This is a genomic window from Kitasatospora sp. NPDC088134, from assembly GCF_044741705.1.
GTDB lineage: Bacteria > Actinomycetota > Actinomycetes > Streptomycetales > Streptomycetaceae > Kitasatospora.
In genome coordinates this window covers 54746-109942 of the sequence record NZ_JBIUTD010000014.1, presented here as the reverse complement: position 1 = coordinate 109942, position 55197 = coordinate 54746, and the positions used below count along the sequence as shown (strand labels likewise).

The following is a 55197-nucleotide window of genomic DNA, read 5'->3' as shown; positions in this document are numbered from 1 at the left end:
GCGCTGGTCCTGGTGGTGCCCTGGCTGGCGGACTTCTTCCAGCTCCAACTGGTGGGCTGGCGCGATCCGTTGACGGGTGTGGCGATTGCCCTGGTGGCGGGCGGCCTGCTGGAGATCACCTCCCGACTGTTCGTGGAGCGGAAAGAGGACCCGTCAGGGGCCCGGGGAAACTCTTAGGCAGACGGGACGGGAGAAATCAGGGGCCCGGGGAACGGCGGGGCCGAGGGGCTGATCGCCGGAACCCGGCGGGGCGCTACGGGGCTGTCGCAAAAGAACCTTCGGCCCGAAACGGGGTCGGCGCTTCGCGGCCCGTCGGTCACCCGCCTCTCGGCTCCGCCGTTCCCCGGGCCCCTGGAGCTTCGCTCCCGGCGGGCCCGGGAAACGCACAACCTCCGGGTCCCTAAATGCCTTCGTAGTCGCGGGCCGCCAGGAGTTCGTACGCCCGGTCCGGTTCGGTGAGGGCGGCGAGGATCTCGAAGCGGCGGTGCCACTGGTGGACGGACCAGGCGAGGCCGGCGGCGAGGCCCTCGGGGGTGGCGGCGTGCAGCAGGCCGGGGACGGGCGGGACGTCGAACTCGTCGTCCTCGTCGGCGGGGTCGGCGTCCTGGGGGTCGTAGGGGAGTTCGGGGGCGGTCGCGGTGGTGTCCCAGCGCCAGTCGATCCGGGCCTCCTCGCCGTCGGGGCCGACGACCAGGAGGTCCTCGTGCTCCTCGTAGACGGCGGGGCAGCCGGGGAGGAGTTCGCGGACCACGGCGGGCGTGCGGTGCAGGGTGCCCTCGGAGAGGACCCGGCCGCCGGCGACCTCGCTGGCGAGCGAGACGTGCAGGCGTTCGGCGAGCGCGGGGGCGAGCGCGGGGTGGACCGGCAGCACGGCGTGGTCGTGGAGGAGTTCGACCAGGTCGGGGGCGTCGGCGACGACCGCGGTGGTGGCGTCGACGATGACGGTGGTGTCCTCGCGGCGGCCGGTGCCGTCGTCCAGCGGGGCGAGTGCCCGCACCACGTCGAGGGGTTCCACCCGTTCGGCCGGGAGGGCGGCCAACAGGCTGTAGATGCCGTGGAGTTGGCGGTGCGTCACCACGGAGAGCGGGTCGGTGAGCCGGTCGATCAGCTCCTCGGGGCCGTGCGGTTCGGCGAGCAGCGCCTCCAGCGTGGTGCGGACGCCGAGCGCGTGCAGGAACTGCGGGTCGAGGTCGGTGCGGGCCTCGTCGTAGAGGCCGCGGAGCAGCGGGTCGGCCCCGGCGGCCCGCAGGCCGGCCGGCTCGCGGCCGTCCAGGACGGGGTGGTCGCGCAGCCACCAGGCGGTGTACGGCGGGAGGTCGGTGTAGCTGCCGTCGGGGAGCAGGGTGCGCACGGGCAGCACCACGGCGTCCCGGTACGGGGGGCGGGCGAGCAGGGCGAGGGCCTCGGGCCAGGCGTCGTCGGCGACCAGGTCGAGGTCGCGGACGGCGAGCAGTTCGGCGGCGACCGGCGGGACGCCCAGGTCGGCGGCGTCGTCGGCGTGCAGGGCGTCGAGGGCGTCCTCGCACCAGTCGGCGAGGCCGTCGGGGGCCTCGTCGATCAGGCCGGTGGGGCGGCCGCCGGCGGCGCGGTCGGCGGGGGCGGTGGGGTCGAGGCGTTCCAGGTCGTCGGGGTCGAGGACGACGTCCTCGGCGCGGACCAGGGTGAAGCCGGTGAGCGCGCCGACCGCGGCCAGGGTCTCGGGGCCCCAGCGCTCCAGCAGGTCCTCGTCGACGAAGGCGGCCTCGTCCTCGTCCACCAGGTGGGCCAACGGGCTTTCGGGGAGCAGGAGTTCACCGGCGCGGGCGAGTTCGCCCTCGTCGTCGGGGAGGGCCAGGCGGGCCAGCCAGGGGTGTTCGCCGGGGGCGGGGGCGGCGGCCTTCACCAGGGCGAGGACGGCGTCGGCGAGGTCGACGGCGGCGTCGTAGTCGTCCTCGCCGAGTTCGAGGGAGCGGGCGACGGCGGCCCGCACCTCGGGGGTGTCCAGGACGCCGGCGGGGGTGGCGGTGCCGGCGCCGAGCTTGGCCAGCAGGGGGTGCGCGGCCTCGGGGTGGGCCAGCCGCAGGTCGAGCAGGTCGAGGGCCTCGGCGAGGGAGGCGGGGTAGCCCTCGTAGCCGGCCCAGTCGGCGGCGTCGGAGGGCAGCAGGACGCGGCGCGGGCCGGTGACGGTGCGGCCGTCGGCGAGCGGGACGGGCAGCGCGCCCAGGGCCTCCGGGTCGGCGCCGCCGAGGGCCGCGTACAGGCCGCGCCACCAGGCGGGTTCGCGTTCCAGGCCGCCGAGCTGGTCGACGATCTCGGCGAGCGGGACGCGCCGGACGCCGAGGGTGCGCAGTTCGGGGCGGCGCTCCAGGCCGGCCGGGAGCAGGCCGGGGAAGATCGGGGCGAGCGCCTCGACCACGTCCTGGTCGGCGCCCTCCAGCAGCACGGCGTCGCGCGGGCGGAGCGCGGGGGTGCCCTGCTCGGTGCCGGGCGGGTGCGGCAGGAACGGGGTGGCGGGCAGCCGTTCGAGGACGGCGGTGCGCAGCGCGTTGTCGAGGGCGCCCTGCCCGAGCGGGCCGGGGACCAGGTCGAGCGCGTGGACGTCGGCGCCGCGGGCGCGCAGCAGGTCGGCGTAGGCGTCGGCGGCGCGTTCGACCAGGAAGTCGGTGAGCGGGCCGGGGGCGACGTGCCGGCGGGTGGGGTCGAGCGGGAAGGAGGCGATCAGCAGGGCGGGGAGGCCGAGCGGTTCGTCGCTGGGCGTGGGGGCGTGCACGACGGGGGCGGTGGCGGGCCGCCGCGGGTGGCCGTGCTCGTCGACGGGGACGGCCCAGGTGAGCGTCCAGTGCGGGCGGGCGCGCTCCTCGGTGGTGCGGTCGGCGAGGAGTTCGGGCGCAGCGGTGCCGGAGGCGCTGACGGTCTGCCAGACGGTGCGGCGTCCGTCGTCGGTGACGGTGACGGTGGGGAGCTGTTCGGGGCGCGGCGGGTCCTCGGCGCGGGTGAGGGTGCGGACGCCCTCGGCGGTCTCCACCACGATCTCGGCCAGGCCGGGCAGGGTGAGCAGCAGGGCGTCGTCGATCTCGGCGAGCAGCCGGCGGGTGAGGTCCTCGGCGGCGGTGTCGCGCAGCGGGAGGGTGACCACGGTGTCGTAGCCCTCGACGGTGCCGCCCTCGGCCGGGAACGGCAGCCGGAGCACCGGGACGTGGCCCTCGCGGCGGGTCAACTCGTCGTGCAGTTCCGGGATTTCGGCGACCTTGCCGCGGGCCTCGGGGAGCGACCAGCGGACGCCGCCGCGGTGGCCGAGCACGGCGGGCTCGTCGCTGACGGCGAGGACGGCGGCGAAGCCGACGCCGAAGCGGCCGACCACGGGCCGGGCGTCGGCGCGCTTCGCGGAGGCGCGCAGGGTGGAGAGCGATTCGACGGCGGCGGCGTCCAGCGGGGCGCCGGTGTTGGCGGCGGCGAGGACGCCGTCGCGCAGGATCAGCCGGAGCCGGCCGGGGACGCCCGCGCGGGCGGCGGCGTCGGCGGCGTTCTGGGCGAGTTCGACGATCAGGCGGTCGCGGTAGCCGCCGAGGGCGAGCTCCTCCTCGGCGTTGGCGTCCTCCCGGAACCGGGCGGGTGCCGCCGTCCAGGCCGCCAACACGGTGTGCCGCAGCCGGGCGGTGTCGAAGACGTCCGACTCCTCGGGGGACGCCGCACTGCCGATGATCCGAGACTCCACGTGCCGAGCCGCCCTTCGCGTGGTCTGCGTACGAGTCGGCATTCTGCCAGGGGTGTCGGACGCGGCCCGCCCCGCGCGCTCCCCGGGGGAGCTGCGGAGCGTGGCCGGGCGGCGGTCAGGAGTGGCCCAACTCCTCGGTGGGAGCGTCGGGTTCGACCGATCCGGAACCGCGGTCGGGGTGCAGGTGGAAGGGTTCGACGACGGTCTCGTCGAGGATCAGTTCGGCCGGGACCGGCGGGGCGGGGAGGATCGCGGCCTCGGAGTGCGCGCCGCAGCCGTAGCCGAGCGAGACGACCTGGCCGTCGGCGGGGCCGAACTCGTTGCCGCAGACGCCGAACGCCTGCCCGAGCGAGCCGCCGATCGGGACCAGGAAGCCGCAGGTGGAGCAGGAGGCGGGGGCGGACTGCGCCATCGGGGTCTGCGGGCCGTACGCGGTCTCCCAGCGCTCGGCGGCCTGGTGCAGGCCCATCCGGGAGAGCACCCGGGGGCGGCCGAGGCCGAGTTCCTCGGCCACGAAGGCGATCTTGGCGCGGGCGGGCGGCAGTTGGATGCCGGGGTCGACGGCGAGGACCTCCTCCTCGTCGGCCTCGGCCAGCACCGAGTTGGGCGCGGGCTCGTCCTCGCCGGTCCAGCCGGGTTCGAGCCGCAGGTCGTCGGCGCCGGTCGGCAGCAGGTCGCCGGGGCCGAGGTCGCCGGGGCGCAGCCGCTCGCTCCACGGCACCCACTGGGGGGCCAGGACGGCGTCGCCGCCGGGGAGCAGGGCGACCTCGTCCAGGGTGACGTTCTTGGCCCGGGGGGCGCGGGCGACGGTGACCGCCCAGTGCCAGCCGCGGTAGGCGGGGTCGAGGCACTCGAAGGTGTGGGTGACGACCCGTTCGGCGTCCGCACTCGCCTTCACGTGGGGGCCGACGACGGCCTCCCCGACGCTCTCCACCACTGCCTGGCGGGCGAGGTCGACGGCCTCGGCACAGAGCCGGTCAGGGGTACGGCTTCGCATCGCAGCACTCACGGCGTCGGTTCTCTCCCAGTCCTGTCATCCTGCGGTCCCGAGGCAGCCCGGCGGGGCGGGCACGCACCGGATGTCACTGCCACGTCTCGGGAGCGGCGCCCGCTGACACGGGGCCGATCCATTCTGCTAGACCCGGGGCCGCTCGGTGGCCGGGCCGCGCCGCCTCGGTCGGCCGCCCCCTTGCGCAGGCCGGGCACGCGCGTAGTGCAGGCTACCCGCCGGTCGACGGTGGAGCACAGTCCGGGGCGGGCCGCGCGGGCGCGCCGTCGGTTCGGCAATCACTCGTTAGGCTTCCGATTCTCGGGCAGGATGGGGGTGTGGCGGACGAGAACCCGCCGCGGCACGGATCGGGTCCGGGGCAGGCCGAGGGCCGGTCGGAGCCGTCCTCCGTGCCACGGCCGCACCCCGCAGCCCCCGGCGCGCCGGAGGTGGGCGAGGCGCGTCCGACGGCCCCTCAGGAGGGCGCGGGGGCGCCGACCGTGAAGCCGTCCAACCGTCTCGCGCGCGGCGCGTCGGCGATGGGGGTGCGCACCGGGCGGGTGGTGCACGGGACGGGCCGGCGCATCCGGCGGGCGACGTCCGCGGAGGGCGCGGGCGAGTCCGGGCTGGCGAAGCTGATCGAGCTGCACGCGCTGAACTCGTTCGGCGACATGCTGATCACGGTGGCGCTGGCGTCGACCATCTTCTTCTCGGTGCCGACCGGCGAGGCCCGCGGCCGGGTGGCGCTGTACCTGCTGATCACGATGGCGCCGTTCGCGGTGCTGGCCCCGGTGATCGGCCCGCTGCTGGACCGGCTGCCGCACGGCCGGCGGACCGCGATGGCGATGTCGATGCTGGCCCGGGCCGCGCTGGCCTGGGTGATGGCGGGGACGGTGGCCTCGGGCGGCCTGGAGCTGTACCCGGAGGCGCTGGGCGTGCTGGTGGCGTCGAAGGCGTACGGGGTGGTGCGCAGCGTGGTGGTGCCGCGGCTGCTGCCGCCCCAGCTGTCGCTGGTGAAGGCGAACTCGCGGGTGACGCTGGCGGGTCTGCTGACCACGCTGGTCGCGGGCGGGGTGGGCGGGCTGCTGCACCTGCTCGGGCCGGGGTGGCCGCTGCGCGGGGCGTTCGTGGTGTTCGTGATCGGCACCCTGATGGCCTTCCACCTGCCGCACAAGGTGGACTCGGCGAAGGGCGAGCAGCGCGCGGAGCTGCACGCCGAGCCGCACGGGGAGCGGCGCAAGGGCGTGCTGCGGGCGGTCGGCCCCTCGGTGATCATGGCGCTGCGCGGGGTGGCGGCGCTGCGCTGGCTGGTCGGGTTCCTGGTGATGTTCCTGGCGTTCCTGATCCGCAAGGACCCGATCGGCGGGCTGCCGGAGACGCTGGCGCTGGGCGTGGTCGCGGGCGCGGCGGGCCTGGGCAACGCGCTGGGCTCGGTGCTGGGTTCGTGGCTGCGCACCCGGGCCGGCGAGGTGACGGTGACGGCGGTGCTGGCGCTGGCGACGGCGGCGGCGGGCGCGGCGGCGCTCTGGTACGGCGTGGCGACGGTGACGGTGGTGGCCGGGGTGGCGGGCATGTCGGCGTCGCTGGGCAAGCTGGCGCTGGACGCGCTGATCCAGCGGGACGTGCCGGAGGCGGTGCGGACCTCGGCGTTCGCCCGTTCGGAGACGGCGCTGCAGCTGAGCTGGGTGCTGGGCGGCGTGGTGGGCATCTCGCTGCCGCTGAACGCGGTGCTGGGGCTGACGGTGGCGGCGGCGGTGATGGCGGTGATGCTGCTGCTGACGTTCCGTTCGTTGCTGCGGGCGGGGCCGCGCCGGTCGGCGGCCCGTCCCCGGGTGGCCTGACCGGCGGGGCCGCGACGCGCCCGCGTGCGGAGCAACCCGGGGGGCGACTCGGGAGCGACTCGGGGCCCCCGGCGTCGTGTGATCACGGAAGGCGAGTAGCCTCTTGCGCATGAGCCTCAGCACCCGTGCCATCGCCGGTATCGCCGGTGTCGTCGTTGTCGGCGCCGCCTCCCTCGGGACCGGCATCTACCTGGCGAACGACGCCGGCAAGCCCGAGGAGGCCAAGGCCATGCTGGTCGTCGGCACCTCGACGGTCTCGGCGGCCCCCTCCCCGACCTGCTACAACGACGGGAAGCCGCTCGGCGAGGACGTCCTCTCCAAGTGCCTGAAGGAGATCCAGCAGGCCCGCAAGGACAAGAAGCTGACGAAGCTGGACGTCCGGTCCAGCGACCGGATCGGCGTCGGCGTGCCCGAGGACCTGGCCGAGAAGGGCTGGTTCGCGCTGACCAACGGCGGCTCGGAGGGCCAGGCGGCGCTGGCCGGCGGCCCGGCCGAGGCGGTCCTCACCGGGGTGACGTACTCCGGTTCGAAGAGCGCGGCCGGCCTGCTGTCGACCAACGACGTCACCTCGGTGACGGTGGTCGCGCAGGACAAGAAGACCCAGGAGTACTACGCGGTCTGGGCCTTCGACCTGAACAACAAGACCAGCTGAGCCACCCGGTCCGATGACCGCTGAGCTCCCCGACGAGCAGTCCGGCCCCGGCGCCGGACTGCTCGTCGTCGTGGCCGTGCAGGCCGAGGCCGAAGCGGTGCGGCGCGGGCTGGGCCCGGGCGGCGGCGCGACGGTGCTGGCGGCGGGCGTCGGCCCGGCCGCCGCGGCGGCGGGCACGGCGGCGGCGCTGGCCCGGGGCCGGTTCCGGCTGGTGCTGTCGGCGGGCATCGCGGGCGGGTTCGCGCCCGCCGCGCCGGTCGGCTCGCTGGTGGTGGCGGACGCGCTGGTCGCCGCCGACCTGGGCGCCGAGACCCCGGACGGGTTCGCGGACGTCGCCGAGCTGGGCTTCGGCACCGTCCGGCACCCGGTGCCGCCCGCGCTGGTGAAGACCCTGGCGGGAGCCTGCGGCGGGGCGGTCGGCGAGGTGCTGACGGTGTCCACGGTGACGGGATCGGCGGAGCGCGCCGAGGCGCTGAGGGGGCGTCACCCGCGGGCGCTGGCCGAGGCGATGGAGGGTTTCGGGGTCGCCGAGGCGGCCGTCCGGTCCGGGCTCCCGGTGGGTGAGCTGCGGGCCGTGTCCAACGCCGTCGGGCCGCGCGACCGCGCGTCCTGGCGGATCGGCGAGGCGCTGGCGGCCCTGGAGCGGGCCTTCGCCGCGCTGCCGCCGCTGCCACGTCTGCTCCAGGAGGTCTGAGATGGCCGAGCCGCTGTCCGTCGCGTACTCGCCCTGCCCGAACGACACCTTCGTCTTCCACGCCTGGGCGCACGGCCTGGTCCCGGGCGCGGACGCGCCCGAGGTCCGGTTCGCGGACATCGACGTCACCAACGGGCTCGCCGAGCGCGGCGAGCTGGACGTCCTGAAGATCTCCTACGGCCAGCTGCCGTGGGTGCTGGACGAATACGCGCTGCTGCCGTGCGGCGGGGCGCTCGGCCGGGGCTGCGGGCCGCTGGTGCTGACGGCCGGTCCGCTGGAGCCGGCGGCACTGGCCGGGCGGCGGGTCGCGGTGCCGAGCGAGCGCTCGACGGCGTACCTGCTGTTCCGGCTGTGGGCGGCCGAGGCGGTGCCGGGCGGGTTCGGCGAGATCGTGGTGCTGCCGTTCCACGAGATCATGCCGGCCGTCCGGGCGGGCGAGGTGGACGCCGGGCTGGTGATCCACGAGGCCCGGTTCACGTACCGGCAGTACGGGCTGCACTGCCTGGCCGACATGGGCGAGGCGTGGGAGGCGGCCACCGGGCTGCCGATCCCGCTGGGCGCGATCGTGGCCCGGCGCTCGCTGGGCGCCGAGCGGCTGCGCGCCCTCGCCGACACGGTGCGGGCCTCGGTCCGGGCGGCCTGGGCGGACCCGGCGGCCTCCCGGGCGTACGTGCTGGCGCACGCCCAGGAGATGGACCCGGCCGTCGCCGAGCAGCACATCGGGCTGTACGTCAACGAGTTCACCGCCGACCTCGGCGCGGACGGCTACGCGGCGGTGCGCGGCCTGCTCACCCGGGCCGCCGAGCAGGGACTCGTCCCCGCCGTCGACCCGGGCGCGCTGGCCTTCGTCTGAGGCCCGCTCAGACGTCGAACTGGTCGGCGATGGCGCGCAGCACCATGGCGATCTTCTGGCCCTCCGGCTTGCTCGGGTAGCGGCCGCGCTGCAGGCCCGGCAGGACGCTGTCCAGCTTGGTGATCAGGTCCTGGACGATCGGGGCCATGTCGTCGGCGCTCTTGCGCTGGGCGGCGGCCACCGACGGCAGCGCCTCCAGCAGTTGGACGCTCATCGCCTGGTCGCCGCGGTGGCCCGCGGCGATGCCGAACTCGACGCGCTGCCCCGGCCGGAGCGTGGTGACGCCCGCGGGCAGCGCCTTGGTGTGGACGAAGACCTCGCCGCCGTCGTCGCGCGACAGGAAGCCGTAGCCCTTCGTCTCGTTGAACCACTTGACCTGGCCGGTGGGCATCTCGAAAAGTCCTCGATGTCGGGTGCGAGCGACCTCGTCGGGTCGCGGATGGGTGCGGGCCGGCCACGGAGTGCGGACGGCCGGTTTCGCTCAGTGGAGCAATGATCCCTCAGCGTGCGGGTGAACGGCGAAGGGATTCCGGACCGGGGCGCGGCCGGGCCCCGCGACTGACGCGCCTTCCACTGGCCCACACCCCCGATCGCCGACGGGCGGGCTCCGGTGGGCCGATCGGCCGCACGCCCGCGCGATGGCTGCATACCCGGCGCCGCCGAGAGTCGAAACTCTTTGCGCGCACGGAGTTGCGGGCTGTGACGCGCCGCCGGTCAGGAGGGGTGTCCGGACGGCCCCGGCGGTGGTGGGACACTGGGAGGACCGAGCGTGCGAAGGAGCGAGTCGAAGTGAGCCGTCAGCCCAGCGATTCCGGTGACACCCTGGTCCGCGTCGGCGGCGTGGTGTTCGCCCTCGGCGCGCTCGCCACCCTGGTCACCTTCGTGCCGTACGCCTTCGACCTGGCGCGCTTCCCCGCCACCGCGTACTGGCTGTCCATGCTGATGCCGGCCGGCCTGCTGGTGTCGCTGCTCGGCCTGCTGGCCGGCGCCCGCGCCCAGTCCCGCCGGCGGCGGGCCGCCCGGGAGGCCGCGTCCGCCGCCGGCTGACGGGTGCTCAGCCCGCCAGGTGGGCGGTCAGCCAGGCCGGGAACTCGGTGAGGTCGTTCAGCACGGTGTGCGCACCGGCGGCGGTCAGCTCGGCCGGGCCGTACGGGCCGGTGGCCACGCCGACCGCGACCGCCCCGGCGGCCAGCGCGCCCCGGACGTCGCCCAGGTGGTCGCCGACGTAGACGCCCGCACCGTGCTCGCGCAGCGCGTCGCCCTTGGTCTCCGCCCACAGGTCGCCGACCAGCGCGTCCACCTCCAGCCCGATCGCCTCCAGGTGCAGGCGGGCGTTCGGCTCGTACTTGCCGGTGATCACCAGCACCCGGCCGCCGACCGCCCGCACCGCCGCCACCGCGGCCAGCGCGCCCGGCAGTTCGAGGCTGCCGGAGACGGCGTGCTCCCGGTACAGCTCGCGGTAGCGGTCGGCGACCCGCTCCACCTGGTCCGCCGGGAACCAGTGCGCCAGCTCGTGGGTCAGCGGCGGCCCGAGCCGGCTCACCGCGAGGTCGGCGTCGATCCGGGCCCCGGTCTCGGCGGCCAGCACCTGGTAGGTGGCCTTGATGCCGGGCCGGGTGTCGAGGAGCGTCATGTCGAGGTCGAAGCCGACGGTGAGAGCCATGACGGCCAGCCTAGTGCCGCGTCGGGCAACCCCCGCCGTCAAGGAGCGGCTCCCCCAGCCCCCCTCGGGGGAGGGGGAGTCGCGACGGGCGAAGGTTGCCTGACGCGGCACTGGTCAGCGTGGTTCCGGCCGGAAGCGGCGGGTGCGGCCGCACAATACGGACATACTCCCTTGTCCGTCCCCGCCGGAGGCCCCCGGATGCCGCCCCCGCTCCCCCGTCGGACCGTGCTCGCCGGGCTCGGCGCCGCCCTGCTCACCGGCTGCGGCCCGCGCGAACTGCCGCTCCCCCCGTCGGCGGGCGACAGCGCCTCGGCGACGCCCACCCCCAGTCCGAGCCCCAGCCCGCGACCGCCCGTCACGGTCGGCGCGGCGGACGGGCCGGTCACCGTACCCGGCGGGGCGACCCGGGTGGTGGTGCTGGACACCGCCGAACTGGACTCCGCGATGACCCTCGGCATCACCCCCGTCGGCGCCGCGAAGGCCCCGCTCGACGGCACCCTGCCCGGCTACTGGCCCGACTCCCGGCTGGCCACCGTCGCCGTGGTCGGCGACATCGCGGCCCCGCCCGACGCCGCCGCGATCGCCGCCGCCCGACCGCAACTCCTCCTCACCAACCTGACCCGGGACAACACCCACCTGGACGCGCTGCGCGCCCTCGCCCCGACCGTGGCCACCGCCACCACCGGCGCCCCCTGGAAGGAGAACTTCCAGCTGCACGCCGCCGCGCTCGACCGCCGCGAACAGGCCGCCGCCGTCCTCGGCGGCTACGCCCGGCACGTCGACCAGGCCACCCGCACGCTGGCCTCGGCAGGCGCCACCGGCCAGCGGATCAGCCTGGTCCGGTTCGTCGAGGGCTCCCCCGGCCCCCGCCTCTACGCCCGGCAGAACTTCCCCGGCAGCGTCCTCGCCGACCTCGGCCTCCCCCGCCCCGACCCGCAGAACGCCGACCGCTTCGCCGTGGAGGCCGCCCCCGACCAGCTCCCCCTCGCCGACGGCGACCTCCTGCTCTACGCCGGCTACGGCCACCCCGACCGCAACGGCCTCACCACCACCCTCGCCTCCCCCACCTGGCAGTCCCTCACCGCCGTCCGCACCCACCGTGCCTTCCCCGTCGACGACCAACTCTGGTTCCAGGGCATCGGCTACACCGGCGCCCACTTCCTGATCGCCGAACTCCTCCACCTCCTCGGCGCGGCCTGACCCCCCACCACCCCCGCCAACCGCTGCGCGGGGCCGACCGCGACCGATCGAACGGACACCCCGGCCGAAGCTACCTGCCCCCGCGACGCGAACAGGCTCAACGTCAGCAGCCGGAAGGCGGGAGGCGAAGCCGCTGCGCGGGGCCGGACGCGGCAATTGAACGGACACCCCCGACCGAAGCCACCCGCCTGCACGGGGCAACCTGGCACGGCGTCAGCAGCGGGCGGACGGGAGACGAAGCCGCTGCGCGGGGCCGACCGGACAGGCGCCCACCTGTGCGGCGCGACCTGGCGCAGCGTCAGTACCGCAGCGTCGCTGCGCGGGGCCGGGTTCGACGTGTCGCGACTGCGCGTTCGTTGGCCCCGTCCGGCGGCGGTTCGGTGCCGCGGCGTACTTCCTGACTCCCCGTCACTCGCCCTTGCGGCGGCGCAGTGCCACCGCGAGGACGAACAGGGCGGAGAGGACGGCGGCGAGGCGGAGGATGCCCGGGGCGGAGGCCCAGGTGGCGGCGCCCGCGTGGGTGCCCGGGGCCAGGGCGGTGCCCCAACGGCCTTGTTCGCGGCCCCAGTTCCAGATCGTCAGGCCGGTCACGGTGGCCAGCGGGATGCCCAGGACGGCGAACTTCTTCATCAGGTCGGACCAGCCGTGCGAGAGGTACGCCAGGCCCCAGCCGAGCAGCATCACCAGCAGCATGCCGGTCGCCGCCCCGCCGATCAGCAGGACCGCGCCCAGCAGCAGCAGCGGCGCGGGCCGCCGCCCGGCCGCCGGGGGGACCGGCTTCGTCCCGGGGGCCGGCGCGACCTCCGGGGCGGGCTGCGGCCTGCCGAGCAGGGCCTTCAGCGCGCGGCGCCCGAGGCCCGGCCGGGTCGGTGCGGGCGGGGTCTCCGGTGCGGGGGCCGGGTCCGGCTCGGGTTCGGGCTCCGGGGCGGCCTTCGGCGCGGGCTCGTCGACCGGCAGGTCGAAGAACACCTCGCTCCAGCCGGGGTAGACCGAGGTGACGTCGGTGCGGCCGTGGTCCTCCGCGTAGTCGAAGGCCCGGTGCACCTCGGCTGGCGTCGGCCCGTCCGGTCGCGGGGCGGGAGCCGGTCGCGGGGCGGGCGGCTTCGTCATCGGGACCGGTGGCACGGCGGGCGGCGCGCTCGGCCGCGGCGGCACCGGCGGGGCGGCCGGGGACGGCTCCGCCGCCTGCGGGGGCAGGTAGACGCTCTCCCCGCCGTCGGGGGCCGGACCGCTCCCGCCGCCCGTCCCGTCCTCGCGCCACCACGAGCCGCCCGCCATCGCCCGCCCCCGCCCTCACGTCCACGTACCCCGCCGCCTGCCGAGACGGTACCCACCCGCACCCGCCCGAAGCGAGCCCCGTCCGCCCCTCGGCCCGCCCGGCCCGACCCCTCCGCCCCGGCCAACCCGCCGACCCTCGTTCCGGCGACCTCTCGCCCCGTCCCCACCCGGGTCCGGGCTCCGAGCTGCCGCGTCCCCCTTCGCCCCGTCCACCTCGCCGTCCCTCGGTCCGCCATCCCTTGGTCTGCCGGGCCTCCACCCCGCCGGCCCCGCCCGGGTCCGGGCTCCGGTTCGCGGGGAGTTCTTCCTCCGTTCTGGGCCTCGGTCGGGGGTGTTGACTAACCTGGACCGGATGACCGCACCGCAGAGCGCGCCGCGCGCCACCCGCGCCACCGCCCCACGCACCCTGGCCGAGGAACTCCGGGGCCGGGGCGACGAGGCCGTGGCCGCGCTGCTCCGGGCCCGTCCGGACCTGCTGAACCCGGTGCCGACCGACCTGGCCCAGCTGTCCGCGCGGCTCTCCGGCCGGGCCTCGGTGCTGCGGGCGCTGGAGCGGCTGGACCGTTTCACCCTGCAGGTCGCCGAGGCGCTGGCCGCCGCCCCCGAGGGCGCGTCCGAGAGCACGGTGCGCAACCTGCTGACCGGCCCGGCCCGGGTGAAGCCGCACCCGGGCGCGGAGCCCGTCGACCGGGCGGCCGTCGCGGCCGCGTTCCCGGCCGCGCTGGAGCGGCTGCGCGAGCAGGCCCTGCTCTGGGGTCCGGACTCCGGCCTGCGGCTGGTGCTGGCCGTCCGGGAGGCGCTGGCGCCGAGCGCCGTCAACCCGGGCCGGACGGGGCTGGGGCCGACGCTGGCCGAGGCCACCGTCGGGATGTCGCCCGCCCGGTTGCAGCAGCTGCTGGCGGGGGCCGGACTGCCGCCGACGCCCGACCCGGTGACCGGGATCGCCGCGCTGGCCGCGCTGCTGGGCGACCGCAAGCGGCTGGGCGCGCTGCTGGAGCAGGCCCCGCCGGCCGCGCTCGGCCTGCTGGAGCGCCTGGTGTGGGGCCCGCCGACCGGCACCGTCCCGGACGCGGCCCGGCAGGTCACCGCCGCGGAGGCGCACAGCCCGGTGGAGTGGCTGCTGGCCCGCGGCCTGCTGCTGCCGTCCAGCCCGACCTCGGTGGTGCTGCCCCGCGAGCTGGCCCTGCACCTGCGCGGCGGCCGCACCCACCGCGTCGTCGAGCCTGTCCCGCCCGCCGTCGGGCCGGTGACGGCGTACGACCCGGCGGTCGTGGACCGGACGGCCGCCGGGCAGGCCGCCACCGCCGTCCGGACGGTCGAGGAGCTGCTGGAGTCCTGGGGGCTGACCCCGCCGCCCACACTGCGGGCCGGCGGGCTGGGCGTGCGCGACCTGAAGCGGGCCGCGCTGCTGCTGGAGTGCACCGAGGCGGACGCCGCGTTCTGGCTCGAACTCGCCCACACCGCGGGCCTGTTGGCCCCGGACGGGGAGGCCGACGAGGTCTGGGCGCCGACCCCGGGCTACGACCAGTGGCTGCAGCAGGACACCGCCGAGCGCTGGACGGTGCTCGCCCGGGCCTGGCTGGCCGCCACCCGGGTCGGCCGGCTGACCGGCACCCCCGACGGCAAGGGCCGGCCCCGGGCCGCGCTCGGCCCCGAACTGGACCGCTCGCTCGCCCCGTCCGTCCGCCGCGCCGTCCTCGACCGCCTCGCCGAGCTGCCGCCGGGCACCGCCGCCGGTGCGGACGCCCTGCTCCCGGCGCTGCGCTGGCACCGTCCGCTGCGCGGCGGCCCGACCGGCGCCGACGGGCGCGAGCTGCGCGAGACGCTGACCGGCTGGACGCTGCACGAGGCCGAGCTGCTCGGCGTCACCGGCCGGGGCGCGCTCGCCGCCCCGGGCCGGGCGCTGCTCGCCGGCCAGGACCCGACGGCCGTCCTGGCGCCGCTGCTGCCGGAGCCGCTCGACCACGTGATCCTGCAGCCCGACCTGACGGCGATCGCGCCCGGCCCGCTGCTCACCCCGCTCGCCCAGGCGCTCGCGCTGGCCGCCGACATCGAGTCCAAGGGCGGCGCGACGGTCTACCGCTTCACCCCGGGCTCGGTCCGCCGCGCCCTGGATGCCGGGCGCACCGCCGCCGACCTGCAGTCCTTCCTGGCCCAGCACTCGCGCACGCCCGTCCCGCAGCCGCTGGCCTACCTGATCGACGACGTGGCCCGGCGGCACGGGGTGCTGCGGGTCGGCGCCGCCGCCTCCTACCTGCGCTGCGACGACCCGCAACTGCTCGGCGAGGTGCTGGCCGACCGGCGGGCCGCCGAGCTGCGGCTGCGGCTGCTCGCCCCGACCGTGCTGGCCGCGCAGGCCGGGCCGGAGACCCTGCTCGCGGTGCTGCGCACGATGGGCTACGCGCCCGCCGCGGAGTCCGCCGAGGGCGACGTGGTGATCACCCGGCCGGACAGCCGGCGGACCCCGCCGCGCAGCGCCCCCGTGCCCGTCCCGGACGGGCCCGCCCGGCCCGACGACGTGCTGCTGGCCGCGGCGGTCCGGGCCGTCCGGGCGGGCGACCGGGCCGCGACGGCGGTCCGGAAGGCCCCGATCGCCGGGCCGGCGGGCGCGGCCGTGCCGCGGACCGCCGCGGCGGACACCCTGGCAGCGCTGCAGACCGCCGTCCTGCTCGGCGAGCGGATGTGGATCGGCTACATCAACGCGGAGGGGCTCTCCTCGCAGCGGGTGATCGACCCGGTCAAGGTCGAGGGGGGCTTCGTCACCGCCTACGACCACCTCGCCGAGGAGGTCCGCACCTTCGCGCTGCACCGGATCACCGGCGTCGCCGAGGTCGACGAGTAGCCGGGCCGGAGCCGAAACCGACGGCCCCGGCCGGACGTGCGGAAGCCGCGCCGCGGGGAGTCGCCGCCCGCGGCGCGGTGCGCGGGGGCTACTTCGCGGCCTGCTGCTTCTTGGCGTCCTCTTCCGCCTTCTGCTTCTTCGCCTCGTCCACCAGCGACTTCGGGTCGGGCATCTTGGGCTCGACGCCGGTGAGCAGGCCGGTGGCGGTGAAGGCGACGGTGCCGAACAGGCCGCCGGGCTGGCCCATGTCGGCGACCTGGTCGAGGGCCATCGCCTCGGTGTCGGCGGCGTGGGCGGGGGCCGCGCCGAGCGTGGTGGCGAGGGCCGCGCCCGAGAGCGCGAGGCCGGCCAGGAATCGGTTGCGCTTGGTCGTCATGGCCTGCCCAACGAGCGGCGGGCCGCCGGGTCACTGGCGCGGGGGCCCGGATTCCGCTTGTGCGGATGCTCCGGAACCGGGGACGGCCACCGGCCGACGGTTAGACTGCGGAACGACCAAGGGTGGAAACCGCGCACCCGTACGGACAAGGGCCCCGGCCCCCGAGCAGGACCGACGCCGTGACCACTACCTCCGTTCCGCAGACCGCCACCGCCTCCGGGACGGCGGCCCGCACCGCGTCGGTCTCACGCACCACCCGCCTGCGCACCGTCCTGCTGATGCTGCTGACCTTCGCGGTCTGCCTGGCGCTCGGCCTCCAGCAGTGGACCTCGCTCCAGCTCGGCGGCTTCGACCTGGGCATCTTCGACCAGGGCGTGCGCGGCTACGCGCACTTCGGGCTGCCGGTGTCGACGCTGAAGAGCGTCCACCACGAGTTCCCGCCCGGCTTCTCGCTGCTCGGCGACCACTTCTCGCCGGTGCTGGCGCTGCTCGCCCCGCTGTACTGGATCTGGGACGACCCGCGGATGCTGCTGGTCGGGCAGGCGGCGCTGTACGCGGCGGGCGTCCCGCTGGTGCGCCGGATCGCCACCCGGGCGTTCGCCGGTGCCGACCAGCGGGTCCGCACCCGGGTCCGGGACGTCGCGGCGCTGGTGTACGGCCTGGGCTGGCCGCTGCTGGTCTCCTCCCGGGGCGGCTTCCACGAGGTCGGGTTCGCCGTCCCGCTGTTCCTGCTGCTGTTCGAGCGGGCGGGGGCGCGGCGCTGGGGCGGGGTGGCGGTCGCGGCGCTGCTGCTGTGCGCGACCAAGGAGGACGTCGGCCTGGCGGTGGGCGTGTTCGGCGCGGTGCTGCTGTGGCGCGAGCGCGGCGGCGCCGACCGGCGGGGCAAGCTGCTGGGCTGGGCGCTGCTGCTGGGCGGCCCGCTGGCGAGCGCGGTGGAGATCACCTGGCTGATCCCGGCGATGGGCGGCGTGCCCGGCTACTACTGGAACTACACGCAGCTCGGCGCGGACGGCGGCGAGGCGCTGCGGCACGTGCTGGGCAACCCGTGGCTGCTGGTGGAGTCGGCGTTCTCCAGCCCGCTCAAGCCGATGCTGCTGGGCTGGCTGGTCGTCACCACGGCCGCGCTGCCGCTGCGCTCGGCCACCGCCTTCGTCGCGCTGCCGCTGCTGGCCGAGCGCATTTTCTCCGACAACCCGAACCACTGGTCGGTCGCCCGGCACTACGACGCCTTCCTGTGGCCGATCCTGGTGACCGCCGCGATCGAGGCCCTCGGCGTGCTGTGGGCGAGCGGCCGGCACCGGCAGGCCCGCCGGCTGGGCACCGTCGCGGCCGCCCTCTCGCTCGCCGCGGCCACCGGGCTCGGCCTCTACCACCTGGCCGTCCCGTACGAGTGGCGGCCGAAGGCCCCGACGGCGGCGCTGGCCCGGGCGGCGAAGCTGATCCCGGACGGCGTCGGCGTCGAGGCCGACAACCAGATCGCGCCCCGCCTGACCAACCGCACCCACGTCCTGCTGGCCGACGGCACCCCGCGCGGCCAGGAGTACGTGCTCCTCCGCTACACCCAGCGCGCCTTCCCGTTCCAGCGCGACCCCGAGCAGGCCGAGTACCGCGCCCTGCTCCTCGCCCACGGCTACCAGGAGCTCTTCGACCAGGACGGCGTCACCCTGCTCCACCGCACCGGCACCGCCCCCGTCCCAGGCACCCACCTCCCCGGCCCCGACTCCACCCCGTACGTCGAGGTCATCCCCCCGGACGTCGGCCACAACTTCTTCCTCGGCTGACGGGCCCCACCGCGCGCCGCGCCGATGCGGCACACTGGAGGTTTGGCCCGCGCGGAAGGGGATGCACAGGCGTGGACGGACCGCTGATCGTGCAAGCGATCAAGCCTGATCCGCATAGTAGCGGCTGATCTGCTGTCAGTACGGCTGTCCGGCCCGGCCGCCCGTCAGGCCGGCGAAACGGGCGTGCCCCGCCCCCAGAGTTCTTCGGCGTGGTCGGTGAACCGGGACCACATGCCGTCCTTCTCCTGCCCGCGCAGGTGCATCAATGGGGAGTCGTGGCCCACCAGCCGGGCCAGGTGCGGCGTGACTAAGGCATCACGGTCAAACCGGAACACCGACAGGCTGACGTGGTTCATGGCGTCCTGCGGGGCCGAGAAGCGGGCTTCCAGGCCCTCCAGGGGGCCGAGGCGGGCCAGGTGCTCCAGGGTGATCCTGATGCGCGTGGAGACCGTCAGAGCCACATCCTCGATCGCTTCCCGCTGCCGGGTCACCTCACCGTCGGGGTCGCCGAGCAGGAACCGCACGCGGCAGCCCGCTTCGGTCTTCCGGCGCAGGTTCTCGACCAGGTTCGGCTGTTCCAGCCACAGGAAGTAGTTGGTGTAACCGGCGAAGTAGAGATCCGCCCTGGCGTCCTTGATCAGGTCGCCCCACACGGTGGACGGGCAGGAGGACCGGTACGGGTAGCTGCGAATGATCTCCCGATCCGGGCCGGTCTTGAGCGCGTCCCGGACGGCCTTCGGCCACAGCATCGTTGCGTCAACTCCCAGCGCCTCGGCGGCATCCTCGCGGTTGCGGGCGTGGGGGATCAGTCGGCTGTCGGACAGCCACCGTTCGACGGTCTTGCCCGACACCCCAACCCGGCCCGCCAACTGACGTGGTGAAAGTCCGGCAGCGGACATAGCCGATCGTAAGGCAGCGTTCAAGGCTTCCCCCAGGGACGTTTGGACCTTTTCCGAACTTACTGCCACGACAGCCCAACCGTGCTGTGTACGTGCCGGTTTCGTCCGAGAGCGCACGCCAGTGTGAGGCCGTAACCCCGATCGGACGGAGGAGCTGCCCCATGTCGGCAACGCCCTATGAGAGGTACAGAGTCGTGCCCGCGTCGGCAGAACCCGACGCACCTGTGGTCGACCTCTGGGGCCTGGCCGACTGCACTGACGCCGACAGCCGCGTGACCGGTCCCGACGGCGGGCCAATGCTGTTCCGGTTCTTCGGCGATGCGGCGAGGTGGGCCGATGAGCATTCCGAGAAGTGGCGCCCGAACGAGGGCACTTGTGCCTTCGACACGCGTTCCGGGCAGCAGGTCCGGGTGATGGCGGTGCACGCCTGCGGAGTGTTTGTCCGACGCCTGAGGGACGGGCGGGAGAGCGTCACCACACTGAGGGAACTGTCCCTACCGGAGCATGCGGCGGAGGAACGATGATGGAGGCGCCCCGCCGAGCCTGGGAGGCGGCGTCGCGGTTGGCGTCGCTGACGGGAGAGGAGGTACGGGTGTCGCGGGTGGCCGAAGGGGTCAGGATCAAGCTCCCCGTGCGCTCCGACGACGGCGACGTGGACCGTCTTCAAGTGCTTGCCGTCCTTGAGAAGTCCGACCAGTACGGGCACCGGAGATTCGCTGACGGCAGCGAGCACCTGTGGGCCGTCTACTGGCCGGAGCATCTCTGACCGGGCATCCAAGAACGGCGTCGCACCCAGGGTGTACGGCGAGCCGGGATCGCGGAGCGGCAACATGCCGAACTTCCGCAGCGCCCTGCCCGGACATGGGGAGAGCCGCCCACCCGCAACAGGTGGACGGACCTTGGACGTTGATGTGATCCGGCTACTCCCCGAGGCGGCGGTACAGGGTCGCGCGGCTCACACCGAGCGCCTTGGCGATGGCCGTGACGCTCTCTCCGTTCGCCTGGCGGGCACGGGCAGCGGCGAGCCTGTCGGCGTCCAGCACGTTCGGCCGACCACCCGTGCGCCCCTGCGCCCTGGCGGCATCCAGGCCGGCCCGGGTGCGGTCCTTGATCAGGCTCCGTTCGAACTCTGCCATCGCGCCCACCACTTGGAGTATCAGGCGGCCGTTGGGGGTGTTCGGGTCGATGCTCGCCAACGCACCCGTCAGCACCTTGAAACCGATGCCCCGGGCCGACAGCGTGTCCACCATCGTCACCAGGTCGATCAGCGAACGGGCGAAGCGGTCCAGCTTCCACACACACAGGGTGTCGCCGGGGCGCAGGTAGTCCAGGACAGCGGCAAGCTCCGGCCGGGCGGTGTTCTTCCCGCTGGCCTTGTCCGTGAAGATCCGTGCGCAGCCCGCTTCGGTCAGCGCGTCGTGCTGGGGTTGTGCCTCCTGGTCGTCGGTGGAGACGCGCGCGTAGCCGATCAGGTGTCCCGTGTTCTTCGCCATGCCCCACCCGTCTCATAACTCGCCTCATAACATCAAGGGGTTTCGATGGGTTTTGAGACGGGTTTTGAACGCTTGAGCGCCCCCTCCGGAGCATGTTCGCCACCCGTCTCACAAACCATCGTTTCCGAGACGCCCCGGCCAGGTGACCTTCCGTCACCGGCCCGCCGGAACAGCCCAATGGGCCATCCGAGAGTTTTCCCTCCCTGCCGCGCCACCCCAGCCAAGAGGGGAGTCACCCCCCTGGGTGCCAGCACAGGAGGGTGGTGACGGGTGACGCTGGAGACACGAAAATCGGTTTCTCCCATACGTACGCGCCTATAGAAGAACCTGATTTCTTCGTCTCCTGCGTCACCCGTCACCACCCCGGACGCCAGTGGGCGCCCGCTCCGCCCTCAACGCCGCTTCAGGCCCCCGCCGGGATGGGACAACAAAGGCCAGGAACCGGTCGCCGCCTGCGGGCGCGAAGAAGCCCCGCCCGAACCTGAGTGGCCGTACGGGGCTCGGCTGGCTACCGCACCGGCTACGAGCCCGTACTACCCGCCTGCTCTTCCGCCTCCGCCTGCCTGATCACGGCCTCCACGTCCTTGCCCTCCGCGTCGACCCGCCTGACCCGCCCGTCCGTGCCGAACCGGACCGCCAGCCGTGAGGCGTCGAAAGCGGGGCCGCTCTTCGTCGCGGGCGAGACCTCCACGAACGCGCCCGCGTGCAGCAGCAGGTCCCGCTTGCCTGCCGTGTCGGCCGCCTTCCAGTGCTGGCCGAAGGTCCGGCCGGTGGGGACCTCGACCACGCCGCCGGGCTTGGCGGTGCGCTGCTTCTCCTTCAGCGAGGCGACGCGGTCTTCGAGCTTGGCGTACTGCGCGGCGTAGCGGTCGGCGCCGTCGTCGCCCTTGAACAGGCCCCGGTCGTAGCGGTCCTTCTCCAGGTCGGACAGCGCTTCCTGGGCCTGCCTGATCTGCGGGCGGAAGTCCTCCCCGGCCTGCTCGACCACGCGCACCACGGGCAGCCTGCCGAAAGACTCCAGGAAGCGGGCCTCCACGTGGTTCTCCATCGACTCCCCGGCGATGCTCACGCCGTAGCAGTCGATCCGCTCGCCGCCCTGCCGCTTCTTCAGCCGGCCGATGCAGCGGTACCGGAGCCGTCCGCCCGCCACGTAGGTGTACATCCGGAAGCCGCACAGCGCGCAGTGGACGATGCCCCGGAGCAGCGACGTGCCTTCGCGCCGACGGTCGCCGGGGTTGCTGCGGCGGTCCAGTTCGTCCTGGAGGGCCTGCCAGGTGTCGATGTCCAGGATCGGCGTCCGGTTGACCAGCGGCAGGCCGTCCGTGCGCAGGATGGGCTTGCCGTCCTCGATGACCTGGCCGAGCAGTTGCGGGTTGGTGAGCAGGCTCCGCAGCGTGGTCGTGTACCACTTCTTCGAATCGCTGCGCTTGCCGGTGGTCTGCCGCGACGTGTGGCCGGGCGAGGGGACGCCGGCCTTGCTCAGGTCGGCGGCGACCGTCATCAGGGAGTCCTTGGCGAGGACGCGCTCCACGATGCCGCGAACCGTCTCGGCCTCCTCCGGGTTGACCTCCAGCACCTTGCCCGCGCCGTCCGGGTTCGGGGCCACCCGGTAGCCGTAGGGGACGCGTCCGCCGGTGTAGCGGCCCTCGCGCCGCAGGTGTTCGTGGGCACTGGAGACGCGCATGCCGATGGTGTCGGACTCCAGCTCGGCGAAGACCGCGATCACCTTCGCCATGGCGCGGCCCATGGAGGTGGTCAGGTCCAGTGGTTCGGTCGCGGACGCGAGCGCGACGTCGGCGGTCTCGGTGATCCGCATGATCTCGGCGAAGTCCACGGTGGAGCGGGCCAGCCGGTCGATCTTGAAGAATACGACGACGTCCAGTTCGGTTAGCCTCGACAGAACCCGCTGGAGTCCGGGCCGTTCGAGCCCGCGCGAGAAGCCCGAGACGTCGATGTCCTCTTCGACGGCGACGACGGTCCAGCCCCGGGCCTGGCAGAGCGCTTCACAGGCGGCGCGCTGCCGCTCGGGAGACGTCGTTTCCTCTGTCTCGCGCGATAGGCGAACATAGATGGCTGCGCGCAATCCGGTGGTACCGGCCGGAACGCCCTTCGGGCGACGGGCACGGGGCATGGCCCGGACAGCGGCAGATGTGGCGTCGGTCACTCGGCGATCCTATACGTGGAGGTATGCGTGTCCTGCTTGATCGTGCAGAGCGACAAGACGCTGCTGTTGGAGATCGACCACCCGCGGGCGGCGGAGTGCCGGCGGGTGATCGCGCCGTTCGCCGAGCTGGAGCGGGCGCCGGAGCACATCCACACCTACCGGGTGACGCCGCTGGGGCTGTGGAACGCCCGGGCGGCGGGGCACGACGCGGAGCAGGTGGTGGACGCGCTGGTGACGTACTCGCGCTACCCGGTGCCGCACGCCCTGCTGGTGGACGTCGCCGACACCATGGCGCGGTACGGGCGGCTGCAGTTGCAGAAGCACCCGGTGCACGGCCTGGTGCTGTCCACCACCGACCGGCCGGTGCTGGAGGAGGTGCTGCGCTCGAAGAAGATCGCCCCGCTGGTGGGCGCCCGGGTCGACCCGGACACCGTGGTGGTGCACCCCTCGGAGCGCGGCCAGATCAAGCAGGTGCTGCTGAAGCTGGGCTGGCCCGCCGAGGACCACGCGGGCTACGTGGACGGCGAGGCGCACCCGATCGACCTGCGGGAGGACGGCTGGCAGCTGCGCCCGTACCAGCGGCACGCGGTGGACGGGTTCTGGCACGGCGGCTCCGGCGTGGTGGTGCTGCCCTGCGGCGCCGGCAAGACGCTGGTGGGCGCGGCGGCGATGGCGGAGGCCAAGTCGACCACGCTGATCCTGGTGACCAACACCGTCTCGGCCCGGCAGTGGAAGCACGAGCTGGTGAAGCGGACCTCGCTGACCGAGGACGAGATCGGCGAGTACAGCGGCACCCGCAAGGAGATCCGCCCGGTCACCATCGCCACCTACCAGGTGATGACGACCAAGCGGAAGGGCGTGTACGCGCACCTGGAGCTGTTCGACGCCCGCAACTGGGGCCTGGTGGTCTACGACGAGGTGCACCTGCTGCCCGCGCCGGTGTTCAAGTTCACCGCGGACCTGCAGGCCCGCCGCCGACTCGGCCTGACCGCGACGCTGGTGCGCGAGGACGGCCGGGAGGGCGACGTGTTCTCGCTGATCGGCCCGAAGCGGTTCGACGCCCCGTGGAAGGAGATCGAGGCGCAGGGCTACATCGCGCCCGCCGACTGCTGCGAGGTCCGGGTGACGCTGACCGACTCGGAGCGGCTGGCGTACGCGACCGCCGAGCCGGAGGAGAAGTACCGGTTCTGCTCGACCACGGCGAGCAAGCGCCGGGTGGTGGAGCGGCTGGTGCAGAAGCACAAGGGCGACCAGACCCTGGTGATCGGCCAGTACATCGACCAGCTCGACGAGCTGGGCGAGGCGCTGGACGCCCCGGTGATCAAGGGCGAGACCTCGAACGCGCAGCGGGAGAAGCTGTTCGAGGCGTTCCGCTCGAAGGAGATCGGCGTGCTGGTGGTCTCGAAGGTCGCCAACTTCTCGATCGACCTGCCGGAGGCCACCGTGGCGATCCAGGTCTCGGGCACCTTCGGCTCCCGGCAGGAGGAGGCGCAGCGGCTGGGCCGGGTGCTGCGCCCGAAGGCGGACGGGCACGCGGCGCACTTCTACTCGGTGGTCGCCCGGGACACCGTCGACCAGGACTTCGCGGCGCACCGCCAGCGCTTCCTGGCCGAGCAGGGCTACGCCTACCGGATCGTCGACGCCGACGACCTGTAGGGGTCTCGGAGGGGCCTTCGGCTAGAGCCGGACGCCGTCGCGCCCGAGGAAGAGCACGCGCGCGGCGGTGTCCAGCACGATGCCGACGTTGCGGACGGCGTTGGCCACCGGGTGCCGGCGGCGTTCGTTGGCGGGCGAGGCGCCCCTGGCCTGCGGGTTCACTCGTTCGGTCGTCATGTCTCCACGGTAGGTTCACAACCCGGCCGGGGGAATCGGCCGAAAGGCCCGCCCGTCCGGCCCCGGGGTCGTCCTCGCGGCGTACGGGCCCCCTACCCCGGTACGGGGTGATCCCGGAGGGGAAATCGATTCGCTCCCGGCGGACGGCGGGTCTAGGATCGTCCGTCTGCCCCTCCCGAACCGTGGTGCCGCGTCGGCAGCCGTGGGAGGTGCCGGCCGCTCGGAAACCGGCCGGTGTCCTTCACCGTGAGCCAAGACGAGTCCGCCGCCCGTGGATGCCGGGCGGCCGGGAAGGTCCGCCGTGCACTCCCCCACTCCCACCGACACCACCGCTGCCGGGAACGCCGCCACCGCCGGGAGCACCGCCGCGCCCGCCGACGCCGATCCGCTGGGCCGCGAGCGCTCCCACCTCGCCGCGTCCCGGGCCGCCCTGAAGGCGATGCGCGCGGACGTCGAGGCGCTCGACCTGAGCGACGTCACCGGCACCTGGGTCTCCGCCCTGGTGCTGCAGAAGCAGATCGACGAGCGGATCAAGGCGCTCGCCGACCTCGCGCACACCCCACTGTTCTTCGGACGGCTCGACTACCTGCACGCGATCAGCGAGGCGGCCTCCGAGGGCAGCGGCGGCGAGCGCTTCTACATCGGCCGCCGGCACGTCCACGACGCCGGCGGCGACCCGATGGTGATCGACTGGCGCGCCCCGGTCTCCCAGCCGTTCTACCGGGCCTCCCGCAAGGACCCGATGGATGTCGCCAAGCGCCGCCGGTTCGGTTACACCGGCGGCGAGTTGACGGCCTACGAGGACGAGAACCTGTCCGACCCGGACGAGGCCGACACCCGGTCGGCGCTGCTCGCCGCGGAGATCGAGAAGCCCCGCGTCGGCCCGATGCGCGACATCGTCGCCACCATCCAGCCCGAGCAGGACGAGATCGTCCGGGCCGACATCTCCGGCACCGTCTGTGTCCAGGGTGCCCCCGGCACCGGGAAGACCGCCGTCGGCCTGCACCGGGTCGCCTACCTGCTGTACGCGCACCGCGACCGGCTGGCCCGGACCGGCACCCTGGTGGTCGGCCCGAACCGCTCCTTCCTGCACTACATCGAGCAAGTGCTGCCCGCCCTCGGCGAGTTGGACGTCGCCCAGGCCACCGTGCAGGAACTGGTCGGCCACGTCGAGGTGCGCGGCACCGACGCCGCGGACACCGCCCGGATCAAGGGCGACGCCCGGATGGCCGAGGTCCTGCGCAACGCCGTCCGGGCCGGGATCACGCTGCCCACCGAGCCCTGCGTGGTGGTCCGCGGCTCCCGCCGCTGGCGCGTCCCCGCCTACGAACTCGAGGAGATCGTCCGGGAGTTGACGGACCGGGAGATCCGCTACGGGGCCGCCATGGAGGCGCTGCCGCAGCGGATCGCGCACGCCGTCCTGGTCAAGATGGAGCAGGGCGGCGAGGCCCCCGACGACCGGGTCCAGGACGCGGTGGCCCGGAACGCCGCGGTGAAGGCCGTGGTCAAGGCGTGCTGGCCCGCCGTCGACCCGGTCAAGCTGGTGCACCGGCTGCTCACCGACGCCGCGTTCCTGGCCGCCGCCGCGGACGGCGTGCTCACCGCCGCGGAGCAGGCCCTGCTGCGCTGGGAGAAGGCCCCGCGCTCGGTCCGCACCGCGCCCTGGTCCGCCGCCGACGCCGTGCTGATCGACGAGGCCGCCGACCTGGTGCACCGCACCCCCTCGCTCGGCCACGTGGTGGTCGACGAGGCCCAGGACCTCTCCCCCATGCAGTACCGGGCCGTCGGCCGCCGCTGCACCACCGGCTCGGCGACCGTCCTCGGCGACCTCGCCCAGGGCACCACCCCCTGGGCGACCGGCAGTTGGGAGGAGGCCCTGCACCACCTCGGCAAGGCCGGCGCCCACGTCGAGGAGCTCACCACCGGCTTCCGGGTCCCCGACGAGGTGATCGGCTACGCCTCCCGGCTGCTCCCCGCCATCGCCCCGGGGCTGGCCCCCGCCACCTCGGTCCGCGAGGCCCCCGGCTCGCTCGTCCTGCGCCACGTCCCCGGCGGCGCCGAGGAGTTGGACGCCGCCGTCCTCGACGCCTGCCGCGCGGCCCTCGGCCACGAGGGCTCCGTCGGCCTGATCGCCGCGGACGCCCGCATCCCCGCCCTCGCCGCGGCCCTGGACGCCGCCGGCCTGCCCTTCCTCGACCCCGGCACCGAGACCACCGCCGAGGCCCGCCTCACCCTGGTCCCGGCCTCCCTCGCCAAGGGCCTTGAGTACGACTACGTGGTCCTGGACGAACCCGCCGCGATCGTCACCGGCGAACCCGACCACCGCACCGGCCTGCGCCGGCTCTACGTCTCCCTCACCCGCGCGGTCTCCGGCCTGACGGTCCTGCACGCGGAGTCGCTGCCCGAGGAACTGGCGTAACGCCGAGAACCGCTGCACCGACGGATGCGGCACCAGGGGCGCGGGGAACCGCGCGGCCGGGCGAGCACGCACCGCGAGATCGCTCCGCCGGACGGGGATTGCCCTGTCCTGCGATCTTCCCGGCGCGCTCCTCCGCTGCGCGCAGTTCCCCGCGCCCCTGTCGGTGCGCTCGCTCAGCCCCCGTTCAGCCCCCGGTCAGCCCCCGATGAGCTCGCGCCAGTGCGCGACCTTCGCCGGGTCGACCGCGCCCGTCCAGCCGCCCGCGCGGGCCGCACCGCCGATGTGGAAGGCGTCGAACCCGGCCGCGCGGAGGTCGGGGACGTGTTCGGCCCGGAGGCCGCCGCCGACCAGGATCCGCTGGCGGTAGCCGGGCTCGCCGGCCTTGGCGAGTTCGCCGGCCAGCACCTCGCGGCCGGCGTCGACGCCCGCCGCCGCGCCGGAGGTGAGGAAGGTGTCGAGGCCGGGGAGGTCGGCGACGGCGGCGCGGACCTCGGAGCGGTCGGCGCTGTGGTCGACGGCCCGGTGGAAGGTCCAGTGGCAGCCGGCCACCGCCTCGGCGAGGGTGCGGGTGGCGTCGAGGTCCACCGAGCCGTCGGCGGCGAGGAAGCCGAAGACGAACTCCTCGGCGCCCTCGGCGCGCAGCGCGGCGGCCCGCCGGAGCAGTTCGTCGAGGTCGCCGGGGGTGAAGCCGTCCCGGATGCGGAGCATGACGCGCAGCGGCAGGTCGACGGCGGCGCGGATCGCGGCGAAGTCCCGGACGTCGGGGGTGAGCCCGTCGGCGGCCATGTCGGTGACCAGTTCGAGGCGGTCGGCGCCGCCCGACTCGGCGGCCCTGGCGTCCTGGGGGGTCAGCGCGATGACTTCGAACATTGGTCTAGACATATCCGATAGCGTGCCACATCCGTCCGCGCCGGGCGAGCCCTCTCGGCCGTTCGGCGGGACGTCCCCCGGCGTTCGCGTCCCGTTCGTCCCGGTCCGCCGGATCGGTGCCCCGCGGACCGTACGCCCGAGGCCGGGCCCCGGAGCGGTGTCCGCTCTCCGGGCCCGGCCTCGGGCGTACGGGGTATCAGATTTCCAGGGCCCGCTCCCGCCGTCCGCCGGCCAGCGCCCGGGCGGCCAGCAGCAGCGTGGCGGAGCCGAGCAGCACGGCGGGCGCCAGCCGCCACATGCCGCCGACCTCCTCCCAGAGCGAGAAGAGGCTGAACGCGGCGGTCAGCGGCATCACGGCCAGGCCGAGCGCGGCGGGCAGCAGCCGGTCCCGGGCGGCGAACAGCACCAGCAGCAGCGGGACCACCAGTAGGAGCAGCGGCCACCAGTCGTCCATCAGGTTGCGGGTGTCGTAGGCCCCCTGGGCGCGGGTGACGGCGAACCCGGCGGCCGCGCCGGCCAGCACCAGCAGCCGGTCGGTGCGACCTCGCGACTCCAGCAGTTCGGCGGGGGCGGCGGCCAGCATCGCCCCGCCCAGCAGGTACGGCACCAGGGCGGTCGCCAGGTAGAGGAAGAACCAGTAGTCGCCATGCTGGACGTCGCAGTACTGGACGGCGGCGAAGCCGAGCCGGACGGCGGCGAGCAGCGCGACCCCGGTGCCCAGCACCCGGGCGGCCCGCCAGGCGCCGGTGGCGACGGCGGCGGCGAGCAGCAGCGGGACGACGGCCAGGCCGAGGATCGCGAGGTTCTCCACCAGCTCGTTCACGGGGGCGTGCAGGCCCGCGCGGGCGGCCCCCTGCACGTGCAGCAGCCGACTGTCGCCGAAGCCGGGCAGTGCGCTGAGGCCGACCAGGGTGCCGGCCAGCAGCGGGGCGGCGACGGCGAGCAGCCGGCCGCCGAGGGCGGTGGCGGTCAGGCCGACCCGCATCCGCAGGCCGTAGCCGGCCAGGTCGAGCGCCTCGCGGGCGGTGGCGAGCCGGCCGGCGCCCTCGGTGGTGTCGGCGAAGACCTCGGCGAGTTCGGCGCCCCGGTCGCGGCGGTAGCGGGCGGGGTAGAGCGCGAGGGCGGTGCGCAGGGCGACGCTCATGCCGTCGCCCCCTCGGGCGCGACGAGGCCGCCGAGGCGGCGCTGCGCCTCGGCGGCGACGGTGCGCAGCCGTTCGGCCTCGGCGGCCAGCAGGCCGCGTCCGCCGTCGGTGAGGGCGTAGGTCCGGCGGGCCCGGCCGTCGACGATCTCCTCGGCGGAAACCTCGATCAGGCCCTGCTGGAGCAGCCGGTCGAGCGCGCCGTACAGGGTGCCGGTCCGCATCTTCACCCGCCCCCCGGAGATCGCGTCGATCTCCTGGATCAGCGCGTATCCGTGCCGGGGGGCGTCGGCGAGGGCGGTGAGCAGCAGCAGCGTGGGCTCCTGCATGGCGCGTTCGGTCATACGACTACATATATCGCCGAACTGCCTATCCGCGCCAGCCTGCCCGACGGCCGGACCCGCCCGGCCGGCACCCCGTCCGCTACCCGCGCCGGCCCGAGGTGTCGTCCCGGCGGGCCGCGCCGAGCAGGCCGGCCAGCAGCGGCAGGGCCAGGGCCAGCAGTCCGATGCTCGCCCAGGGGACGTCGGCGGGGTTCAGCACGGTGGGCGCGCCCAGCACGCCGGCCACCCGGGAGCGCAGCAGGGCGTAGGCGGGGACGAAGCCGCTGACGGTGCCGAGCAGGGCGCCGAACAGGACGATCAGTCCGGCCTGGAGCCCGGCGACGGTGCGCCGGGTGCGGGGGCGGGCCCCGATCGCCGAGAGCACGGCGCGCTCCCGGCGGGCGTCGGCGGCGGCCAGCGCGGTGGAGACCATGGCGGCGCCGAGCACGACCAGGGCCGCGAAGCCGCCGATGGCGAGCTGCATGGCGCTGTCCTTGGCCCGGAAGCCGCGTTCCACCAGCAGCTGGGAGTGCGGGGCGAGCCGGGCGACGGTGGCGGCGGCGCGCTGTTCGGCGCGCTCGGCGACCGGTCCGGCGGGCAGCCAGATCGCCCCGGCGGGCGCGGTCTTCAGGCCGAGCCGCTCGATCGTCTGCGGCGGGACCACCACCGGCGCGTAGCGCTGTCCGGCGGGGCGCTCGACCAGGACGGCGTCCACCTGGAGGGTCTTCAGTTCCATGGCGTTGCCCTGCATCTGGAGCACCACCTTGCCGTCGTGCAGGTACGCGGGGTCGGTGACCACGGCCTTGCCCGCGCCGAGCGCGGTCTCGGCGGCGGGGTCGCGCAGCGCCAGCAGGTTGTGCAGCACGGCGGCGTCGCCGACCACCGCGGAGCGTCCGCGGCTCTCCTCGAAGGACTTGCTCCCCTGCGCCGTCACCATCGACTGGCAGTTGTCGCAGAACACGTAGACGGCCTGGTAGAGGTCGGCGCGCTCGCCGAGGTCCGGGATGTCCTGGGGCACGGCGGTGCGCAGCTGCGGCATCGCGTCGGCGTCGCCGTACAGGTCGATCCGGACCGCGCCGGGGGGCTGGTCGAGCCGGTACATGGCCCGGTCCTGGGCCTCGGCGCCGGCGGTGTGGACGCCGACGGCGACCGCCCCGGCGACGGCGGCGAGCACCGCAGCGACGGCGGGCGCCGTCCGGGAGCGGTGCCGGGAGGCGTCCCGCAGGGCGAGCCGGGGGCCGACCGGGAGGTGGCGGGCGAGCCGGCCGAGGCCGGCCAGCAGCAGCGGGATGAACAGCAGCAGGCCGAGTTCGGCGAGCACGCCGCCGGTGAGCACGGACAGCGTGCGGACGGACAGCCCGCCGAGCACCGGCATCCCGCCGACGGGGGCCAGCACGGCGCCGTACAGGGCGAGCGCGGCGCCCGCGGCGGCGACGGCGAGGCCGAGCGGCGGCACCCAGCGGGCGGAGCGGCGCACCGGGTCGCGGTCGGTCAGCCCGGCCAGCACCTCGCGGCGGCCGGCCTGCAGGGCGGGCAGCAGGGCGGCGGCGAGCGCGGTGGTGACGCCGACCAGCAGGATCACCAGCAGGTCGAGCGGACGGAGCGTCAGGGCGCCGAAGCGGCTGCCGCCCCAGGCCTCGATCTGCGGGCGCAGCACGGCGACCAGGCCGGTGCCGAGCACCGCGCCGAGGGCGGCGCCGACCGCGCCGAGCACCAGGCCGCCGCCGAGCACCACGGCCCGGACGTGGCCGGGGCGGCCGCCGGCCGCGCCGAGCAGGGCGAGCTGGCGGCGGGCCCGGCGGGCGCCGACCGCGAACGCCGGACCGGCCAGCAGGGCGACCTCCAGCAGCGCCATCGCGGCGGTGGTGGCGATGGTCATCACCCGGCGCTCGCGCTCCTCCTTCTCGGTGACGCCCTCCTCGGCCCGCAGCGCGCCGGCGGGCGGGTGGGCGGCGACCTGACGGCTCGCCATGGTGTAGCCGTAGCGGTTGAGTTCGGTGACCTTGTCCCAGCCCAGTGCGGCGCCGGCGGGCAGGGTGACCAGCCAGGCGGCCTTGCGGGCGGCGGCCTGCTCGGCGCCCTCGGTCTTCGGGGCGATGCCGGCGGCGGCCATCGCGGCGTCCAGCGGCCGGTACAGCTCGCCGGGGCGGGCGACCAGTTCGACCTTGTCCAGCTCGGCGGGGTGCTCGACCACGCCGGTCAGCCGGAACGGGGTGGACTCCAGGCCGCGGAAGACCGCGCTGTCGCCGATCCGCAGGCCGGTGGCGGTCAGGAAGCCCGCGGTGACGGCGGCCTCGTGCGGGGCGGCGGGGGCGCGGCCGGAGACCAGGTCGATCCGGCCCTGCCAGAGCTGCCCGGTCAGGTCGGCCTCGAAGGTGTCGACGGAGGCCAGGCCGTCCTTGCTGCCGACCACCGCGATCGGGCCGGTCCGGGCGGGGGTGAGGGTGCTGCCCTGCGGCAGCAGCTCGCGGAGCAGGACCTCGGGTTCGGTCTCGACGGCGCGCTTGTGCTCGGCGCTGGGCGGGTCGGCGGGGCGGCTCGGCCGGAAGCGCACGCCGTCCGCCGGGAAGACCGCCTGTTCGAGGGCGGTGCCGGGGTCGTGGGCGCCGATCAGCGCGTCGGCCCGGCCCATCAGCCGGTCGGCGCGCTCGGCGGGGGCGAGCTGGGTGCTGCGGTGGACCACGTCGACGCCGGTGGCGCCGAGCACGGGCAGCGCGATCATCGCGGCGACCAGGGCGCTGCGGCCCTTGGACCGCCAGGCGTCGCGGCGGGCGATCCGGAGCAGGGGGCGCCAGGTGCTCATCGGGCCGCTCCCGTCCGCTGCGGGGCGCGGTGCACGGCCTCGTCGACGATCCGGCCGTCGCGCAGGAAGACCACCCGGTCCGCCCAGGCCGCGTGGGTGGCGTCGTGGGTGACCATCATGGCGGCGGCGCCCGCGTCGCAGCGGGCCCGGAGCAGTTCCAGCACGGCCTCGCCGGTGGCCGAGTCCAGTGCGCCGGTCGGTTCGTCGGCCAGCACCAGGCGGCGTTCACCGACCAGCGCCCGGCCGATGGCGACCCGCTGCTGCTGGCCGCCGGACATGTCCTCGGGGAACCGGTCGGCGAGTTCGCCGATGCCGAGTTCGGCGAGCGCGGCCAGCGCCTCCTTGCGGGCGGTGCGGGCGGGGACGCCGTCCAGCTCGCGCGGCAGGGCGATGTTCTCGGCCGCGGTCAGCGACGGGAGCAGGTTGTAGGACTGGAAGACGTAGCCCACCGAGCGGCGGCGCACGTCGGCCAGCCCGGCCCGGCCCAGGCCCTCCAGCGGGACGCCCTCGACCAGCACCCGGCCGGTGGACGGGCGGTCCAGGCCGCCGGCCAGCGCGAGCAGGGTGGACTTGCCGGAGCCGGAGGGCCCCATCACGGCCAGGAACTCCCCGGCCCGCACCTCCAGGTCGATCGGGTGCAGGGCGTGCACCTCGGCGGCACCCTTGCCGTGCACGCGGCCGACGCCTTCCAGGCGCAGGACGGCCTGCGCGAGTGATCCGGTCATGGCTCCCCCTCGGAACAGCGGAACGTCTTGCATACCGAGTATGTATAGCCGCTGCTCGTCGAGTACTCAAGTCTGCGACATAAGTCGGCGAACTACATATAGGCTAGGTCACACCGCGGGGACGGCGGCACCGGCCCGGCGGGAACCCGGAGGGAGCAGAATGGCCGCCATGACCGCCTCGCTGTCCGCTCGCTGGCACGACCTGCTCACCCGCTGCGGCGCCACCGCCGACCCCGGGCCCTACGCCGACGACCTGCTCGCCCGCTGGGCCGAGCCGCAGCGCCACTACCACACCACCGCCCACCTGGCGGCGGTCCTGGACCGGGTCGACGAGCTGGCCGGGCACGCCGACGACCCGGACGCCGTCCGGCTGGCCGCCTGGTTCCACGACGCCGTCTACCGGCCCGACCGCTCCGAGAACGAGGAGCGCAGCGCGAACCTCGCCTGCCGCGCCCTGCGCGAGGCGGGCCTGCCCGAGCCCCTGGTGCACGAGGTCGCCCGCCTGGTCCGCCTCACCACCACCCACCACCCCGACCCCGGCGACCGCAACGGCGAGGTGCTCTGCGACGCCGACCTCGCCGTCCTCGGCGGCCCGCCCGAGGCGTACGCCGCCTACACCGCGGCGATCCGCGACGAGTACTCCTTCGTCCCCCCGGACGCCTTCCGCGAGGGGCGCACCGCGATCCTGCGCCAACTCCTCGCCCTGCCCGCCCTGTTCCGCACCCCCGAGGCGCACGCGCGCTACGACGCGCGGGCCCGCGCCAACATGCGCGCCGAACTGGACCGGCTCACGGCCTGACGGACCCTCACCCGCCGTGCTTGCGCACCCGCAGCCCGGCCGCCGTCAGCCGGGCCACCAGCTCCCGGCTGGCCACGGGGGTGGCGCCCAGTGCCAGCGCCTTCTCGTACCAGTGCGCCGGGATGTCGAAGGGGGTCCCCCCGGCCGAAGGCTGGGGGAGATCGCGCTCGAAGCCCTTCGCGGGAGCGCCCAACTCGGCGGCGAAGGCGTGCAGTTCGGCCAGCGAGACGTCGCTGACCAGGTGCGACCACCACTTGCCGTACCCGGGCCAGTCAAGGGCCCCTCCTGCCCGATGGCGGGCAAGGAGGGTGGGTCGATCAGGATCACGCCAGCCCGCCGACGGGCGCCACGACCACCCCGCGCTTCCCGCACACCCAGTGCGGGTCCGGCCCCAACTCGGGCTCGACGCCCAGCGCGTGCGGGTCGTCCTCCTCCTCGGCACAGGCGATGCACAGCGGCCACCGCCCGTAGGACTCCAGCAGCGCGTCCTGCACGTCCTGCGCGATCAGCCCGAGCACGAACTCGCAGCCCGCGGGCCACTGTTCGAGCCACCACCGGCGATGGGTGACGGCATCCTCCACCAAGGACACGATCGCCGCCTCCGCGACGTCCCGGGAGGTCAGGTCGGCGAGGATCAGCGCCCGCGCGTTGTGCAGGGCGGCTTCGATGTCGGAACTGGCCATCCGCCCATTGTCCCGCACCCCGCTACGGCACCGGAAAACCCGCCGTCTCCAGTACGACCCCGAACGGCTCCGGCAGTTCGATGGGCTTCCCGAACGGCACCCGCACACTCTGCCCGTACGCCCCGTCGGACGGCTCCGAGTAGAGCGTCACCGTCGGCCCGGGCTGGTCGAAGCGGTCGACCAGCAGATAGAGCGGCACAGGCGCGTGCGCGTAGCCCCAGAGCTTCTTCGTCCGGTCCTGCCGGGCCGTGCTGCGCGAGGTGATCTCGACGGCCAGCAGCACGTCCGCCGCGTCGATCGGGTCGTCGTCCTCCCCGCTGCGGAGCACAGCCTCCGCCACCACGGCCAGGTGGGGAACGCACAGTTCCCTCCACCCCACGATCGCCACGCCCAGCCGCTGGTAGACGCCGACCTCGTCCGGCAGCCGCCGTGTCAGCACCTTGTGCAGTTCCGCAGCGATGCGGACGTGGCCTATGCCGGGCGGTGGCGTCAGGACGATCCGCCCCTCCGTGATCTCGGCGCGCCAACCCTCGGGGACGTCGAGCGTCCGCCACGCACCCAGCAAGTAGGCCCAGTCCTGGTCGAGTTCCACCGTCACCCTCCTGCCGGCCACGGTACGGACCGCAGGGGCACTCTGCACCGACCCGTCCCACGAAAGGGTGACGCGGGCGGGAACGCCGTGAGGGCGGCCTCCCGAAGGAGGCCGCCCTCACGAGCGAACGTGTGGAACGTTCCGATCCCGAGGGGATCAGAAGTCCATGTCACCGCCCGGCATGCCGCCGCCGGCGGCCGCGGCGGCCTTCTCCGGCTTGTCGGCGATGACGGCCTCGGTGGTGAGGAACAGGGCCGCGATGGAGGCGGCGTTCTGCAGGGCGGAGCGGGTGACCTTGGCGGGGTCGATGATGCCGGAGGCGATCAGGTCGACGTACTCGTTGGTCGCGGCGTTCAGGCCGTGGCCGGCGGGCAGGTTGCGGACCTTCTCGACCACGACGCCGCCCTCGAGGCCGGCGTTGGTCGCGATCTGCTTGATCGGGGCCTCCAGGGCCACGCGGACGATGTTGGCACCGGTGGCCTCGTCGCCCTCCAGCTCCAGCTTGTCGAACGCGACACCGGCCTGCAGCAGGGCGACGCCACCACCGGCGACGATGCCCTCCTCGACGGCGGCCTTGGCGTTGCGCACCGCGTCCTCGATGCGGTGCTTGCGCTCCTTGAGCTCGACCTCGGTGGCCGCGCCGGCCTTGATGACGGCCACGCCGCCGGCCAGCTTGGCGAGGCGCTCCTGGAGCTTCTCGCGGTCGTAGTCCGAGTCGGAGTTCTCGATCTCGGCGCGGATCTGGTTGACCCGGCCGGCGACCTGGTCGCTGTCACCGCCGCCGTCGACGATGGTGGTCTCGTCCTTGGTGATGACGACCTTGCGGGCGGTGCCCAGCAGGTCCAGGCCGGCGTTCTCGAGCTTGAGGCCGACCTCCTCGGAGATCACGGTGCCGCCGGTCAGGATGGCGATGTCGCCGAGCATGGCCTTGCGGCGGTCGCCGAAGCCCGGGGCCTTGACGGCGACGGACTTGAAGGTGCCGCGGATCTTGTTCACGACCAGGGTGGAGAGGGCCTCGCCCTCCACGTCCTCGGCGATGATGACGAGCGGCTTGCCGCTCTGCATGACCTTCTCCAGCAGCGGGAGGAGGTCCTTGACCGAGGAGATCTTGGAGTTGGCGATGAGGATGTACGGGTCCTCGAAGCTCGTCTCCATGCGCTCCAGGTCGGTGGCGAAGTAGGCGGAGATGTAGCCCTTGTCGAAGCGCATGCCCTCGGTGAGCTCGAGCTCCAGGCCGAAGGTGTTGCTCTCCTCGACGGTGATGACGCCTTCCTTGCCGACCTTGTCCATCGCCTCGGCGATGAGCTCGCCGATCTGGGTGTCGGCGGCCGAGATCGAGGCGGTGGAGGCGATCTGCTCCTTGGTCTCGACGTCCTTGGCCTGGGCCAGCAGCTGGTCGGAGACGGCGACGACGGCCTTCTCGATGCCGCGCTTCAGGGCCATCGGGTTGGCGCCGGCGGCGACGTTGCGCAGACCCTCGCGGACGAGCGCCTGGGCGAGCACGGTGGCGGTGGTGGTGCCGTCACCCGCGACGTCGTCGGTCTTCTTGGCGACCTCCTTGACGAGCTCGGCGCCGATCTTCTCGTACGGGTCCTCGAGCTCGATCTCCTTGGCGATGGAGACACCGTCGTTGGTGATGGTGGGGGCGCCCCACTTCTTCTCCAGGACGACGTTGCGACCCTTGGGGCCGAGCGTGACCTTCACGGCGTCGGCAAGCTGGTTCATGCCACGCTCAAGGCCGCGGCGGGCTTCCTCGTCAAAGGCGATGATCTTGGCCATCAGAAGTGGTCCTCCGGGACACGGTCGACTGCTCGGACCAAGGGGTGCCCGCGACGGACGGCCCAGGAAGCGGGGGTCCCTTCCCCTACCGCCTCCGGAGCCTCACCGGCCCGGTCCGTTTGTCACTCTCACACTGCGAGTGCTAACGCCAATGATTAGCACTCTCGGGTGTCGAGTGCAAGCCCATTCGCCCGCGCCAACGGTCCCGCCGGGAAACCCCCGGGGTCGCCCCCGGACCGCCGCCGGAGGCCCGGAACGGCCGACGGGCCTGCCCCCGGACGCGATGCGTCGGGAACAGGCCCGCCGGGCCGTGCGCTTGCGGTCTTCCGGTGCCGTCAGGCGCCGGGGGCGCGGACCATGTCGGCCTGCGGACCCTTCTGACCCTGCGAGATCTCGAACTCGACCCGCTGGCCCTCTTCCAGGGTGCGGTAGCCGTCCATCTGGATCGCGCTGTAGTGGACGAACACGTCCGCTCCACCGTCGACCGCGATGAAGCCGTAGCCCTTCTCGGCGTTGAACCACTTGACGGTGCCCTGAGCCATTCCGAACTCCCCTTGTGCTGTGCTGGCCCTTCAGAGATCCGCGGACGCGGACCCGGAGGTCTGGAAGGCCGGCCTGGGGACTCCCCCCCGTACGGCGCAGCCTCTGTCGCGGCTGAATGTATCCGGATATGCGCCCTCTGCAACAGGCCCAAATTTCCGGGAATGGCCAAGCAGGGCAAGGGATATGACGGGGCGAAAGGCGCATCGGCCGACAATTGCCACCGGGCATAACGGACGCACCACCGCAAATCGCCGGCATAATTCTGACGGCGGCCTGACAGAACGGTCGGCGGACGGTCCGGCTCGCGTCTCGGAAGCCGGGACGGAAGGCGGCGCTGAACGGGCGGGGCACGGTGCGGTGCGCGGGCTGCGCCGGAGTGCGGGGCGGTGCGGAAAATCAGGATTGAAACGGTCCGCGACGGGGAACGCCCGCACCGGCACTCTACCGCTCCGCCCCGAGCGGAATTCCAGCGGCCCACCAGGTGGGAAACCCCCGGCATTCGGCCGATACACAGGCCGATACGTGCGCGGATACGCCCGGAGCCGCCGCCGGACGGGCCGGAAAAGCAATTCCGGGTCCGGCGGCGGCTCCGTGAATGCGCTGGGGCCTCAGCAGCCGCCGGCCACCGCGGGGATGATCGACACCGAGGCACCGTCCTTGATCTCGGTCTCCAGGCCCTCGGCGAAGCGCACGTCGTCGTCGTTCACGTACACGTTGACGAAGCGGCGCAGCTTGCCGGTGTCGTCCAGCAGGCGGGCGGCGATGCCCGCGTGGTTCGCCTCCAGGTCCGCGATGACGGCGGACAGGGTGGCGCCCTCGGCGGTGACCTCGGCGGCGCCGCCGGTGTAGGTGCGCAGGATGGTGGGGATGCGGACGGTGGCGCTCATGCGGTGCTCCTCGGGCGTACGGCGGCGTCGGGTGGGGGTGCGGGGGGTGTCAGGCGGTGGCGAGGCCAGTGGCGCGGCTGCGCTCAATCGAGAATTCCGCTGGCGCGGAGGGCCTCCAGCGTCGGGCTGATCACGGCGGTCAGGCCGGCGTCGGCGACCGCGTCGAGGGTCTTCAGGCCGTCGCCGGTGTTGATCGCCACGGTCTCCTTGGCCGGGTCCAGCTGGCCGGTCTCGACCAGCTTCTTCAGCACGCCGACGGTGACCCCGCCCGCGGTCTCGGCGAAGATGCCCTCGGTCCGGGCCAGCAGCTTGATCGCCTCGACCACCTCGGCGTCGGTGACGTCCTCGACCGCGCCGCCGGTACGGCGGGCGATGTCCAGCACGTACGGGCCGTCGGCCGGGTTGCCGATCGCCAGCGACTTCGCGATGGTGTCCGGCTTGACCGGCTTGATCACGTCCCGGCCGGCCTTGAAGGCGGCGGAGACCGGGGAGCAGCCCTCGGCCTGGGCGCCGAAGATCTTGTAGGGGCGGTCCTCGACCAGGCCGAGCTTGATCAGCTCCTGCAGACCCTTGTCGATCTTGGTGAGCTGGGAGCCGGAGGCGATCGGGATCACGATCTGCTCGGGCAGCCGCCAGCCGAGCTGCTCGCAGATCTCGAAGGCCAGCGTCTTCGAGCCCTCGCCGTAGTACGGGCGGAGGTTGACGTTGACGAAGCCCCAGCCCTCGCCGGCCGGGTCGCCGATCAGCTCGGAGCAGAACCGGTTCACGTCGTCGTAGTTGCCGTCGATGCCGATCAGCTCGCCGCCGTACACGCCGGCCATCACGACCTTGCCCTGCTCCAGGTCGTGCGGGATGAACACGCAGGACTTGAAGCCGGCCCGGGCGGCGGCGGCGCCCACCGCGCCGGCCAGGTTGCCGGTGGAGGAGCAGGAGAGGGTGGTGAAGTCGAAGGCGCGGGCGGCCTCGATCGCGCAGGCCACCACCCGGTCCTTGAAGGAGTGGGTGGGGTTGCCGGAGTCGTCCTTGATGTGCAGCTGCGCGGTGAAGCCCAGCTCGCGGCCCAGGTTGTCGGCCTTGACCAGCGGGGTCCAGCCCGGGTTCAGGTTCGGCTTGCCCGCGACATCGGCCGGGACGGGCAGCAGCGGGGCGTAGCGCCAGATCGACGCCGGGCCGGCCTCGATCCGCTTGCGCAGCTCCTCGGCGTCGTGGCCGGTGTAGTCGTAGGCGATCTCCAGCGGGCCGAAGCACTCCAGGCAGGCGAAGCTCGGGCCGAGCGGGAAGCGCGTGCCGCACTCCCGACAGGACAGCGCGGTGGCCGGACCGAGGTCGACGGCGGTGGGTGCGGCGGTGTCAACAGCCATGGTGGCGAGGCCCTTTCTCCTCATCTTCCCCGGAACGCGGTCGCGTCCGGGACGGAATTGGCACCTGTCCCGCCGGGCCTGCTGGCCGCACGGGAGGGTTGCCGGGACTTCAACGGGCCGTTCCCTCAGTCCCTCTGGATGAGCTGTGTGAAGTTGTGGTCGTACGCTGCGAGCGACCCCGACGTGCGAAGGTCCGACCGCAGTACGAAGACTGTATCCGAAGGCGGCTGCGGACCCACCCGGCGTCCGACACCCGAGACGAACCGAGACAGGGAGCGAGACCTTGGCCGAGCAGCCCGAGCCCGGGGTACTGCCGGAGGTGGCCGACTGGCTGCGCCGCAGGTCGTGGACGGCGGCCGACCGGCCGCTGGCCGCCCTGCTCGCCGCCAAGCGCGCCGCCGGCCCGGCCGGCACGGTCTCCGTGGTGCTGCCCGCGCTGGACGAGGAGCCCACCGTCGGCGCCATCGTCGGCGCGATCCGGACGGAGCTGATGGAGCGTCACCCGCTGGTCGACGAACTGGTGGTGGTCGACTCCGGCTCGGTGGACGGCACCGCCGCGGCGGCGGCCGCGGCGGGCGCCCGGGTGGTGCACCGCGACGGCGTGCTGCCCCGGCTGCCGGCCGGCCCCGGCAAGGGCGAGGTGCTGTGGCGGGCCCTGTACGCCACCCGCGGCGCGATCGTCTGCTACGTGGACGCCGACCTGCGCGAGTTCGACCCGGCGTTCGTCTCCGGCATCGTCGGCCCGCTGCTCACCGACCCCGGCCTGCAGCTGGTCAAGGCGATGTACGACCGGCCCTTCGAGGCCGACGGCGCGGTCGTCCCGGCGGGCGGCGGCCGGGTCACCGAGCTGGTCGCCCGCCCGCTGCTCAACCTGCACTGGCCGCAGCTGGCCGGCTTCGTACAGCCGCTCGGCGGCGAGTACGCGGCCCGCCGCAGCCTGCTGGAACGGCTGCCCTTCCCGACCGGCTACGGCGTCGAACTCGGCCTGCTGGTCGACGCGTTGGAGCTGGTCGGGCTGGACGCGCTGGCCCAGGTCGACGTCGGCGTCCGGCACCACCGCCACCAGGACGGCCAGGCCCTGGGCCGGATGGCCGCCACCATCTACCGCACCGCCCTGGAGCGCCTGGACCGCACCGACCGCCTGAAGGCCGGCCCGGACCTGGTCCGCCCCCTGCTCACCCAGTACACCCGCACCCCCGCGGGCTTCACCCCGCGCACCCACCCCGTCCCGACCTCGGAACGCCCCCCGATGGCCACCGTCCCGGAGTACCGCAACCGCTGACCGGCGGCCCCGGTTCGGCCTGCCGCACCCGTTCACCTCCGGCTGCCTGCTGACCCCGCCCGCCGCAGTCGCGCTCGCCCTGTTCCTCCGTCCGCCGTGGCTGCCCGGTTTCGTGCCGGTCCGCTACTCCGGGCCGCCGGTGGGCTCCGTGGGCGGCGGGTGAGCACCCACTGTTCACCTGCGGCGGGCCGCGCCGAGTGGTTTGCCCCGCCGGTCGCACGGCAAGGTTGGCTGTATGGCCGATCACGTGACCGAACGTCCCGAGTCGTCCGGAGCCGCCCCGATCCTGGTGGCCTCCAACCGCGGGCCGGTGTCCTTCCGGGTGGAGGACGACGGTGCCCTGAGCCTGCGCAGAGGCGGCGGCGGGCTGGTCTCCGGCCTGTCCGCGATCGACGACCCGTCGGCGGTGTGGGTGTGCGCCGCGCTCTCCGACGCCGACCGCACCGCCGCCCGGCAGGCCCCCGACGGGCGGCTCGACCTGGCCGGGCACGACGTCGGCGGACAGGCCGTCCGGATGCTGGACATCGACCCGGAGACCTTCGCCCGCGCCTACAACGGCGTCGCCAACTCCACCCTGTGGTTCGTCCACCACCTGCTGTACGAGACGCCGGTCGAGCCGGCCTTCGGCGCGGAGTTCCGCACCGAGTGGGCCGCCTACCTCGCCTACAACACCGCCTTCGCCCAGGCGCTGGCCGCCGAGGCCGCCCCCGGCGCGGCCGTGCTGATCCAGGACTACCACCTGTCGCTGGCCCCGGCGCTGCTCCGGGCCCGCCGCCCCGACCTGCGGATCGGCCACTTCTCGCACACCCCGTGGGCCCCGCCGGACTACTACCGGCTGCTCCCCGACGACGTCGCCGCCGCCGTCCTGGAGGGCATCCTCGGCGCCGACCGGGCCGCCTTCCTGACCCGCCGCTGGGCGCTCGCCTTCGCCGACTGCTGCGAAGCCGTCCTCGGCGCCGAGGTCGACCGCGGGGCGCTGACCGTCACGCACGCGGGCCGCACCACCCGGCTCGGCGTGCACGGGCTCGGCGCCGACGGCGACTTCCTGCGCGAGCGCGCCCACCGGCCCGACGTGGACGAGCGGCTGGCCGCCCTGCGCGCGGCCGTCGGCGACCGGCGCACCGTGGTCCGGGTCGACCGCACCGAGCTGAGCAAGAACATCGTCCGCGGCCTGCTCGCCTACCGGCACCTGCTGCGCACCCGCCCCGAGTGGCGCGACCGGGTGGTGCACGTCGCCTTCGCCTACCCCTCGCGCACCGACCTGGCCGCCTACCGCGACTACACCGCCGAGGTCGGCCGGCTCGCCGCCGAGGTGAACGCCGAGTTCGGCACCGCCGACTGGCAGCCCGTCCTGCTGCACCTCGACGACGACTTCCCGCGCTCGCTGGCCGCGTACCGGCTCGCCGACGTCGCCCTGGTCAACCCGATCCGGGACGGCATGAACCTGGTCGCCAAGGAGGTCCCGGTGGTCTCCGACCGCGGCTGCGCCCTGGTGCTCTCCCGCGAGGCCGGCGCGTACGCGGAACTCGCCGAGGACGCGATCACCGTCAACCCCTTCGACGTGGTCGCCACCGCCGACGCGCTGGCGGAGGCCCTCGCCATGCCCGCCGCCGACCGCGCCGACCGCACCAAGCGCCTCGCCGCGGCCGCGACGGCCCTCCCGCCCCAGCAGTGGTTCCTGGACCAGCTGAACGCCCTCTGACCCGCTCGCCCCGCCTCGGTCAGCTCAGCAGCTCCGCAAGGGAGTTGAGCACCTCCACCACCCCCGCCGGCCCCGCCACCACCAGGTCGGCGCGGTCGGCGAGGGCCGCGACCGGGGGTTCGCCGGTGACGGGGCCGCTGCAGACCAGCAGGCCGGGGAGGCCGGCCTCGCGGCGGCGGGCGACCTCCGCGTAGGCGGCCAGGTCGCCGAGGTCGTCGCCGGCGAACAGCACCGGGCCGGCGGCCCGCTCGGTGAGGAAGCCGTGCAGCGCGGCGCCCTTGTCGACGCCCGGCGGCCGCAGTTCGAGGACCATCCGGCCGGGTTCGACCACCAGTCCGTGCCGGTCCGCCAGCTCGCCGAGCGGGAGCCGGAGCCGCTCCAGCAGCCCGTCGGGGTCGGGGGCGCGCCGGGTGTGCACGGCGATCGCCCGTTCCTTGTCCTCCACGAACGTCCCCCCGGGGACGTCCAGGGCGGCGAGCAGCCCGGGCAGCGCCGCCCGGACGGCGGCGACGCCGGGCGGCGGCGGGGCGGCGGTGACGGCACCGGTCGCGGCGTCCCAGCGCTCGGCGCCGTAGTGGCCGAGGACGGTGAGGCGGTCCAGTCCGGGGGCGCCGGCGAAGCCGCCGTGCGCGACGGCGGTGGCGGCGGGGCGCCCGGTGACGATGACGACGGCCCCGACCAGCGGGGCGAGCGCGCCGAGCGCGGGGACCACGCCGGGGTGGGCGCGGGCCTGTTCGGGGTCGGCGACGATCGGGGCGAGCGTGCCGTCGAAGTCGAGTCCGACGACGGCGCGGCGCGGGTCGGCGAGCAGGCCCGCGAGTCCGTCGCGGCCGGCCGGGGACGTGAGCTGTTCGGCGATTCCCATGCCCGAGACGCTACCGGCCGGCGGGCCCGGGCGGGCGGTGTCCGGTCACTGCCGGGCCTCGCGCCGGGCCTGCCGGACCCGGCGCAGCCGGTTGACCAGGACGGGGTCGTGGGCGAGCGCCTCGGTGCGGTCGAGCAGGGCGTTGAGCAGCTGGTAGTAGCGGGTGGCGGAGATCCCGAGCTCCTGCCGGATCGCCTGTTCCTTGGCGCCGGCGGTCCGCCACCCGCGGGCTTCCAGGGCGAGCACCGCCCGGTCGCGTTCGGTCAGTTCGGCCATGCCCCCAGGCTAGGCCCTCTCTTTCGGATCTTGTCGGATCAGCGCGCGTCGTCGGGCGCCCGGCTGGGAGTGCCGGCGGAACGCCCTCGTACTGGGTGTACTTGGGTGTTTCGCCGGTGCTTCCAGGCGGGATGATCCGGCGGCGCGCGCCCGGCAAGATCCGAAAGAGAGGGCCTGGGCGCCCGGGGTGTCGGCCCCCGCCCTCCCGGCCCGGCCGCCCCTGGTCAGCCGCTCTTGCGGGCCCGGGAGGACTCGGCGGCGGCGGAGCTCTGCAGCTCGCCGAGCACCCCGTCCCCGTTGCCGCCGGAGCGGACCACCTCGCCCATCCGCTGCTTGAGCAGGCTGCTGACCTTGTCCCAGGAGGGGTCGCCGTAGGGGTAGAAGTTGGCGGTGGGCAGCACCTTGAGGAACTCGGTGAGGTCCTGGTGCGCGGGGTTGGCGGACAGCTCGTCGAGGGTGTCCTGGGTGACCGGGAGCAGGTTGTACTCCTCGTCGAACTTGAGGGTGTTCTGCTTGCTGAGGGTGAAGTTGAGGAACTTCTTGATCTCCGCCCGGTGCCCGTTGGCCTTGAAGGCCATCAGCCAGTCGGCGACGCCGAACGCGACGGGCTTGACGGTCTTGTCCTTGCGCGGGATCGCGGCGGTGCCGAACTGGACCTTGCCGGCGGCGGCCTTGAGCAGGCCGGGGTGGCCGTTGAGCATGGCGACCTTGCCGTTGACGAAGTCCTCGAAGGCGGTGGCCCGGTTGACCTTGCCGGGGTCGGCGTAGGTGAGGCCCTTGTCGACCAGGTTGGTGCGCAGCCACTTGAAGGTCTCGCGGTTGGGCTGGCTGTCGACGGTGTAGTTGCCGACGTTGTCGGAGAGCGCGCCGCCGCCGCTCATCGACCAGATCATCGACTCGGCCTGGGCCTCCTCGGGGCCGAGCGGCAGCGCGTACGGGGTGACGCCGGGGACCTTCGCCTTGACCTGCTCGGCGTCCTTGCGCAGCTCCTCCCAGGTGGTGGGCGGGGCGGTGATGCCGGCCTTGTCGAAGATCGCCTTGTTGTAGACGAACACCCGGCTGGAGGAGATGAACGGGATGCCGTACTGGCTGCCGAGCACCTGCCCGGCCTTGCTGAAGGAGTCGAGCAGGTTGGCCTGGGTGTCGATGGAGAGCACGTCGCCGACGGGGTAGAGGCGGTCGGCGGTGACCTGTTCGGCGAAGCCGCCGGTCTGCACCACGTCGGGGATCTTGCCGTCGGCGATCAGCTGGGCGACGTGCTTGTCGATGTCGGCCCAGGGGACCACGTCGACCTTGACCTTGACGTCGGAGTTGGCGGCCTCGAAGTCCTTGGCGAGCTGGGTCCAGTAGGCGGTGCTGGAGTTCGCCGGGTCGTCGCCGTAGTCGGCGGCGACCACGGTGAGCGTCACCCCGTTCGCGCCGGAGACGAAGCCGCAGCCGGTGAGCAGCAGACATCCGACGAGGGGCAGGGGGAGCAGCGCTGTTCGCTTCAAGGGGGACCGCCTTCGGGAGGGTGACAGCGGCGACCTTGACAGCCCCTCGCCGTAGTGGTCCATACCTGTAGTGACGGAAGTTATCGAAGTGTCAGGTCCCGTTGCGCCCAGCGCAACACGGAGTGCTTTTCCGTCCGCTATGCGGAAACCGGCCGGGCCAAAACGGTCACAGCCGGCCCGAACCGTCAGGCGGTCAGGACGGTGACCCCGGCCTCGGCGAAGGCGGCCGCCAGTTCGGCCGGGACCTGCTCGTCGGTGACCAGGGTGTCGACCCGGTCCAGGCCGCAGATCCGGGCGAAGGCGCGACGGCCGAGCTTGGAGGAGTCGGCGGCCACCACGACCCGGCGGGAGCGCTCGGCGAGCAGCCGGTTGATCGCCGCCTCGCCCTCGTGGTGGGCGGTGGCGCCGTGCTCGGTGTCGATCGCGTCGACGCCCAGCACCGCGGTGTCCAGCGCGAGTTCGCCGAGCACCTGGGCGGCCAGCGGGCCGATCAGCTCGTAGGACTGCGGGCGGGCCACGCCGCCGGTGACCACGATCTTCACCTGCGGACGGACCGTCAGCTCGTTGGCGATGTTGAGCGCGTTGGTGACCACAGTCAGGCTCTGGCCGCTCTCGCCCTGCTCGGCCAGGTCGGGGCGGACGGCGAGCGCCCGGGCCACCTCGGTCGTGGTGGTGCCGCCGTTCAGGCCGACCACCTCGCCGGGTTCGACCAGGCCGGCCACCAGCGCGCCGATCCGCTGCTTGGCGTCGGCGTTGCGGGCGGTCTTGTAGCGCAGCGGCAGGTCGTAGGAGACGCTGTGCGCCACCGCGCCGCCCCGGGTCCGGGTGACCATCTGCTGGCGGGCCAGCTGGTCCAGGTCGCGGCGGATGGTCGCGGCCGAGACGTCCAGCGCGCCGGCCGCCTCCTCCACGTCCAACTTGCCGTGTTCGGCCAGCAGTTCCAGCAGTGCGTTCCAACGTTCGTACCTGGACACCGTCCTGCTCCTCCCGACCGTGCGGTTCGCGGTCGGGACAGCTTCGCACACCGGGAGCCCTCCCGATGCATTGCGCACTCATGCTCGAAACAGCTATAAATCAATCAGCTTTGCGCACACAGTCAGCTCCATCGAAGCCAGCCGAAGCCAGAGGAGTCCCCACCCATGCCGCACCCGTCCCTGACCGGCGAGGAGATCGCCACCCAGCCCGAGAACTGGCGCACCGCCGCGGCGCTGGCGGCGACCGGCCCGGCCGGCCTGCCGCGGCGCGGCGAGCGGGTGGCCGTGGTCGGCTGCGGCACCTCCTGGTTCATGGCCCAGGCGTACGCCGCGCTGCGCGAGACCGGCGGCCACGGCGAGACCGACGCCTTCGCCGCCTCCGAGTTCCCGCTGGGCCGCCGCTACGACCGGGTGCTGGCGATCACCCGCTCCGGCACCACCACCGAGGTGCTGCGCCTGCTGGCCGCCACCGACCTGCCCAGCACCGCGATCACCGCCTGCCCGGACCAGCCGGTCGCGGCGGTGGCCGGCGAGCTGGTCGACCTGGGCTTCGCCGACGAGTCCTCGGTGGTGCAGACCAGGTTCGCCACCACCGCGGTCGCCCTGCTCCGGGCCCACCTGGAGACCGAGGGCGCGCTGCCGGCCGGCGTCGCCACCGTCGAGCAGGCGGCCGCGGACGCCGAGCGGGCCGTGGCCTGGCAGGTGCCGAACGCGCTGGTCGCGCTGGAGCAGATCTCCTTCCTCGGCGCGGGCTGGACCAACGGCCTCGCCCAGGAGGCCGGGCTGAAGATGCGCGAGGCCGCACTGGCCTGGACCGAGGCGTACCCGGCGATGGAGTACCGGCACGGCCCGATCTCGATCACCGCCCCCGGCCGGGCCGCCTGGGCCTTCGGCGAGCTGCCGGACGGCCTGGCGGACGAGGTGGCGGCGGTCGGCGGCACGCTGGTGGCCGACTCGCGGACCGGCGGCCTGGACCCGCTGGCCGACCTGGTCCGGGTGCACAAGCTGGCCGTCGCGCTGGCCGAGCACCGCGGCCTGAACCCCGACCGGCCGCGCAACCTGACCCGCTCCATCGTGCTGTCCTGACCTCCGGGGCGGCCCGCCCCGGAACGCAAAACCCCCAGGAGACTCCAAAGAGCGATAAACCTCACCTCTCCGGACCAGACCAATCGAGCAACTGGACTAGACCTCTTCGACCCGGCCAAGGGAAACTGTCCCCCGTGAAGCACGTCATCGCACTCGATGTAGGCGGCACCGGCATGAAGGCCGCGCTGGTCGCCCAAGACGGCTCCGTGCTGTTCGAAGCACGCCGACCGACCGGGCGGGAGCACGGCACGGACGCCGTCGTCGCCACCATCCTCGACTTCGCCGCCGACCTGGCGCAGGAGGGCCGCACCCGGTTCGGTGCCGCCCCCCTCGCGGCGGGCGTCGCCGTGCCGGGAACGATCGACGAGAAGAACGGGATCGCGGTCTTCTCCGCGAACCTGGGCTGGCGCGACCTGCCGATGCGCAAGCTGCTCGGCGAGCGCCTCGGCGGCATCCCCGTCGCCCTCGGCCACGACGTCCGCTCCGGCGGGCTGGCCGAGGGCCGGATCGGCGCCGGACGGGGAGTCGACCGCTTCCTGTTCATCGCCCTGGGCACCGGCATCGCCGGCGCGATCGGCATCCACGGCGCGATCGAGGCGGGTGCGCACGGCTACGGCGGCGAGATCGGCCACGTGGTGGTCCGCCCCGGCGGGCCGCTGTGCGGCTGCGGCGCCCGCGGCTGCCTGGAGACCCTGGCCTCGGCCTCCGCGGTCTCCCGCGCCTGGGCCGGGGCCAGCGGCGACCCGGAGGCCGACGCCGCCGCCTGCGCGAGCGCCGTCGACGCCGGCGACCCGCGGGCGGTCGAGGTCTGGCAGGTCGCGGTCGACGCCCTCGCCGACGGCATCGTGCTGGCCCAGAGCCTGCTCGACCCGTCGACGGTGATCGTCGGCGGCGGGCTGGCGGAAGCCGGTGACACGCTCTTCACCCCCCTGCGCGCCGCGGTCTCCGAGCGGTTGACCTTCCAGATGCCCCCGAAGGTCGTACCGGCCATGCTCAAAGACACCGCCGCGTCCCTGGGCGCAGGCTTGCTCGCCTGGGATCTGCTCTCCATGGAGGTGACCGCGTGACCGCGGACCGAACAGCACTGGCCGGAGCCCGACTGGTCCTGCCCGGCGGGGTGATCGACGGCGGCCGGCTCTCCGTCGAGGGCACCCGCATCGCGGGCCTCGGCGGCGAGGTGGAACCCGGCGACCTCGACCTCACCGGGTACACCGTCGTCCCCGGCTTCGTCGACCTGCACGTGCACGGCGGCGGCGGCGCCTCGTACGCCTCCGGGATCGCCGAGGAGGCGCTCACCGCCGCCCGCACGCACCTGGAGCACGGCACCACCACGACGATGGCCTCCACCGTCACCGGCGAGATCGACGAGGTCTGCCGGCAGGCGGCGGTGCTCTCCGAGCTGGTGGAGGACGGCGTCCTGGCCGGCATCCACTTCGAGGGCCCGTTCATCTCGCACAACCGGTGCGGCGCCCACCGCCCCGACCTGCTGCGCGACCCCGACCCGGCGCTGGTGCGCAAGCTCGCCGACGCCGGCCGCGGCCACACGAAGATGTTCACCCTGGCCCCGGAGCTGCCCGGCGGCCTGGAGTCGGTCCGGATGCTGTCCGACCTCGGCATCATCGCTGCCGTCGGCCACACCGACTCCGACTACGAGCACACCCTGCGGGCGATCGACGCCGGCGCCACCGTCGCCACCCACCTGTTCAACGCGATGCCGGGCATCCAGCACCGCGCCCCCGGCCCGATCGTCGCCCTGCTGGAGGACGAGCGGGTCACCGTCGAGCTGGTCAACGACGGCGTCCACCTGCACCCCTCGGTGCTGGAACTCGCCTACGGCACGGCCGGCGCCGAGCGCGTCGCGCTGATCACCGACGCGATGGGTGCCGCCGGCATGGGCGACGGCCTCTACCCGCTCGGACCGCTCCAGGTCCGGGTCGAGGACGGCGTCGCCCGCCTGGTCGAGGGCGGCTCCATCGCCGGCTCCACCCTCACCCTGGACGTCGCCTTCCGGCGCGCCGTCACCGTGCTCGGCCTGTCCCTGAACCAGGCCGTCACCTCGCTGTCCACCGTCCCGGCCCGGCTGATGGGCCTGGGCGACACCCTCGGCACCCTGGAGGCCGGAAAGAACGCCGACCTGGTCGTCCTCGACTCCGACAGCTACGAACTCGCCGCCGTCATGCGCCGCGGCGAGTGGATCGTCGGCGCGGACCGCTTCGCCAGGGCCGGCAACCCGGCCTGACCCGCCGCCGCCCCGCACCGGGGCCGGCCGGGCCTCCCACCACGGAGGGGTGAGCAGCGGAACCTGCGCCTCACTGCTCACCCCACCGGGAGAACCCGCCGTGCCGCTCGTCCCCACCTCCGACCTGCTCGCCGCCGCCGTCGCCGAACGCCGCGGCCTGCCCGCCTTCAACGTGATCACCCTGGAGCACGCCGAGGCGATCGCCGCCGGCGCCGAGGCCGCGGGGACGCCCGTCGTCCTCCAGCTCAGCCAGAACGCGGTCGCCTTCCGCGGCGGCCGCCTGCTGCCGATCGCCCGCGCCTGCGCCGAGGTCGCCGCCGCCGCGACGGTCCCCGTCTCGCTGCACCTGGACCACGTCGAGGACGTCGACCTGCTGCGGGCCGCGCCCGCCGCCGGGTTCTCCTCCGCGATGTTCGACGCCTCCGCGCTGCCGCACGACGAGAACGTCAAGGCCACCGCCGAGGCCACCGCCTGGGCGCACCGCCACGGCCTGCACCTGGAGGCCGAACTCGGCCGGGTCGGCGGCAAGAACGGCGAGGCCCCGCTCGGCGCGCACGCCCCCGGCGCCCGCACCGACCCCGCCGAGGCGGCCCGCTACGTCGCCGACACCGGTGTGGACTCGCTCGCGGTGGCGGTCGGCTCCTCGCACGCGATGACCTCGCGGACCGCCTCGCTCGACCACGCGCTGATCCGCGAACTGGCCGCCGCCGTCCCCGTCCCGCTGGTGCTGCACGGCAGCTCCGGCGTGCCGGACGAGAGCCTGGCGGCGGCGGTCGCGGCCGGCATGGTCAAGATCAACATCGGGACGGCGCTGAACCTCGCCTACACCCCCGCCGTCCGCGCCCACCTGGCCGCCCACCCGGCGGCCAGCGACCCCCGGCCCGGCCTGAGCGCGGCCCGGACCGCCATGGCGGCGACCGTCGAGCAGCTGGCCCGGGTGGTCTCCGCCCGGTACTGAGCGCGCCCCGCCGCCCCCGCCCTACCGGGTCGGGTACGTGTTCACCGACATCGGGGTGAGCGCGACCTGGTCCAGCAGGACGGGGGCGGCGCCCGCCGGCAGGGTCACCGTGATGGTGTTCGGGCCGGCCTGCAGGGTGGGCCATATGTTGGTGCTGAACCAGGACATCGCCGGGTCGGTGTTCTTCCCGTAGTTCTTCAGGACCACCCCGTTGGGGTGCTCCTTGCCGTTGACCAGCACCTGCGCGGGCTGGTCGGCCCCGGTGTTGTTGAAGTGCAGCCACAGCTTGGCCTGGCCCGCGGTGTCGGCGTTGACCGTCCAGGTGACGGTGGAGCCGCCCTGCAGGGTCAGGTACGAGCCGTCCGCGGAGACCGCGCCCTTGACCGAACTGTCGGTGCCCGCGCCCTGCGCCTGCAGCTTGGTGGCGTCGCTGATCGGCGCCGACGGGGCGCTGGCGCTGGCCGACGGGCCGGCCCCGGCCGCGCCGGTGCCGGCGGGCGCCGGCGCGCCGGTGGTGTGACCGACCGAGGCGGCCCGGTCCTTGTCCTTCTTGTCCTCGCCGCCGCCGGAGAGCGCGACGCCCGCGCCGATCGCGATCGCCGCGACCACCGCGACGGCGCCGATGACGGCGGCCTTGCCGCGCCCCATCGGCCGGTCCTCACCGGGCCGGGGGCGGGAGCGCTCGGCGTACCGGCTCTGCTGCGGCGGCAGCGCCGCGGTGGGCTCCGCGCCGGGGCCGGGGCCGTACCCGGGCGGCGGGCCGGGCTGCTGGTACGCGGGCCGCTCGCCGTAGGTGGCGCGGCCGACCTCCATCGGGCGCTGGTACCCGGTGCGGGGGCGTTCGGCGGCCGGCTGCTCGCCGTCGGCGGGCCGGTACAGGTAGGCGAAGGGGTCGTCCTGGCCCGCCTCGTCGGGCGCTGCGCCGTTGTCGCCGGGCGTGGTCACGGTCAACTCCCCAGTACTGGATGTGCTGCGTACCCAGGGCACCCTACCTGCCTCCGCCGAGGGCCCGGTACGCGGTTCAGCCCGCGCGGCGGTGCGAGCGCTCGCCGCGGGCGCCGCGCGCCGGGCCGCCGCGGGTGCGCTTCTCGTCGTACATCCGCTCGTCGGCGGCGTGCAGCACCTCGTCGATGCTCATCCCGCAGCCGGCCCAGCCGATGCCCAGGCTGACGCCGACCCGGACGGTCCGGTTGTCGATCCGCATCGGCGGCAGGATCGCCGCACGCAGCCGCCCGGCCAGCTCCTTCGCCTCCTCGCGGCCGATGCCGTCGGCGAGCACCACGAACTCGTCGCCGCTCATCCGGGCCACCGTGTCACCCTCCCGGACCACCTGCTGGAGGCGGCGGGCGATCTCGATCAGGACGGCGTCGCCGGTGTTGTGGCCGTAGCGGTCGTTGACCAGCTTGAAGCCGTCGAGGTCGCAGTAGAGGACGGCCAGGCCCTTGTCGCCGGCCGGGCCGCGGCGGTGGCCGTGCCAGAGGTCGCCGGCGGGCTGGTCGACGGACGGGACGGCGGTGTGCACGTGGTGGGCGGGGATGCCGTCGTGGCGGAGCACCTGGCCGGCCGCGAAGGCGGCGCGGTCGCGCTCCAGGGCCCCGTCGGGGGCCGCGTAGCCGTGCGCCGGGGGTACGGACGCCCCGGGGGCCGGGAGCTCGTCCAGGGGGGCGTAGGAGGTCGGGTGGGAGGCGGCGGGCGGCAGGGCCTGGCCGGGCACGCCGACCGGGTCGGGCAGCGGGGGGCGCGGACAGAGCCGGCGGGCCAGCCGGGCCCGCAGCTCGGCGCCGTTGGGCAGGCCGGTGAGGGCGTCGTGGCTGGCCCGGTGGGCGAGCTGGAGCTCGTGCCGCTTGCGGTCCTCGATGTCCTCGACGTGGGTGAGCAGGAAGCTCGGGCCCTCGGTGGCGTCGGCGACCACCGAGTTGCGCAGGCAGACCCACTGGTAGCCGCCGTCCCGGCGGGCCAGCCGCAGTTCGGCCCGGCCGCCCTCGGCGCTGGTGCGGTGCAGCAGTTCGAGGTCCTCGGGGTGCACCAGGTCGGCGAAGCGCTGCTGGCGGAGGGTGGCCCGGGGGCGGCCGAGCAGCCGGCAGAGGGCGTCGTTGACCCGGGTGAGCTGGCCCATCGCGTCGCCGTGCAGCTCGGTGATGGCCATCCCGCTCGGGGCGTACTCGAAGGCCTGCCGGAAGGACTCCTCGCTGGCCCGCAGGGCCTGCTGCTCCTTCTCCAGCCGAGCCAGCGCGCGCTGCATCTCGGCGCGCAGCCGGGCGTTGCCGATGGCTATCGAGGCCTGCAGGGAGAACATCTCCAGCGCCTCCCTGGTCCAGGCCCCGGGACGCTTGCCGCTGCGCGGGCGGTCGACCGAGAGGATGCCGAGCAGGTCCCCGCCGGCGCTGTACATGGGGGCGAGCAGGACGTCCTGGGGGTGCCAGTCGTTGCCGTAGACGGGCATCGGCCCGTCGCCGGTCCAGGTCGGGATGTCGGTGGCGATGGCCCAGCCGCGGTCGTGCGGGAGGAAGCGCAGGGTGCCCCAGTGGTCGGCGACCTGGAGCATCCGCTCCCAGGACTCCCGGGAGCCGACCTGGCCGAGCAGCACGGCGGGGCCGCCGAAGGCGCTCTCCTCGATCTCCCAGACGGCGGCGACCACCAGGTCGCCGTCGGGGCGCACCAGGCTGACCGCCGCGGCGTCGAACCCGAGCCCGTGCACCGCTCCCTCGACGACCGCCTGCAGGGTCCCCGCCAGGCTCCGGGCAGCGTTGAGGTCCGCCACGACCCGGTGCAAGGTGCGGAGGGTCGCGAGGCGGACGTAGGGCTCCGACTCGGCTTCCATGCGGGGGCTCCCCGGCTGCTCGGATAGTTCTTGAAAGGTTGTCGTCCGATTGCCAGAAGAACTGAATCACAGCGAGCACTGCGATAGGCACGCTCGGTCAGCAATAGCCCGTCAGTGTGACTCAAATCACACAATGATCAAGGAGTGGGCGACCAAGGACCGAGCGGACCTACGTCCGGGGCCCGATACCGGCTCCCCCGACCGGGGACTACCGTGCGGTACGTGCCCAGCTCCACGCAGCCCCCCACCGCCCCCGCGGCGCCCGGACCCGACGCCGGCCCGGCGCCCGCCGCCGCCCCCGACGCGTTCCGCGCCGCCCTCGCCCAACTCGCCTCCGGCGTCTCCCTGCTGACGCTGCACGACGAGGAGGACGGCGAGGACGCCGGGATGACCGCCACCTCGTTCCTGTCGGTGTCGCTGGAGCCGCCGCTGGTCCTGGTCTCGGTCCGGGAGGGCTCCCGGATGGACGAACTGCTGGCCCGGACCGGGTCCTGGGCGGTGTCGCTGCTGGGCGAGGAGCACCGCGCCCTCGCCTCGCGCTTCGCCATGAAGGGCCGGCTCAGCGACCGCCTGCTGTTCGCCGACGCCGCCTGGCGGCGCGGCCCGCACTCCGGGGCGCCGCTGATCGACGGCGCGCTGGCCACCGTCGAGTGCCGCACCGAGCGGCTGATACCCGCGGGCGACCACACCCTGGTGCTCGGCCTGGTGCTGGCCGCCGAGGTGCCCGCGCCCGGCGCCCGGCCGCTGCTGTACCAGCGCGGCGGCTACCGGCAGCTCGGCTGACGGCGGCCCGGCCGACCGGCCGCCGCCCGGCTCACTCCGGGCGGAGCCGGCCCCGCCCCTGCTTGAGGCCGGAGCGGTGCCGCTTGTTCTCCAGCCGCCGCTCGACCATGCCCCGGCTGGGCTTGGTGGCCCGCCGGGCCTTCGGCGGCGGCGCGGTGGCCTCGCCGAGCAGCGCGGCCAGCCGGGCGGCCGCGACCTCGCGGTTGCGCCACTGCGAGCGGTGCTCGGAGGCGCGGACCGTCAGCACGCCGTCCACCAGCCGGGAGGCGAGCCGCTCCAGGGCGCGCTCCTTCCACACCGGGGGCAGCGCGGTCGAGGCCGCCAAGTCCCACCGCAGCTCGACCCGCGAGTCGGAGGTGTTGACGTGCTGGCCGCCGGGGCCGGAGGAACGGGAGAAGCGCCAGACCAGCTCGGCGTCGGGGACGACCACCGAACCCCGGACGCGCACGGGCTCAGTCATGCCGCCATCATCCCGCCCGGGCCCGGCCCGCGTCACCCCGTTATCCGGGCACAATGGCGGGCGTGATCGAGCTCGGCTACTCCCTCTCCACCCGCCTCCCCGACCCCCCGCAGACCGACTACCGCACCGCGTCGGTCCGCTCGCTGCGGCACGACCTGTTCGCCGGCGACGTCTACCTGGAGACCGCCGAGGGCGCCGGCCTGGAGACCCGCTGGGGCTGGGTGCCGGTGCTGGACTTCGCCTGGGCGCTGTGCGACATCGCCGAGCGGCTGGACGCCGACCCGCGCGGCAGCCGGGAGTCCCGGGTGCGCACCGAGGACCTGGACTTCACCCAGAACACCGAGCTGCTGCGCTTCGCCCGCCGGTTCGGCTGGGTCGAGATCTCCGCCACCTGGCGCCCCGAGGACGAACCGCTGGTGGTGCGACACGCGGAACTGCGCCGCGAGGCACGGGACTTCCTGCAGGATGTACTCGCCGACCTGACCGAGCTGCACGAAGGTCTGGCCGACAACCCGAACGTCTGGACCGTGCAGGGCCGCTACCCCCGGATCTGATCCGCCGCGGGCGGCCGGCCGGGGCGGGAATCCATCCGTCCACCAACCGATGGAACCATCGACCGCCCGTCCCGCGTTCTTCCGGCAAAACCGACCGAAGGGACACCACAGACCATGCCCGTGAGCCTCTCCAAGGGTGGCAACGTCTCGCTGACCAAGGAGGCCCCCGGCCTGACCGCGGTCACCGTCGGCCTCGGCTGGGACGTGCGCACCACCACCGGCGCCGAATTCGACCTGGACGCCAGCGCGATCGTCCTGAACGGCGAGGGCCGGGTCTACTCGGACCGCCACTTCGTCTTCTTCAACAACACCAGCACCCCGGACAGCACCGTCGTCCACACCGGCGACAACCGCACCGGCGAGGGCGAGGGCGACGACGAGCAGATCAACGTCAACCTGGCCGCGCTGCCCGCCGACGTCACCCGGATCACCTTCCCGGTGTCGATCTACGACGGCAACGGCCGCGGCCAGAGCTTCGGCCAGGTCCGCAACGCCTACATCCGGGTCCTCAACCAGGCCGGCGGCGCC

Annotated in this window: 52 protein-coding genes and 1 riboswitch (2 of these 53 only partly in view); of the genes, 23 read left to right on the top strand and 29 right to left on the bottom strand. The window is 74.4% G+C overall.

Going from position 1 to position 55197, the window contains the following annotated elements; all coding sequences use genetic code 11:
* A protein-coding gene (locus tag ACIOHG_RS22275) for an HAD-IC family P-type ATPase (protein ID WP_400953254.1) crosses the window boundary here: on the top strand, positions 1-177 show its final stretch. Its footprint begins 2292 nt before the window's first position; only the last 177 of its 2469 coding nucleotides appear in the window; the start codon falls outside the window, past its left edge; its stop codon occupies positions 175-177.
* Between the two features lie 223 nt (positions 178-400).
* Here ACIOHG_RS22275 and ACIOHG_RS22270 read toward each other — a convergent pair whose 3' ends face one another.
* Both ACIOHG_RS22270 and ACIOHG_RS22265 read right to left on the bottom strand, forming a co-directional pair.
* A complete protein-coding gene (locus ACIOHG_RS22270) occupies positions 401-3694 on the bottom strand; it encodes a sacsin N-terminal ATP-binding-like domain-containing protein (protein WP_400953253.1) in 3294 nt (1097 codons plus the stop codon).
* A 115-nt stretch (positions 3695-3809) separates the two neighbouring features.
* Complete coding sequence (locus tag ACIOHG_RS22265; protein ID WP_400953251.1) at positions 3810-4691, bottom strand: DUF3027 domain-containing protein; 882 nt, start codon at positions 4689-4691, stop codon at positions 3810-3812.
* Between the two features lie 530 nt (positions 4692-5221).
* Here ACIOHG_RS22265 and ACIOHG_RS22260 point away from each other — a divergent pair.
* The 4 genes from ACIOHG_RS22260 (at position 5222) to ACIOHG_RS22245 (ending at position 8722) form a co-directional block, all read left to right on the top strand.
* Entirely contained in the window at positions 5222-6523 is a 1302-nt protein-coding gene (locus ACIOHG_RS22260) for an MFS transporter (protein WP_400953386.1), read from the top strand.
* 109 nt (positions 6524-6632) lie between these two features.
* On the top strand, positions 6633-7175 hold the full coding sequence (locus ACIOHG_RS22255; RefSeq protein WP_400953250.1) for a hypothetical protein: 543 nt from the start codon (positions 6633-6635) through the stop codon (positions 7173-7175).
* 13 nt (positions 7176-7188) lie between these two features.
* Complete coding sequence (locus ACIOHG_RS22250; protein WP_400953249.1) at positions 7189-7869, top strand: futalosine hydrolase; 681 nt, start codon at positions 7189-7191, stop codon at positions 7867-7869.
* A gap of 1 nt (position 7870) precedes the next feature.
* The gene (locus ACIOHG_RS22245) at positions 7871-8722 is read left to right on the top strand and encodes a 1,4-dihydroxy-6-naphthoate synthase (RefSeq protein WP_400953248.1); all 852 of its coding nucleotides are present in this window, start codon (positions 7871-7873) and stop codon (positions 8720-8722) included.
* Between the two features lie 7 nt (positions 8723-8729).
* On the opposite strand, the gene ACIOHG_RS22240 is transcribed toward ACIOHG_RS22245, so the two are convergent.
* A complete protein-coding gene (locus tag ACIOHG_RS22240) occupies positions 8730-9113 on the bottom strand; it encodes a cold-shock protein (RefSeq protein ID WP_400953247.1) in 384 nt (127 codons plus the stop codon).
* 398 nt (positions 9114-9511) lie between these two features.
* Between ACIOHG_RS22240 and ACIOHG_RS22235 the strand changes: the two genes are divergently transcribed.
* Positions 9512-9769 carry a hypothetical protein gene (locus tag ACIOHG_RS22235; protein ID WP_400953245.1) on the top strand — a complete coding sequence of 86 codons (258 nt, stop codon included), beginning with the start codon at positions 9512-9514 and terminating at the stop codon, positions 9767-9769.
* A gap of 7 nt (positions 9770-9776) precedes the next feature.
* On the opposite strand, the gene ACIOHG_RS22230 is transcribed toward ACIOHG_RS22235, so the two are convergent.
* On the bottom strand, positions 9777-10385 hold the full coding sequence (locus ACIOHG_RS22230; RefSeq protein ID WP_400953244.1) for an HAD family hydrolase: 609 nt from the start codon (positions 10383-10385) through the stop codon (positions 9777-9779).
* Positions 10386-10583: 198 nt separating this feature from the next.
* Here ACIOHG_RS22230 and ACIOHG_RS22225 point away from each other — a divergent pair, with 198 nt between their 5' ends.
* Positions 10584-11585, top strand: a complete 1002-nt coding sequence (locus ACIOHG_RS22225) for an ABC transporter substrate-binding protein (protein WP_400953243.1) — start codon at positions 10584-10586, stop codon at positions 11583-11585.
* A gap of 408 nt (positions 11586-11993) precedes the next feature.
* On the opposite strand, the gene ACIOHG_RS22220 is transcribed toward ACIOHG_RS22225, so the two are convergent.
* Positions 11994-12863 (bottom strand): hypothetical protein, encoded by an 870-nt coding sequence (locus ACIOHG_RS22220; RefSeq protein ID WP_400953242.1) that lies wholly within the window; start codon positions 12861-12863, stop codon positions 11994-11996.
* 352 nt (positions 12864-13215) lie between these two features.
* Between ACIOHG_RS22220 and ACIOHG_RS22215 the strand changes: the two genes are divergently transcribed.
* Entirely contained in the window at positions 13216-15705 is a 2490-nt protein-coding gene (locus ACIOHG_RS22215; RefSeq protein ID WP_400953241.1) for a helicase-associated domain-containing protein, read from the top strand.
* 88 nt (positions 15706-15793) lie between these two features.
* On the opposite strand, the gene ACIOHG_RS22210 is transcribed toward ACIOHG_RS22215, so the two are convergent.
* Complete coding sequence (locus ACIOHG_RS22210) at positions 15794-16081, bottom strand: hypothetical protein (protein WP_400953240.1); 288 nt, start codon at positions 16079-16081, stop codon at positions 15794-15796.
* 179 nt (positions 16082-16260) lie between these two features.
* On the opposite strand from ACIOHG_RS22210, the gene ACIOHG_RS22205 reads away from it, so the two are divergent.
* Positions 16261-17862, top strand: coding sequence for a DUF2079 domain-containing protein (locus ACIOHG_RS22205; protein WP_400953239.1), 1602 nt, complete (start codon positions 16261-16263; stop codon positions 17860-17862).
* A gap of 164 nt (positions 17863-18026) precedes the next feature.
* Here the strand turns inward: ACIOHG_RS22205 and ACIOHG_RS22200 are convergent, their stop codons facing one another.
* Positions 18027-18761 carry a helix-turn-helix domain-containing protein gene (locus ACIOHG_RS22200; RefSeq protein WP_400953237.1) on the bottom strand — a complete coding sequence of 245 codons (735 nt, stop codon included), beginning with the start codon at positions 18759-18761 and terminating at the stop codon, positions 18027-18029.
* Positions 18762-18922: 161 nt separating this feature from the next.
* On the opposite strand from ACIOHG_RS22200, the gene ACIOHG_RS22195 reads away from it, so the two are divergent.
* Together ACIOHG_RS22195 and ACIOHG_RS22190 are read left to right on the top strand one after the other, a co-directional pair.
* Positions 18923-19285 carry a hypothetical protein gene (locus tag ACIOHG_RS22195; protein WP_400953236.1) on the top strand — a complete coding sequence of 121 codons (363 nt, stop codon included), beginning with the start codon at positions 18923-18925 and terminating at the stop codon, positions 19283-19285.
* Positions 19282-19527, top strand: coding sequence for a hypothetical protein (locus ACIOHG_RS22190; RefSeq protein ID WP_400953235.1), 246 nt, complete (start codon positions 19282-19284; stop codon positions 19525-19527). Before ACIOHG_RS22195 ends, ACIOHG_RS22190 begins: the two co-directional genes overlap by 4 nt.
* Positions 19528-19681: 154 nt before the next feature.
* Here the strand turns inward: ACIOHG_RS22190 and ACIOHG_RS22185 are convergent, their stop codons facing one another.
* Entirely contained in the window at positions 19682-20254 is a 573-nt protein-coding gene (locus tag ACIOHG_RS22185; RefSeq protein WP_400953234.1) for a recombinase family protein, read from the bottom strand.
* Between the two features lie 520 nt (positions 20255-20774).
* A complete protein-coding gene (locus ACIOHG_RS22180) occupies positions 20775-22337 on the bottom strand; it encodes a recombinase family protein (protein ID WP_400953233.1) in 1563 nt (520 codons plus the stop codon).
* Positions 22338-22445: 108 nt separating this feature from the next.
* On the opposite strand from ACIOHG_RS22180, the gene ACIOHG_RS22175 reads away from it, so the two are divergent.
* Positions 22446-24074, top strand: coding sequence for a DNA repair helicase XPB (locus ACIOHG_RS22175; RefSeq protein ID WP_400953232.1), 1629 nt, complete (start codon positions 22446-22448; stop codon positions 24072-24074).
* A gap of 21 nt (positions 24075-24095) precedes the next feature.
* Here the strand turns inward: ACIOHG_RS22175 and ACIOHG_RS22170 are convergent, their stop codons facing one another.
* Complete coding sequence (locus ACIOHG_RS22170) at positions 24096-24251, bottom strand: hypothetical protein (RefSeq protein WP_400953231.1); 156 nt, start codon at positions 24249-24251, stop codon at positions 24096-24098.
* A gap of 301 nt (positions 24252-24552) precedes the next feature.
* On the opposite strand from ACIOHG_RS22170, the gene ACIOHG_RS22165 reads away from it, so the two are divergent.
* Positions 24553-26670: a HelD family protein gene (locus ACIOHG_RS22165; protein WP_400953229.1), complete on the top strand. Its 2118-nt coding sequence runs from the start codon at positions 24553-24555 to the stop codon at positions 26668-26670.
* Between the two features lie 195 nt (positions 26671-26865).
* Here the strand turns inward: ACIOHG_RS22165 and ACIOHG_RS22160 are convergent, their stop codons facing one another.
* The 5 genes from ACIOHG_RS22160 to ACIOHG_RS22140 all read right to left on the bottom strand — a co-directional run bounded on the left by ACIOHG_RS22160 (position 26866) and on the right by ACIOHG_RS22140 (position 32532).
* Positions 26866-27552, bottom strand: coding sequence for a copper homeostasis protein CutC (locus ACIOHG_RS22160; RefSeq protein ID WP_400953227.1), 687 nt, complete (start codon positions 27550-27552; stop codon positions 26866-26868).
* A gap of 184 nt (positions 27553-27736) precedes the next feature.
* Complete coding sequence (locus ACIOHG_RS22155; RefSeq protein ID WP_400953226.1) at positions 27737-28684, bottom strand: hypothetical protein; 948 nt, start codon at positions 28682-28684, stop codon at positions 27737-27739.
* Positions 28681-29025: a PadR family transcriptional regulator gene (locus tag ACIOHG_RS22150; RefSeq protein WP_400953225.1), complete on the bottom strand. Its 345-nt coding sequence runs from the start codon at positions 29023-29025 to the stop codon at positions 28681-28683. Before ACIOHG_RS22150 ends, ACIOHG_RS22155 begins: the two co-directional genes overlap by 4 nt.
* 79 nt (positions 29026-29104) lie before the next feature.
* Positions 29105-31807, bottom strand: a complete 2703-nt coding sequence (locus tag ACIOHG_RS22145) for an FtsX-like permease family protein (RefSeq protein ID WP_400953223.1) — start codon at positions 31805-31807, stop codon at positions 29105-29107.
* Positions 31804-32532, bottom strand: coding sequence for an ABC transporter ATP-binding protein (locus ACIOHG_RS22140; protein WP_400953221.1), 729 nt, complete (start codon positions 32530-32532; stop codon positions 31804-31806). The genes ACIOHG_RS22145 and ACIOHG_RS22140 overlap by 4 nt, the downstream gene beginning before the upstream one ends.
* A 169-nt stretch (positions 32533-32701) precedes the next feature.
* Between ACIOHG_RS22140 and ACIOHG_RS22135 the strand changes: the two genes are divergently transcribed.
* Positions 32702-33331, top strand: coding sequence for a hypothetical protein (locus ACIOHG_RS22135; protein ID WP_400953219.1), 630 nt, complete (start codon positions 32702-32704; stop codon positions 33329-33331).
* Positions 33332-33338: 7 nt separating this feature from the next.
* Here ACIOHG_RS22135 and ACIOHG_RS22130 read toward each other — a convergent pair whose 3' ends face one another.
* From ACIOHG_RS22130 to thrC, 7 genes are all read right to left on the bottom strand, one after another.
* A complete protein-coding gene (locus ACIOHG_RS22130; RefSeq protein ID WP_400953217.1) occupies positions 33339-33773 on the bottom strand; it encodes a DUF4031 domain-containing protein in 435 nt (144 codons plus the stop codon).
* On the bottom strand, positions 33655-34014 hold the full coding sequence (locus tag ACIOHG_RS22125; RefSeq protein ID WP_400953215.1) for a hypothetical protein: 360 nt from the start codon (positions 34012-34014) through the stop codon (positions 33655-33657). The genes ACIOHG_RS22130 and ACIOHG_RS22125 overlap by 119 nt, the downstream gene beginning before the upstream one ends.
* A gap of 22 nt (positions 34015-34036) precedes the next feature.
* On the bottom strand, positions 34037-34606 hold the full coding sequence (locus ACIOHG_RS22120) for a Uma2 family endonuclease (protein ID WP_400953213.1): 570 nt from the start codon (positions 34604-34606) through the stop codon (positions 34037-34039).
* A gap of 156 nt (positions 34607-34762) precedes the next feature.
* Positions 34763-36385, bottom strand: a complete 1623-nt coding sequence (gene groL, locus ACIOHG_RS22115) for a chaperonin GroEL (protein WP_400953211.1) — start codon at positions 36383-36385, stop codon at positions 34763-34765.
* A 335-nt stretch (positions 36386-36720) separates the two neighbouring features.
* Positions 36721-36927 carry a cold-shock protein gene (locus ACIOHG_RS22110; RefSeq protein ID WP_400715168.1) on the bottom strand — a complete coding sequence of 69 codons (207 nt, stop codon included), beginning with the start codon at positions 36925-36927 and terminating at the stop codon, positions 36721-36723.
* Positions 36928-37536: 609 nt separating this feature from the next.
* Positions 37537-37815 carry a MoaD/ThiS family protein gene (locus ACIOHG_RS22105; protein ID WP_014137492.1) on the bottom strand — a complete coding sequence of 93 codons (279 nt, stop codon included), beginning with the start codon at positions 37813-37815 and terminating at the stop codon, positions 37537-37539.
* Between the two features lie 83 nt (positions 37816-37898).
* On the bottom strand, positions 37899-39176 hold the full coding sequence (gene thrC / locus ACIOHG_RS22100) for a threonine synthase (RefSeq protein ID WP_400953209.1): 1278 nt from the start codon (positions 39174-39176) through the stop codon (positions 37899-37901).
* A gap of 17 nt (positions 39177-39193) precedes the next feature.
* Positions 39194-39321, bottom strand: a riboswitch (SAM riboswitch).
* Positions 39322-39459: 138 nt separating this feature from the next.
* On the opposite strand from thrC, the gene ACIOHG_RS22095 reads away from it, so the two are divergent.
* Together ACIOHG_RS22095 and ACIOHG_RS22090 are read left to right on the top strand one after the other, a co-directional pair.
* Positions 39460-40458: a glucosyl-3-phosphoglycerate synthase gene (locus ACIOHG_RS22095; protein WP_400953207.1), complete on the top strand. Its 999-nt coding sequence runs from the start codon at positions 39460-39462 to the stop codon at positions 40456-40458.
* Between the two features lie 235 nt (positions 40459-40693).
* On the top strand, positions 40694-42160 hold the full coding sequence (locus ACIOHG_RS22090) for a trehalose-6-phosphate synthase (protein ID WP_400953205.1): 1467 nt from the start codon (positions 40694-40696) through the stop codon (positions 42158-42160).
* 19 nt (positions 42161-42179) lie between these two features.
* Here the strand turns inward: ACIOHG_RS22090 and otsB are convergent, their stop codons facing one another.
* From otsB to ACIOHG_RS22070, 4 genes are all read right to left on the bottom strand, one after another.
* Positions 42180-43025: a trehalose-phosphatase gene (otsB, locus tag ACIOHG_RS22085; RefSeq protein WP_400953203.1), complete on the bottom strand. Its 846-nt coding sequence runs from the start codon at positions 43023-43025 to the stop codon at positions 42180-42182.
* Between the two features lie 45 nt (positions 43026-43070).
* Positions 43071-43301, bottom strand: a complete 231-nt coding sequence (locus tag ACIOHG_RS22080) for a DUF3263 domain-containing protein (RefSeq protein ID WP_400953201.1) — start codon at positions 43299-43301, stop codon at positions 43071-43073.
* A 224-nt stretch (positions 43302-43525) separates the two neighbouring features.
* Complete coding sequence (locus tag ACIOHG_RS22075) at positions 43526-44794, bottom strand: extracellular solute-binding protein (protein WP_400953199.1); 1269 nt, start codon at positions 44792-44794, stop codon at positions 43526-43528.
* A 185-nt stretch (positions 44795-44979) separates the two neighbouring features.
* Positions 44980-45768 carry a DeoR/GlpR family DNA-binding transcription regulator gene (locus tag ACIOHG_RS22070; RefSeq protein ID WP_400953197.1) on the bottom strand — a complete coding sequence of 263 codons (789 nt, stop codon included), beginning with the start codon at positions 45766-45768 and terminating at the stop codon, positions 44980-44982.
* 165 nt (positions 45769-45933) lie between these two features.
* On the opposite strand from ACIOHG_RS22070, the gene ACIOHG_RS22065 reads away from it, so the two are divergent.
* The 4 genes from ACIOHG_RS22065 to ACIOHG_RS22050 all read left to right on the top strand — a co-directional run bounded on the left by ACIOHG_RS22065 (position 45934) and on the right by ACIOHG_RS22050 (position 50051).
* Entirely contained in the window at positions 45934-46854 is a 921-nt protein-coding gene (locus ACIOHG_RS22065; RefSeq protein WP_400953195.1) for an SIS domain-containing protein, read from the top strand.
* Positions 46855-46988: 134 nt separating this feature from the next.
* On the top strand, positions 46989-47921 hold the full coding sequence (locus ACIOHG_RS22060; RefSeq protein WP_400953193.1) for an ROK family protein: 933 nt from the start codon (positions 46989-46991) through the stop codon (positions 47919-47921).
* Complete coding sequence (nagA, locus tag ACIOHG_RS22055) at positions 47918-49093, top strand: N-acetylglucosamine-6-phosphate deacetylase (RefSeq protein WP_400953191.1); 1176 nt, start codon at positions 47918-47920, stop codon at positions 49091-49093. Before ACIOHG_RS22060 ends, nagA begins: the two co-directional genes overlap by 4 nt.
* Positions 49094-49193: 100 nt before the next feature.
* The gene (locus ACIOHG_RS22050) at positions 49194-50051 is read left to right on the top strand and encodes a ketose-bisphosphate aldolase (RefSeq protein ID WP_400953384.1); all 858 of its coding nucleotides are present in this window, start codon (positions 49194-49196) and stop codon (positions 50049-50051) included.
* Positions 50052-50072: 21 nt separating this feature from the next.
* Here ACIOHG_RS22050 and ACIOHG_RS22045 read toward each other — a convergent pair whose 3' ends face one another.
* Together ACIOHG_RS22045 and ACIOHG_RS22040 are read right to left on the bottom strand one after the other, a co-directional pair.
* Positions 50073-50996 carry a hypothetical protein gene (locus tag ACIOHG_RS22045; protein ID WP_400953189.1) on the bottom strand — a complete coding sequence of 308 codons (924 nt, stop codon included), beginning with the start codon at positions 50994-50996 and terminating at the stop codon, positions 50073-50075.
* A 76-nt stretch (positions 50997-51072) separates the two neighbouring features.
* A complete protein-coding gene (locus ACIOHG_RS22040; RefSeq protein ID WP_400953187.1) occupies positions 51073-52872 on the bottom strand; it encodes a diguanylate cyclase domain-containing protein in 1800 nt (599 codons plus the stop codon).
* A 222-nt stretch (positions 52873-53094) separates the two neighbouring features.
* On the opposite strand from ACIOHG_RS22040, the gene ACIOHG_RS22035 reads away from it, so the two are divergent.
* The gene (locus ACIOHG_RS22035; protein ID WP_400953185.1) at positions 53095-53655 is read left to right on the top strand and encodes a flavin reductase family protein; all 561 of its coding nucleotides are present in this window, start codon (positions 53095-53097) and stop codon (positions 53653-53655) included.
* A gap of 31 nt (positions 53656-53686) precedes the next feature.
* Here ACIOHG_RS22035 and arfB read toward each other — a convergent pair whose 3' ends face one another.
* Positions 53687-54115 carry an alternative ribosome rescue aminoacyl-tRNA hydrolase ArfB gene (gene arfB / locus ACIOHG_RS22030; RefSeq protein WP_400953183.1) on the bottom strand — a complete coding sequence of 143 codons (429 nt, stop codon included), beginning with the start codon at positions 54113-54115 and terminating at the stop codon, positions 53687-53689.
* A 53-nt stretch (positions 54116-54168) separates the two neighbouring features.
* Here arfB and ACIOHG_RS22025 point away from each other — a divergent pair, with 53 nt between their 5' ends.
* A complete protein-coding gene (locus tag ACIOHG_RS22025; RefSeq protein WP_400953181.1) occupies positions 54169-54669 on the top strand; it encodes a hypothetical protein in 501 nt (166 codons plus the stop codon).
* Positions 54670-54783: 114 nt separating this feature from the next.
* Positions 54784-55197, top strand: partial view of a TerD family protein gene (locus ACIOHG_RS22020; RefSeq protein ID WP_400953179.1) — the 5' portion only. It continues 162 nt past the right edge of the window; only the first 414 of its 576 coding nucleotides appear in the window; it begins with the start codon at positions 54784-54786; its stop codon lies off the right edge, out of view.

Coding starts and splice junctions, on each gene's coding strand:
- ACIOHG_RS22110 (WP_400715168.1), bottom strand. CDS start 36,927: ATGGCTCAGGGCACCGTCAAGTGGTTCAACGCCGAGAAGGGCTACGGC.
- ACIOHG_RS22155 (WP_400953226.1), bottom strand. CDS start 28,684: ATGAGCGTCGCCCTGCGCACCGCCCTCGCGCTCTACCCCGCCCGCTAC.
- arfB (WP_400953183.1), bottom strand. CDS start 54,115: ATGACTGAGCCCGTGCGCGTCCGGGGTTCGGTGGTCGTCCCCGACGCC.
- ACIOHG_RS22265 (WP_400953251.1), bottom strand. CDS start 4,691: ATGCGAAGCCGTACCCCTGACCGGCTCTGTGCCGAGGCCGTCGACCTC.
- ACIOHG_RS22195 (WP_400953236.1), top strand. CDS start 18,923: ATGTCGGCAACGCCCTATGAGAGGTACAGAGTCGTGCCCGCGTCGGCA.
- ACIOHG_RS22105 (WP_014137492.1), bottom strand. CDS start 37,815: ATGAGCGCCACCGTCCGCATCCCCACCATCCTGCGCACCTACACCGGC.
- ACIOHG_RS22150 (WP_400953225.1), bottom strand. CDS start 29,025: ATGACCGAACGCGCCATGCAGGAGCCCACGCTGCTGCTGCTCACCGCC.
- ACIOHG_RS22170 (WP_400953231.1), bottom strand. CDS start 24,251: ATGACGACCGAACGAGTGAACCCGCAGGCCAGGGGCGCCTCGCCCGCC.
- ACIOHG_RS22160 (WP_400953227.1), bottom strand. CDS start 27,552: ATGTCTAGACCAATGTTCGAAGTCATCGCGCTGACCCCCCAGGACGCC.
- ACIOHG_RS22190 (WP_400953235.1), top strand. CDS start 19,282: ATGATGGAGGCGCCCCGCCGAGCCTGGGAGGCGGCGTCGCGGTTGGCG.
- ACIOHG_RS22245 (WP_400953248.1), top strand. CDS start 7,871: ATGGCCGAGCCGCTGTCCGTCGCGTACTCGCCCTGCCCGAACGACACC.
- ACIOHG_RS22135 (WP_400953219.1), top strand. CDS start 32,702: ATGACCGCCTCGCTGTCCGCTCGCTGGCACGACCTGCTCACCCGCTGC.
- ACIOHG_RS22230 (WP_400953244.1), bottom strand. CDS start 10,385: ATGGCTCTCACCGTCGGCTTCGACCTCGACATGACGCTCCTCGACACC.
- ACIOHG_RS22145 (WP_400953223.1), bottom strand. CDS start 31,807: ATGAGCACCTGGCGCCCCCTGCTCCGGATCGCCCGCCGCGACGCCTGG.
- ACIOHG_RS22215 (WP_400953241.1), top strand. CDS start 13,216: ATGACCGCACCGCAGAGCGCGCCGCGCGCCACCCGCGCCACCGCCCCA.
- ACIOHG_RS22200 (WP_400953237.1), bottom strand. CDS start 18,761: ATGTCCGCTGCCGGACTTTCACCACGTCAGTTGGCGGGCCGGGTTGGG.
- groL (WP_400953211.1), bottom strand. CDS start 36,385: ATGGCCAAGATCATCGCCTTTGACGAGGAAGCCCGCCGCGGCCTTGAG.
- ACIOHG_RS22080 (WP_400953201.1), bottom strand. CDS start 43,301: ATGGCCGAACTGACCGAACGCGACCGGGCGGTGCTCGCCCTGGAAGCC.
- ACIOHG_RS22185 (WP_400953234.1), bottom strand. CDS start 20,254: ATGGCGAAGAACACGGGACACCTGATCGGCTACGCGCGCGTCTCCACC.
- ACIOHG_RS22260 (WP_400953386.1), top strand. CDS start 5,222: ATGGGGGTGCGCACCGGGCGGGTGGTGCACGGGACGGGCCGGCGCATC.
- ACIOHG_RS22090 (WP_400953205.1), top strand. CDS start 40,694: ATGGCCGATCACGTGACCGAACGTCCCGAGTCGTCCGGAGCCGCCCCG.
- otsB (WP_400953203.1), bottom strand. CDS start 43,025: ATGGGAATCGCCGAACAGCTCACGTCCCCGGCCGGCCGCGACGGACTC.
- thrC (WP_400953209.1), bottom strand. CDS start 39,176: ATGGCTGTTGACACCGCCGCACCCACCGCCGTCGACCTCGGTCCGGCC.
- ACIOHG_RS22240 (WP_400953247.1), bottom strand. CDS start 9,113: ATGCCCACCGGCCAGGTCAAGTGGTTCAACGAGACGAAGGGCTACGGC.
- ACIOHG_RS22140 (WP_400953221.1), bottom strand. CDS start 32,532: ATGACCGGATCACTCGCGCAGGCCGTCCTGCGCCTGGAAGGCGTCGGC.
- ACIOHG_RS22125 (WP_400953215.1), bottom strand. CDS start 34,014: ATGGCCAGTTCCGACATCGAAGCCGCCCTGCACAACGCGCGGGCGCTG.
- ACIOHG_RS22250 (WP_400953249.1), top strand. CDS start 7,189: ATGACCGCTGAGCTCCCCGACGAGCAGTCCGGCCCCGGCGCCGGACTG.
- ACIOHG_RS22065 (WP_400953195.1), top strand. CDS start 45,934: ATGCCGCACCCGTCCCTGACCGGCGAGGAGATCGCCACCCAGCCCGAG.
- ACIOHG_RS22255 (WP_400953250.1), top strand. CDS start 6,633: ATGAGCCTCAGCACCCGTGCCATCGCCGGTATCGCCGGTGTCGTCGTT.
- ACIOHG_RS22210 (WP_400953240.1), bottom strand. CDS start 16,081: ATGACGACCAAGCGCAACCGATTCCTGGCCGGCCTCGCGCTCTCGGGC.
- ACIOHG_RS22040 (WP_400953187.1), bottom strand. CDS start 52,872: ATGGAAGCCGAGTCGGAGCCCTACGTCCGCCTCGCGACCCTCCGCACC.
- ACIOHG_RS22025 (WP_400953181.1), top strand. CDS start 54,169: ATGGCGGGCGTGATCGAGCTCGGCTACTCCCTCTCCACCCGCCTCCCC.
- ACIOHG_RS22225 (WP_400953243.1), top strand. CDS start 10,584: ATGCCGCCCCCGCTCCCCCGTCGGACCGTGCTCGCCGGGCTCGGCGCC.
- ACIOHG_RS22220 (WP_400953242.1), bottom strand. CDS start 12,863: ATGGCGGGCGGCTCGTGGTGGCGCGAGGACGGGACGGGCGGCGGGAGC.